Origin of the sequence: Enterococcus sp. AZ020, assembly GCF_050499205.1 — a bacterium.
GTDB lineage: Bacteria > Bacillota > Bacilli > Lactobacillales > Enterococcaceae > Enterococcus_L > Enterococcus_L dunnyi.
In genome coordinates, this window is sequence record NZ_JBIPAT010000001.1 from 2,778,358 (window position 1) to 2,836,028 (window position 57,671).

Below are 57,671 nucleotides of genomic sequence, written 5' to 3' on the forward strand. Positions count from 1 at the left end.
TTTTATCATTGATATAAAAATTATCAGCTTAATTACTAATGGAATGAAAAATAGCTGTTGAAAATGACGTGTAGAGTTACTTTTATATCTTATCATCTCAGTTACGCAACCTCTCAAAAAATTCAAGAATCTCCATACACTCTAATTGTCTTGCCAAATGTAATTTTTCTTCTAAATGATCCATATGACAAGGATTGGATGTATCTACTTTGGAATTGCAATAGCAGATTATGCATTTTAAAAATAGCCATTGGTATAGCTGCTTATTCTTTTGTGCAATATCTTTTCCAAAGGATGCATATTCGATGGCAGGATCGTATTTGTTTTCCATAATGAGTAACGTACATAGATTACATATAAAACTTAAGATGTTATTTTTTTCTAAAAAAAATGAACTGTATTTTTCAATGTACTCTGAAATCATGGGCATCATATCTAGAATTTCTTCTGTTGAAAAACAAAACATCGTATTATTAAACAATCTAAAATCATAAATCGTCCAACTATTGATACTTTTAAAGTAGCTATTGATAGAGTCAACGGATTTACGACTGTCTAATAAATTTTTCTTGCTTTTAAATTTGCAATGTGCTTCCAGAACGATTAACAGATGCTTGTATTTTAGTAATTTATCCTCTGAATATTTTTTCTCTAAATGATTTTTCAATTCCAGATACTCTTTTTCGGTATATTCTGCGTAATTTTCTATTGTATTAAACCTTAGATTGCTGTTATTCTTATCCATTTCTTGTTGAATCAAGAAAACAAATTCATCTAATTCTGTATTTAAGCGCTCTAATAGTTCCAATAGTATTTTGATAGATGGAGAATATTTATTTGATTCTAATAAGGAAAGATAGGATCTAGAGATAATATTGTTACTTACGTATTCTTGGGTATAGTTATGGCTCAATCTGATTCTTTTTAGAATATCGCCGATTTCTATTTCGTTTATTTGCATGATTACAATCTCTCCTTATATATTATTCAGAAAAAGTACTTAGGTCTCCCTGAGATTTTTTCCTGAATTTGGATTTATTTTAACCTATAAATAGATAAAAATATAGTTATTTTTTTGTATAAAATACTAACTATATAGCGTTATTATTTTTTTTTGTTGTAATATAAAACAGAAGATTACGGGGGAGGTGTTTAAATTATGCCTGTTATTTTATGCGTACTATGGTTTTTTTTATAGAACAATTTAACCTGTTATCTTTTAGAAAATTGGAAGGGAGGTATGAATAATGGAATTCAAAAAAGTTGAAGAAAAAGACGCTAACTTTATTATTGTCGGCGGACTTTTAGTTGTAGGTGGATTGATTGCAGCTGTAGTTTGCTAATCAGACTAAAATTTAATTCTCAGAATATAAACATTACGTGTTATAGATGCTGAATTACTTATGAGGTTTGTTAAAAAAAGTTTACTTCTGAGAATTAAAGTAGTATGAAAGTTCAATCAACATTTTTATGCGGGAGTATCCAAGGGGAGATATGACTTTATCAAGACCAAATTAATTGATTATTTGGAGATAAGTGCCTTGGCTCCCGCTACTATTTAAAAGTACCTGACGATAATTAGAAATAGGAAGAGTATCACTTGATAATAGGGGTGATCTACTTTTTGAGGGGAATAACTTATGTATGATTATGACTTAAACTCTTTGATTTGTTATCAACGTCTTCAAAATAAAGAAGAGTATCATCTTTATGATGGCCTCAGTAACCAACATTATCTTGTTAGTGAGAAGGAAATTACATTTTTATCTATGCTGGAAAAAAATTATTCTCTCTCTGAACTGGAAGCAAATTCAAAATACACTCAGGCTGAAATTATATCGTTTATGGAAATCTTTGAATCGATTGGGTTGCTTAATCCAACGAAAAAAAAATCATTTTTAAGAGTGAATGTTTCAAAAGTTAAGAAGAGCTTTACATCTATAGTTTTAGAAAAATTATGTTTTATATTCCTTATTATTGGAGGAATAATTGCAGTAGCATTTTCGACTTTTTTTTCTATGAGTGAATATGTTTCTGCTTGGAAATCTATAGAGGAGCAAAACTTGATTTTTCTATTCGTCCAAGTGTTTTTGATAACAGTAGTCAGCATTTTATTTCACGAAATCGGTCATTTTCTTTTTGCCATAAATAGAGGATTACTTGTTCCTACGATTTCTTTGAATATAAAAAAGGGCTTAGTCAGTGTTGATACTACAGGAATACAATTTTTAAAGGAGCTGAACGATAAAATAGCTATTTTATTCGCGGGTCCACTTTTTAATCTCGTTTTGAGTTTATACTCTTTTCTGGGAGGAATGCTTGCGGGAGAGACAAAATCATTTTGGTTATTGGTCAGTGTGATCAATTTTCTTTTTTTTATACAAAATATGTGCTTATTATTTAGCCAAAGCGATGGACAAAAAATTTTGACTGAGCTGACTCAATCGAGCTTGATTGCAGATAATATGAATATTTTTTATTTTTTTAAAAATATGAATGATTTAAATCTTCAGAGACTATGCTTCTTTTTATTCCTATGGAGTCAAAAAATAGTACTTGTAGCTATGCTCATTATTGCCATAGCGGAAATTTTTTGAATGAGGTCGCGCTTTGAAAGGACGTGTGAAATATTAAAAATCTTTATTTGAATCCTTATTGCTCTATTTTAAAAAAAGATAGGCTCACGTATTTATTCAGCAGAGTAGAACAACAATTATCCTTGCCAACGCTCATTGTTGATGAACTTTTAGCGAATCTACCATGTAATATAGAGCAGGCAGCACTAATAGTGGGAAATGAGAATCTTGAAGCCTTGCTTAACTTGAATATTTTAACGAAGGAACTGATCGAAACAACTAAGGTAGACTCTGTAAATAGAGGTTGGTTTTTAGCTCAAAGTGAAAAACATCTTTATGATAGCGTTAAAGAAAAGACGGTACTTATTTTAGGCTGTGGCGGTCTGGGTTCTCATTCAGCATGGGCTATGACAGCCTTAGGAATAAAAAAAATGATCTTGATAGATGATGATAATGTCTCAATAGATAATCTTAACCGACAATTATTATACGACCAGGCGGATATCAATCATAGTAAAGTTTCTGTATTAAAGAATAAGTTAAGTAAAATCAATCCAGATATAGAGATTGTTACATATAAAAGAAAAATAACTAATCCATATATCCAACTGTCAGATATTTTAACTCTTCATGATCCAGTAAATCTTGTAATCAAAGCCGTCGATACGCCAGACAATCATATGAGACTGTTCAGTGATTACTTCAGTCATATGAATATCCCATACACATCTGGCGGTACATTGGGAAATGGGATCATTTTAGGCCCAACGTACCACCCCAGCCTACCCAATCATTATCAAAAAGAAATAGCCGCAACCGAAGAGCTGACACGTGTTCATGTAAAAGGGACTTCTTTGCCAATGATCATGGAAAAAGTTGCAGCTGAGGTAAATCTCGAAGCTTTAAATATATTATGCAACCGTATCGACAAGGTTAGGTTTAATGATTCTATAAGCTATGAAAATCTTTATGAACCATCTATTTCTCGTGAAAAAAGAAACCTCAGGATTTTTTTATTTTTGATCGTTGGATTAATCAGTACGAGTCTTCAATTTTTAGTCTTATTTTTAATATTTTGGATGATAAGTAGCAAAAAAGAAATGATGATGAAGGTGGTATCGTTAGCTTCAGGATTTGCTTTTAGTCAGGCAATTCAAGTACTTCTCAGGGCAAATGTATTTACGATTCATATAGCTATAATTTGTTTTATTCTATTTTTTTCAAGTATACCATTAGCTATTTTTTGTCTGTGTGATTATTTTATTAGGAACTATAGGAGGATCAGCGAGTGACTTATGCGATAGAAATGAATGATGTCAGCAAAAATTTTGGGAATCAGACTGCATTAAAAAAAATAAATTTCAACGTAAAAAAGGGAGAAATATTTGGATTTTTAGGGCCCTCTGGCGCTGGAAAAACAACTACTATCAAGATTTTAACTGGACAGATAAAAAGCTCGAATGGAACAGCAAAAATTCTTGATCAAGATGTAAAAACAATTGACTCTCATTTTTACACAAGGATTGGAATCGTCACTGATAATAGCGGTGTTTTTAAACAGTTAAGTTGTTATGAGAATTTAAAAATATTTGCTCAAATTTATAATATTCCGAATGCTAGAATTGATCTTTTGATGTCGAGAGTTGGGTTGACTGCTGCAAAGAAAAAAAAGGCTGGAAAGCTTTCAAAAGGAATGCTGCAACGGCTTATTTTAGTTAGAGCTCTTTTACATAATCCAGAGTTATTGTTCCTGGATGAACCGACTAGTGGGCTTGATCCCAAAACGATGAAAGAAATTCATCAGCTCATTCTCGAAGAAAAGAAACGAGGAATGACACTGTTTTTGACAACTCATAACATGCACGAAGCTGAAATTCTATGCGATCAAGTGGCTTTGTTGCATGGTGGTGAGATCGTGGAATGTAATTCTCCTCAAATCTTGAAGAAAAAGTATTATAAAGAGCCTAAAATTGATATAACTTATAAAGACGATACCCAAAAAACACTAAACTTAACGAGAGAAAATGTGCAAAAGATCGATAAAGATATTTTAACTATCCATTCTAATGAACCTAATTTAGAAGAGATTTTCTTACAATTAACAGGAAAAGAGTTGAATTAATATGGAACGTTCCATTCGAAAAGTTATGATTATTTCAAAAGTTAAATTAATCAACATTGTCACAAGTCCTCAATTGTTAAGTTCATTACTTTTAGCCATTGGTTTTTGTTTTATTCTAGATCGATATGCACCAACGGAGCAGTTAGAAACGATGCCATTATTTATTATCACTACGGGTTTAACCTTCTCCATGGGAATGAGTGGAATAATGATGTCTGCGTTACCATTGTCTTCTGACAAAGAATCAAATATGCTTAGAGTTCTTATGGTAGGAAGTGTCTCGCCACTTCAATATATTCTTGGAAGCATTATTCCTTCATTTTTTTTGATTGGATTGACAAATGCTGTCATTGGTTTCTTCTGGTTGCCGGATCGTATATCGATACTGCCATTTCTGATTATCACATCTCTTGGAACGTTTATTAGTTTGCTGATTGGATTGGTGATAGGTTTTTATAGTTCCAATCAAATGGTTGCTTCGTCCATGTGTATTCCTACAATTTTTATATTTGCTTTAATACCTATTTTAAAAATAATAAGTGAAGATTTTGAAAAATATAGTAAGTATCTCTACACAAGTCAAGTCATCAATTATCTGGAAAATTTGTTCGAAGAAAAAAATAAAGCATTGACATCGGACATATATATAATCATCTCTTCAACGCTGATTTTCATTTTATTGATTTGCTATTACGGCTATAGAAAAAATCGGTTTGATCGTTAAAAATAGGAAAAATTAATTCTGTAAAGTTGAATATAATGACTTGAAGAAAAAGTAAAGAATCAACACAATTATTCATTTTCTTGAATAGTCGTGTTGATTCTTTATTTAGTTAATAATCGTTTGAGAGTCAGCCTGTAATCTAAATAAAAAAGTTTTATGCAGTTCCTTTTGTACGACAAAATAAAATAATGCTTATATAATGTGGAAAACAAGACATTTTTTGACTATTTGAATAAGTGAAGGAGTGGTTATTATGGAATGGTATCGCTTAACGATCAATGAGGTTTTTGAAAAGCTAAATGCCAATAAATCTGGTTTGAGTACAACAGAAAGGGCAGAAAGGCATCAAAAGTATGGCAGCAATGTTCTCTCAAAAGAAGAGGAAGTCAGTAACTTACAAAAATTTTTAAGTCACTTCAATGATTTACTTATTTATGTTTTGATTGGTTCTGCAGTGTTGAAAGGAATTAGTGGAGATTTCATTGATATGAGTATTATTTTGCTAGTAGTGATTATCAATGCGATCATCGGTTATGTTCAGGAAGCTAAAGCATCAGATTCATTGGATAGTTTAACTGCTATGATGAGTACGAAAGCTGTTGTATTAGTCGATCAGGAGAAAAAAACAGTGGATGCAGAAACGTTAGTGCCGGGAGATATCGTTTATTTAAATGCAGGAGATATTATTCCAGCCGATTTACGAATCGCTGAATCCTACAATTTGGTTGTAGAAGAGGCAATTTTGACTGGAGAATCTACGCCTGTAGAGAAAAATAGTGATGCTATTCAAACGCAAGCAGAATTAGGTGATCGTATCAATACCGTATTTTCCGGCACACTTGTGAACAGCGGTTCTGGCAAAGGAATCGTTATAAGCATCGGTGATGAGACAGAGCTCGGAAAAATCAATCAGCATTTAAAGAGTGTGGAGGAAACAGAAACACCGTTGATTCGTAAAATGAAAGGGTTAAATAAACAAATCTTTTATGTATTGGCAATTTTGATCGTATTTTTAGCAATCTTCAGTCTTTTGTTCAGAGAGTTGACGGGAGAAGAATTACTATCAGCAATGATCGCCTTGGCAGTATCAGCAGTGCCAGAAGGATTGCCGGCTGTATTATCTTTGATTTTATCTGTAGGTGTAACACGTATGGCTAAACAAAAGGCAATCATAAAAAAAATGCCTGCTGTAGAAACGTTAGGTAGTATGACAGTTATTTGTTCAGACAAAACAGGAACTTTGACAAAAAATGAAATGACTGTGGTTTCTGTAGCCTTAGCGGATGAAGTGCTTGAAGATGTTCAAACAGAACCAAATTCGAAACAATTGAATCAAGTTGAGGAAGATGGTCCGCTTAGAAAGATGATCGAAGCGGCTTTATATTGTAATGATACAAAACTTACGTATAAGAAAGGGCAAAGAGAAATTATTGGAAACCCAACCGAAGGAGCACTGCTGGATTGGGCAAATCATATGGCTTTGGTGGAAGAAGTCCATGAAGTAAACAAGATTCCTTTTGACTCTTCGTATAAATATATGGCTACTTTAGTCGATGTGGATCAACAACGGTTTATTTATTTAAAAGGTGCACCTGATGTTTTATTAGCTAGGACGAGCCATCAATTCACTCAAAATGGGTTAAAAGAAATAGATTTCTCTTACTGGGAGGAAAATATTCGTCTGCAAGCACAAAAAGGACAGCGGATTTTAGCCGCTGCATTTAAGGAAGTAGCTAAGACAAAAGACACGATCATACATGATGATTTAAAAGACATGGTTTTGACCGGTTTATTTGGAATCATGGATCCTCCAAAACCAGAAGCAATCGAAGCTGTTTCGATCAGTAACAAAGCTGGAATCTCAGTGAAAATGATTACCGGAGATCATCAAGACACGGCTATTGCGATTGCACAGGAAATCGGCATCAAAAACTATACGAACGCTATGACAGGACACGAAATCGAACAATTATCAGATGAAGAGCTAGTTGATGTAGTTATGACGCATGATGTTTATGCAAGAACTACACCAGAGCATAAATTACGATTAGTCAACGCCATTCAAAAAAATGATCAAATCGTTGGAATGACAGGTGATGGAGTAAATGATGCACCTGCTTTAAAACAAGCAGATATTGGAATAGCAATGGGAATCAAAGGAACACAGGTGACAAAGGATGCAGCAGATATGGTTTTAGCGGATGATAATTTTGCCACGATCACTAGTGCGGTCAAGGAAGGACGACGTGTGTATGAGAACTTGAAAAAAACAATTTATTTCTCATTACCGACCGCTTTCGCTCAAGGACTTTTAGTTGTTGTATCTTTATTGATCGATAAGCCTCTTCCGTTGACCTCAGTTCAAATTTTATGGCTGAATATGGTCACAACGATTACATTATCCTTTGCGTTAGGATTTGAACCGTTAGAAAAAGACGGAATGACGATACCGCCTAGAGATCCTAAGGAAAATATTTTGAATCGTTATGCAGTAATTAGAATTTTTTATGTATCTGTTTTACTGGCAGGGTTAGGTTTTATTGTGAATAATTATCTTGCTGAAAATGGTTCAAGTATTGAAGTGATGCAAACAACGTTGATTACAACGATCGTATTTGGTCAAATCTTTTATATGTTGAATTGTCGTGATATTTATGATTTCCCAATTGATAAAAGTATTTTTTTTAATAAAATTCTTTGGGGAACGATTTTGATATTATTATTGTTGCAAAGTGCATTGATTTATCTGCCATTTATGCATATTGTTTTTGATACAGCGGCAATCGGTCTTCAATACTGGGGCTTAGCGCTGTTATCAGGAATCGTCGTTTTTGTGATTGTTGAAGTGGAAAAGAAAATATATCAGATAATTGGAAAAGATAAAAAATAATCGTTATTTGAACTACAGTTCAAAGAGCTCGAGGTAAAGCTGATCCTTAGTTTTGCCTTGGGCTCTAACTCTGAATAAATGGCGAAAAAAAATAAAACCTTTTGAAATAAGCTTTTTGTCTCAGACTCTTTTTCTTTTTAGTTAAGTGTTACAATAGAAAATGACTATGTTTTGTTTTGAAAGGAGAAAATATGAAGGACATAGAAATTCATGATTTACAGATGATAATAAAAGATTTTTTGCATGGTCATAAAAGAATCGCGACATATCATCATTGTATGAGTGTCGGAGAATATGCTTATCGCTTAGGTGAAAAAACATTGAATGATCCTAACAAAGCAAAAATTGCAGGATTTTTGCATGATATTTCGGCAACTTATCCTAATGATCAAAGAGTTGATGTAGCAAAGAAGCTGGAAATTCCACTATGTAAGGAAGAGATCAAGTTTCCCATGATCATTCATCAAAAAATTTCCAGACAAATGGCACTGGATATATTCAAAATTACTGAGCCAGAAATATTATCTGCAATAGAATGTCATACGACATTAAAAGGCGGTTATTCTGATTTAGATTTAGTCGTGTTTGTTGCAGATAAAATAAAATGGGATCAAACAGGAGAGCCTCCGTATCTTGATGGTTTGATAGCTGCGTTAGATCAGTCATTGGAGCATGCTGCATATTATTACATTGAATACTTGTTAAATAATGATATAAAGGTAGTTCATCCTTGGCTGATGGATGCATATAGGGAATTAACAAATAAACTCCAAATTGATTTGTAAATAGAAAAACAGCTGATTTTTTATATGAAAGTAAAACACTATGAGAAGAAATCATAGTGTTTTTTTATTATAAGATTGATCAGTTTTTACTTAATAATTAGATTAAAATAAATGTCTTTTTGTGATAGACTATAGGTGAGAGGTATTTGCTAGAAAAATCAGGAAATCTGTTCAGAGTGGCTATTCAAATCAAAGAGTGAAACTTCATAAAGAAAGGATGTGTAAATTATGGCGCATCATACATTTTCATTTTATTGGAAAAGAAGACACGAGCCGAAATGGAAACTGGATTATCAAGTGGCTTTGTGGTCTAGAATCAGGAATGCACTTATTCTATCAAATTTAATTGTATATGGGATAATCATTTTTCTAAAAGCTAGCGCTTAAATCTGTAATGAGCGTTATTAGATTAAAGCTTTTCTTATGACGGATATTTTTTAGGATAGGAATTTTTTCTATCCTATTTTATCGTTAAAAAGTTGAAATTAAGGAGTCAAGTATGGAAGAATTAAAGCGAAAAAAGAAACGAATCGGTATTTTATTCATAGCAGAAATTGTTGTTGCGATCATCACGGTCATTGCCTACATTTTTTATTTTTTGCAGTATGTCGGTGGTATGATGATTTTGTATCCGTTTCTTATTTTAGGCGTGGTAAAGTGGCGAAAAGAGGAGAAAAAACAATTACTACGTTTAGCTGAGGAGAAGGTTGAGGATCTAAATTTAGAGAGGGAGCATAATAGAATCAATGAAGTAACATATAGGCAACAGATTCAGGAGATACGTATGCTTATTTATGATATTTCATAATTGTTAAAATAGAAAGTCTATTTACAGCAATCGCTGATTTTTTTCGTCAATTGCACTGACATTTTACAGTAGCAAGAAGAAAAATCGAACTGATGAAGAATAAAAAAACAGATGAACAAGAATAGTTGATTCCTTCTTTTATTATGTCTATGTCGCAGATTAAAAGAAGGAATCTATTTCTATTCTATAAATAAGGATCAAATAGAACCGTTTTACTTCCAGCTTGCCAATTTATTCCATTGTAACTCAATCACATTTCGTGAAAGAATCTCTGTTGTATGTGGCTGCGTCATGTGTTTGTCAAAAGCTTCCATATTTCCCCATACTTCCCATAACATGAATTCTCCTTTTTCGATATCACTTGGCGTAAAAAAGAATTCGATGCAATTTTCTTCAGCAGCCGTAGCTTTTGCAAAGTCCAATAATTGACTGTAGACCTCTTTATAGTCATTACCAGCAGTTACTTTTAAGCTAGCCGTGTTATAGACGAAGCGATCGGCATTTTCTGAGTTGATATGATCAATCAATTTATTTTTCATGTTCCTTCTCCATTCTGTAAAGCTTTTTTTCGTGGTACAATTTTATTATAGATTTAGAAAACGAAAAAACAAGTACGCACATTTTTGTGCCTTAGATGAAGGAGTGAAGGGATGGAGAAAAGCAAACAGATCCAATGTCCAGTAACAGAAGCATTAAAAATTCTAGGTGGAAAATGGCGAATTCCAATTCTTTGGAAGTTGGCCGAGGAGCCATTGAGATATAATGAGTTGAAACGACGACTAGCTGGGATCACAAATATTATGCTTACGAGATCGTTGAGAGAATTGGAGCAGTATCGATTGATCGAACGAATACAGCACGAAACCGTTCCGCCGAATGTCGAGTATTTGCTGGCTAAAGATGGCAAAAAGTTGATTCCAGCATTAAACTTGATCAAAGAATGGGGGATAGAAGTTATCGAAGAATATCCTTTTTCTGATAAAAATTAGAATAAAAGTATATAATAAAATTTGTTTGTCCAGAAGAAAGTATAGTTTTTAGATAGAGAAAGAACTAACTATAGTCAAAAGATTATTTCTTCAAAAACAATTCTCCACCTATCTCCCATGTTAAAAAAATGGTTGGTATGGTCTTTTTTCAAAAGGAATGGAGTTGAGATAGGCGGAGAAGTGAAACAAGTTGGTTCTGCAAAGCCAGCTTGTTTTTTAGTAAGAGTCTGCTACTGCTAGTCAGTCTCTTATTAGCACTACCGGATAAAAATTATGAGCTGTGTTTTTCATGACGTCTGCATTATTCTCGGAAAATAGTTGTTTGCATGTTTATTTTTACTTTTTCATTTTATTCGATTACGCATTGACGTAAGCACACCTTTTTTTAGACGAGATGATAAACACATGGTGAGTCATTGATTTTTATCCAGCAGCTCGTACACATCAGGGGATGGAATTGAAAAAAATGTTAGGAAAAAAGGAGAACCTGATGTGTACTATATATAAAAAGAGCGAAAAAAAGACGATATTAGTCACCAACCAATACCGTGCAAAAGTTCAATGAATAACCATTCACCTATTCAAAGCTAAAAGATGTAAAAAAACACTAGTATTTCTTACAAATTTTAGGTAAAATGAATAAGTCAATGCGCATTGACTAGGGCAACTTGTATTGTCAGTTGTGGCTGACTTTACAGGGCTCTGTAGAAGGATTGCTGTCCTTTTTACAGAGTGCCTTATTTATTTTGTTTTTCGCTCTAATTATCGAAGCTATGATTCAAAACGCAAAAAAATGGTATTCGTCAGCGACTAATACCATGAAACGTTCAGTAAATAGAAATTAACCAATTCAAAGAAAAGTCAGAAAAAGCTGGTAATCTTTTCTTACTTTTAGTACAATGAAATAAGTCAATAACATATTGACGGAAGGCAACTTGTATTATTAGTTGTGGCTGATAATACAGGGCTCTGCGGGATGATTTGCTGTCTCCTGCAGGGCGCCTTTTTTTATTTTGTTTTGTAATGTTATCTTAACTTAAAGACAAGATGATAGTCAAGTCCTTTTACAAATAGTAAAAAAAATTGCCTTAGAGTAAAAAAGTACTCTGTTTAAAAAGGAACCTTTTTCTATTTTATGTAGGTAATATTTTCTTCACACATATGCGTAATAAGTCAATGATAGCAATAAAAAGAAAATCTTATAGTCGATTTTTTTGTGTTAACAAAATTACGCTTATTTTAATGCTGCAATAATGTACAGTGATCGATTAGGAAAAAAGTAAAAAAATTTCGAGTAAATAGTCAGTATAAAATTTCTTATTTGCAAAAAAATAATTGTAATATTTCGTAGCTCAAAGACTCCGTTATTTCCAATTCAAATGATTTATTCTATTAAAAATGAAATCATCTCTTTTAAATTGATCGTTTGCGATGAAAAACTAGACGAATACTCACTCCAACGATATATAGATATCTGTTTAACTAGAATGAAGATGAACAATGATTTAACAGAAACATAGCTCTCCTATATAAAACCGAAAATAAGCTGAAATTAACAAAAAATTGAACTTGGTTTCTGTCGATTCCAGCTTATTTACCATAGTTTACGACAGCTACTTCAATGATTCATTTAATGAACTCCAAATAATTTCTAAATCTCGTTCATCTGTGTTCCAATGGCTGAAAGCTGCACGTATTGCGGTGATTCCATTGTAATCTGTTTGAGTCATATAAACTTGCCCTTTTTCATTTACTTTTTTCAAAAAATTTAGCACATCATCCTTTGTCGCTGTATCTGATTTCAATGTAAAGCATACGATATTTAGGTGAACTTCTGATAATAGTTTCAGGTGTTCGCTTTTTTCAATTTTAGAGCCTAATTGTTTTGCTAGATCGATATTTCTTTCAACCATAGATTGATACTCTTTTTTTCCATACGCTTTTAGAGTGAACCAGGCAGGTAATGCACGAAACCTTCTGGAATTTTCAGGTGTAAGGTTGCAATAATCTAAGGTATCATTAGAAGTAGATAGATATGAAGCATTATTCTCAAAAACTTCTAGTTGGATCTCTCTATGTCTAGTAAATTGTAATGCTGAATCGTAAGGTACATTCAACCATTTATGTGCATCTATTGTGATGGAATCGGCATTATTTATCCCAGATGCTAAATCAGCATACTTAGGAGAGCAGGAAACGAAACCGCCAAAAGCAGCATCGACATGGAGCCAAAAATCATACTTCTTTTTAAGTTCTCCAATAGCCATTAAATCATCAAAATCACCTGTATTGACAGTTCCTGCATTCGCAACAACAACACATGGAAACCCATTCTGTTTTATTAACATTTCTTCTAAAGCATAAATATCAATGGATTCTCTTCCTTTTTTACAAGGAAGAGTTGCGATTGAATTTTTACCTATCCCTAACATTGAAGCTGATTTGTAAATGCTTGAATGAGGTTTCCCACTTAGAATCTTAATTGACGGTAGATTGAACAAACCTTCTAACGTAACATTAACTCCTAAAAATCGAGCTATCCATTGTCTTGCTTGAGCAACTCCAACAAAATTTGACATAGTTGCACCACTTACAAAAGCACCGCTATAATCATTATCAAGATCAAATAAATCCTTTAACATATCAATCGTTTTTTCTTCCATTGAACTAGCAATTGAAGAGTCAGAAGTAGCTACATTCTGATCGAAAATGCTAGCTAACCAATCTCCAGCAATAGCTGCTGGTGTTGCTCCACCAGTAACAAAACCTAAGTACCTTGCACCATTGCTTCCACTAAGTCTGTCAGCATATTCCTTGGTAAATACTTTTAAAGTCTCGTTTGCTCCGAGTCCTTGATCTGTCAATTTGTCTTCCGGAAGCTGCTGTGTCCAAATCGATACTGGTCTGTCTTTTAAGGTTGAAAAGAAATTGCTTGCATATTCTGTTGTGTGATAAAGTATTTGATTTATCGTCTCTTGGTCTTTTTTTAGCTTATCCATACTAAAACCTCCGTTTATAATTATTTAATTGATTTACACTACTTTTATTTTATAGGATAATATGTATAACAGTTATAGATCGAATATAACAGTAAGGAGAACATCAGTGGATATTCAGATTGATCGTCAAATAGATATGTCGCTTATTGACCAAATTGTTAAAGAAATTAAAAAAAATATTGATCGTGGCATTCTGAAACCAGGTAGCCAATTACCTTCTATTAGAATTTTTTCAAAAACAAATAATGTAAGTCATGTAACGGTGAGTAAGGCATATAAAAAACTTGAAAAAATTGGTTTGATTGAATTGGTTCATGGAAAAGGAGCATTTGTTAAAAATAGAAAAAGTTCATGTACAGGTTACGCTACAGTTGATTCCTTTGATCGTTCAAATTGGCTATCGTCTTTAAGAACCTACGTGGATAGTTCAGCATACACTAGCATAAATAAAAAACGGATACGTTTTGATTTTTCAGAAGCTATTATCAATCCTAAGTTGCTTCCTTCAGATTATCTTGCTGAGAAAGTGAATCAAACTTTGATATCATCACCAAAAATAATATCTAGTTATGGCTTAGCTCAAGGAGAGCAAAAGATTAGGGAGAATATTAAGAATTATATAGAAAAAAATGGGGGTTTCGAAACCTCTATATCAAATATGATCATAACTAGTGGTGTTCAGCAAGGGATCGATATCGTTGCAAAAGCATTTATTGGACCTGGTGATATTGTACTAGTAGAGGAATCTAGCTATGTTCATGCCTTAGAAGTTTTTTCTAGTCGAGGAGCTAAGATTATAGCTGTACCGATGGATGAGTATGGACTCAAGATAAATAAGTTACATACTCTTTGTTTAGAGCATAAACCCAAGCTTGTATATACGATACCGACCTTTCATAATCCAACAGGAGTAACTCTGAGTTTAACAAGACGTAAGCAACTGTTGAATTTAGCACGGGATCATCAATTCCTGATTGTAGAAGACGATTCGTGGAGTGATATTTATTTTGATGATAAAGTCCCGCCTCCAGCAATTAAGTCATTAGATAAAGAAGGCTGTGTTATTTATTTAAAAGGATTTAGTAAATACTTATCACCAGGTTGTAGAATTGGTGTCATTATCCCAAGTGACATCATCTTTCCCCACCTATTAGCCTCTAAATTGATAACTGATCTAGGAAGTCCGATTTTAACTCAGCAAGCAGCGAGTTCATTTTTTAATACCAATAGAATGGATGATCATTTAATTAAACTAAGAACAGCACTTGAAATAAGAAGAAACCAGTTTATTTTGCTACTGGAAAAACATCTGCCTAGTGTTGTGAAATGGTCCGAACCGACTGGTGGACTAAATATTTGGCTAACGTTACCTAGTGGAACTGACACATTAGAATTACTTGAGGAAGCGGTAAAAAAGGGTATCTCTTTTTTACCAGGTTCATTTTGTGACAAGAATGGGAAAAAGAGCAGACACCTAAGGTTATCATTTTCCTATATTGATACTTCTGATATTGTCGATGGATTAATTGAACTTTGTAAAATTATCAAAAGTTACTTAGATCATTTCAAATCGGACGAATAGTAATTTTGTCATATTTGTTCATAATATTGTTTTATAATGGTGTTTATGATAATATGGTGAAAAATTAAATCCAATTGATTGGTTCAAAAGTGTTTAAATTTAAGCCAGCTATGAAAAGGTCAAGTAAAAACGAGTATTTTTTTTAGTTATTTGTTGTGCAACTGTAGTGCACGACAAATAAGCCTAGCATATAGTTTAAAATTTTCTAGGCTTCAGTTTCAGAAGTTAAACGAACTTCATAAGGTTTATCCGTTGTCCAAATAGCGAAAATAATGTTCACAAGCTTACGACAAACGGCTCCAATAGCTGTTCCGTGGGATTTCCCCCGAGTTCTAAGACCTTGGTAATAAGCGGATAAAGCAGGATCTTTTTGAGAAGCAATAAAAGCTGCTTGCCAAATAGCTCGGCGTAAATAGGGGGAGCCTCGTTTTGACAGATGATTTTGGGTACCTGTAAAATCACCAGACTGATGGACAGAGGCATCTAGTCCTGCGAAAGCAAGCAATTGATTTGGGCGTTCAAATCGATGAATATCGCCCACTTCCCCTATGATAACTGCGGCAGTTATTGGACCAATTCCTGTAATAGTCGTGAGGAAATTTTCTTGTTTTTCAACAATCCGAACCATTTCATCTTCAAGCTGATGAATTTGTTTTTCAAATAATTGAATCTGTTCTAAAAGTAATTGAATTTGAAGCTTGAAAACATCTGTCGCAATGCTAATACCGAAAGAAGACTCTGCGATACCTTTTAGCTGATTCACTTTTTGTTCCGCTTTGGATCGCCCTAGGCGACCATTACTCGCTTGATTCAGCAGTTGGATTAATTTATCGGAGTCAATTTCTACCAAATCCTCTGGCAAAGGAGATTGAAGTAATAACTGTGTAGAAGATTTTCCGAACATATCGGAAAAAAGCTGATTATATTCTGGAAACACTTGATCCAAACAAGCAATAACTTTCCGTTTCAAGTCCGACATATTATCAACAACGCTGTAACGAAACCGTTCCAACTGTTTTAATTGAAAAATTTCTTCTTTAGGCAGTTGGGTTGGGTCAGGTAAGTCCATACGCATTACTTGTGCAATTAAGACTGAATCCACGGTATCCGTTTTGGTTTTACGGATATAGAAATTTCGAAGAGAATCGGATTGAATCGGATTAAAAGCTGTTACATGAAATCCCAATCGATGTAGAAATGAATAAATCGATAACCAATAATGACCAGTTGCTTCCATTCCAATCATAGTAGTATCAGGCAATAGTTCATACTGATTAATAAATTGTAGGAGCTGTTCACTCCCGCGTTTAGAATTGGCAAAGCGAAGTGTTTTTCCAAGTAGTTTCCCTTGTTCATCAAGTAGAGCTGCTTCGTGGTTTCGTTTTCCAATATCAATACCGATAAAGAACATACAATCAACACCTTTCAACAAGAGTTTACAGATAAGGTTTTCCTCAAACTCTAGGGACGATATAGCCTCGTGAGAGATTCAGAAACACGGTTCTATCCAGCTCATTCATATACAGTCCGTAGAGAAGAGGCATCAGTCTTAATTAGGAAGACAAAGCTTCAAGGAGGAAAAACTATGCCCTCTATCTGTACGAAATAATCATACCCCAACGGGGATGAAAACAAAATATCAGAATAAATCTGATAACTTTATTATACGAGGAGGAAAATAATGTTAATTACTACAACTGAGACTATTCCAGGTAAACAATACGAAATTATTTCTGAGGTATTTGGCTTAACAACGATTTCTAGAAATATGCTGCAGGATTTGGGTGCAGGACTAAAAAGTGTGATCGGCGGAGAAATCAAAGCATATACAAATATGCAGCGAGAAGCTCGTGATAAGGCAATAGATAGACTTAAGCTGGAGGCCGCTGATCTAGGCGCAGATGCGATTGTAATGATGAGATTTGATTCGGGTACGATACAAGCAGATATGCAGTCAGTTGTTGCGTATGGAACAGCAGTTAAATTCATATAAGCAATATTCAATATTTGTGTAAATAAGACGGTTCAATAGTAAAAGCTCCTAAAGCGGTAAAATACTTTAGGAGTTTTTTATTTTATAGGTGTGTGTGAATTAAAAATCATAGAAGGAGTGCCCATTCCGCTTGATAAACTTTAGCTATTTGCTCATATTCAAGATAGTGTAGGATGCTCAAAGCTTTTTCACAAGCCTTTTGTCCAGATAGTATTTGACCTTCTAAAATCAAAAGTATTCCTCTAAAAAAACGTTCAATGATCCTAAAAAGTCCACTATTAAGATCAGTATTTAAATCACTTAGCTGATCAAGTAGTTCTTTGGCCGTTGAAAGTTCGTTCTCTTTCAAGCACAGTTCAGAAAAATTGATCAACAATGTTTGTAAAATTTCTTTGCCGCGATCATAGTTGCGGTATTTTTTTAGCAGTTTAAATATATTTTTTTTGAAAATCATTCTTTGATCATGTGAAAAGTAATCTAGTGTATTTGTAAAAATCAGCAATTCAAAGAGTGTCCATGATTCTCGTTTCAACAAAAATCGAACCACGATATCCATTTGTTCAGCTGGAATTTTGGTGTAATCGATTTTGTTAGAGTGAAGAAAATGATTGACGATGTGAATGCGTCCTTCAACTAAAGCTAAAAAGAGTTCTTTTTTATCAGAAGTTACTTGCGTTTGGATTTCTTTTTTTAGTTTAAATAAATCGTTCAGGTTATTTTCATTTGAGGCTTTGGCCAATAAGGTCCAAAAGGTAGTCGTTTCTGGAATGGTGTATTGATTATAGATAAACAGGAATTCATCGGCTGTGACGGTTAGCGCATCTAAGACTTGTTCCAATAATTCTAATGATAAATCATGACGGCCCTTTTCAAATTCGATCGCATAAGATTTTGAAATCAAATTACTATACAATTCTTTTTGAGAAATGCCTTTAGATAAACGGATTTCGCGTATGACCAGTCCATATTCTTTCATAATACAATTCCTTTCCAAGCTATGATGGTTGATAAAAAGAGTGTAGCAGATTTTGCTGGAAAGTCCTAAATATAGGACTTTATTCTACATAAAAAATGATTTTGTTTATGATAGGGCAGAGTTTTAGGAAAGGGACGAGAACATGATTAAAAAATATTTTATGTTTGTTTTAGCTATTTTTATAACAGGATTTTGGTCAATAACCGCAGAAGCAGAAACGATCGTTGTTACACCAAACCATATCATCAAAGACCAAAAAGATTATTATTTAGATGGGCATACTTGGTATAACGATGGTATTGCAGTTGATTCTAGTACTCTTTTTTCTACAGAAGAAAGTTCATCTATTGAGCCTGCTAGTACAGAAACGACGCCTACTAACACAGCGATCACAGAATCTACAAATGATACAAAAGAAACAACGACAGAAACATCAAGTCCAACATCAGAATCTAGTATCGAAAATAAAACAAGCACGCGTTCTTCGAGCGAGACTGATGGACGATCATCGTCAACGACATTCAGCGTTGAATCATCTATAAGAAATGAAAATAAATCTGCTAGTGACAGAGGAGAAAGTTTAGTTAGCAGCAGTGAAGAATTAGAGACAGAACAATCAACAGAATTAGATCGAGTTGAGAAAAAACAAGAACCAAATATTAACATGACCAATCCTTCAAAAAATCTACCCAAAACGAATAGATTACCTGAGACAGGTGAAAAAGCGCAAACCTTCATTCGTTGTGCAGGAATCATGCTCATTGGTTTTACTTTTTTTATATTTAAGCGATAGGTTTAATAGCTAAATCATTTTTCTGACAAATGAACGATCACCATTGTATTATGATTTCTTTTTGTATATAATTTCTATATAGAAATTATTTTTAGGTGGTGAATCAAATGAATATGCTCGAAGATGCATTAATAAATTTGCAGTGTGAACTGGTAGCTGAAAGAAATAGGAGAAACCCTCAAGAGATTAGCTGGCTTCAGTATGATATCTTACGTCTTCTTAGTTTAGAAAGCGAAATAGCACCATCAAAAATCAGTGTGTTACTCGGAATCAGTCGTACAAAGTTATCTAAGGCTTTAAAAGAATTAAAGACAATGCACTATATTCAGCAAAAACCAAATGAAAAAGATGGACGAGAGTTACTGACTATTTTAACTGAAACGGGACGTCAATTATTGGATGATATCGATAAAGGACATCAAGAGCTTCAACTGGTAGCGAATGCGGTATTTAACAGTGAAGAAAAGGAACAATTAGCACAACTAGCTGAAAAATTTTCAAAGGCGCTTAAATCAGAAAGGTTGAAAGCTCATGAGTAGTACTATTTCAATTAAAGGTGCAAAAACAAATAATTTAAAAAATGTTTCCCTTGAAATTCCTAAATATCAAATAACGGTTGTTACAGGGGTCTCTGGGTCAGGCAAATCTTCTTTAGTCTTTGATACGTTAGCAGCAGAATCTCAGCGTCTTTTAAATGAAACATATTCTAGCTACATTCAGCAGCTACTGCCTCACTACTCACAGCCTATCGTTGATACGGTAGAAAATTTACCAGTTTCTATCGTTGTCGATCAGAAGAAGATCGGTGGAAATGCTCGTTCAACAGTGGGTACTGTGACAGATATTTACTCAAGTCTACGTCTGTTGTTTTCAAGGATCGCTGTTCCGTTTATTGGTTATTCTATGGTTTATTCATTTAATAATCCACAAGGGATGTGTCCAAAATGTAATGGGTTAGGTGAGATAAAACAAATCAATTTGAATCGGCTTATTGATTTTAGTAAATCTTTAAATGAAGGGGCGATCGATTTTCCTACATTCCAACCAGGTGGATGGCGCTTGACACGATACACAGAGTCAGGAAATTTCGATAACGATAAAAAAATCCAAGACTACGATAAGAGAGAATTAGATCTTCTTTTGTACGATAAAGGAAGTGCGCCAAAGAAGCCAACAGAAAAATGGCCAAAAACCTCAACGTATATAGGTATTATTCCGAGAATCACCAAAAATTTTATTGAAAAAGAAAAGACCAATTATACTGGTCAATTGGCTCGGATCCTTGAAGTTAGAGAATGTCCAGAGTGCTTGGGTACTAGAGTGAACGACATGGTTCGATCTGCAAAAATCAATGGAAAATCGATTGCTGATTGTGTAACGATGACTATTCCAGAATTGATCTTATTCATTAAAAATATACATTCTCCTAAAGTGAAAATTGTTTTGGATGATTTGATCAAAAAACTAGCTAGCTTACAAAGTGTTGGTTTGAGCTATTTATTTCTTAATCGGCCAACTTCAACACTTTCTGGTGGGGAGTCACAAAGAATAAAGATGACTAAGCATCTAAACAGTGCACTTTCCGATGTTTTATACATTTTTGATGAACCTAGTATTGGTCTTCATCCGGAAGATCTATCAAGAATTTCAAAAATTATTATTGGACTGAAAAATAAAGGGAATACTGTGATATTAGTTGACCATGATCCTGATATTATAAAAATTGCAGACCATATTGTTGATGTAGGTGAAGGAGCAGGGAATAAAGGCGGCAAGATCACCTTTGAAGGAACCTATCAAGAATTACTCAAATCGGATACGATTACAGGGAAAAGTCTGTCTGCTAGTAGATCGATCAATACTGAAAGAAAAGAATTCTCCGACTATTATTCATTAAACAAAGTCTGTTTGCATAATGTTAAGGATGCATCAGTAAAAATACCTAAAGCATTTTTAACGGTTGTTACAGGCGTAGCTGGCTCTGGGAAGAGTACATTGATTCGCCAGCTCTTCAAGCAAAAATATCCCGAAGCAAGTATCTTGGATCAAAGCCCAATAATTGGAAGCAATCGTTCGAATGTACTAACATACCTAAATATTTTTGATAAGATAAGAAATCTATTTGCTCATGCTTCAGGAAAAAGCAGCTCTCTTTTCAGCTATAACGGGAAAGGTGCTTGTCCTATTTGTAAAGGAAAGGGCTATTTAAAATTAGATCTAGCTTATATGGGAGATGTCGAACAGGTTTGTGAAAAATGTCATGGCAAACGATATAATGATGAAGCACTTTCTGTCGTTTGGCGTGGCTTGAATATTTATGACCTTCTACAGTTATCAGCTAAAGAAGCGAGCAAACTGTTTGAAGAAAATGAATTAACACAAGCTATACAAACACTCATAGACGTTAATTTGGGGTATGTCCAATTAGGCCAGTCACTAAATACATTTTCAGGCGGGGAATTACAGCGGCTAAAAATAGCTAAGATCATCCGGCAAAATAGGACTGATTTATTGATTTTGGATGAACCGTCTACGGGGTTACACGAGGCTGACATCAAAAGCTTGCTTATGCTATTCAAAAGACTTTTAAAAGAAAAGAAAACACTGATTGTTTTAGAACACAATCTTCAAATCATCAGTCATGCGCAATGGATCATCGATATGGGGATCGGTGGAGGTGATTTAGGCGGTAAGGTACTTTTTGAAGGGTATCCTGTTGATCTATTGAATGTACCTGATTCATATACGTCTAAGCATTTACGAAGTTATTTAGAGTAGAGACGACTCGCTTAGCATCGCAATAAAGTAGTCTGAAAAGTAAGGAGTACAAAAAAAATCCCATCTCAGCCAAGATGGGATCAAATTATCTATTTATCTTTTGGGGAAGATAAGTAATTTCTCTATGAATAAATCATAAACGATTTTTAATGGTTTTACTACTTCAAAAAAATCCTATCCTTCTTACTTTTTTGAAGAAACTCTGTATTTAAAAGAGGAAACAGCTATTCTCGCCAAAATTTTGTATAATCGATTTTTTCTTGAATGTTACAATCAATGATCTTTTTCAAAAGGGAGAAATCGATTTCCTGTGTCCAAGTGATTTTGAAGATATTATCAGTATGCTCATATCCCGCTTTTTCAATATCCTTTTTGAATGCAGCTAGTGTGACTGTTTCTGGTGCGATCGACATGTGTTTTTTAGAGACACTGAAGCCGATTATAAATGTTCCATGATCGGTAAACATTGGTTGGTTCCATTTGATGACTGTTTCTAATTGAGGGAAGTTTTCTTTGATCCATGCAAATAGACCTTCTAATCGTTGACGTTGTTCGGAATCACTTATTTTTTCGGTAAATTCACTTAAATCTGCCATTAGGATACCTCTTTTCTTTTAAGTAGGATTGTTTCGTTGTTTTTATTATAATATGAATAACGAATTTAGAATAGGTATTTGATCGAATGGAAGGAGAGAAATGAAGATGCCAAAATATATTGCTCTGTTACGTGGTATAAATGTTGGAGGAAAAAATCGTGTCGTTATGGCTGAGCTGAAAGTTACATTTGAAAAGCACGGATTTACAGACGTAAAAACATATTTAAATAGCGGAAATGTCATTTTTTCGACGAAAGAAAAGACACCTGAGGTCCTGGCCAAAGAGTGTGAAATGCTGATTGAAACGATGACAGGATTACACATTCCTGTGACGATCGTTTCTGGTGAAGAGTGGCTGGAAGCTGTCGCACATGCGCCAAATTGGTGGAATATCGATAAGGAATCGAAACATAATGCGATTTTTATTATTGCACCGACGACGACAGCTGAGGTGATGGCTTCAGTAGGCGAAGCAAAACCAGAATACGAACAGGTCGATCATCACGAACGGGTGATTTTCTGGTCTGCTCCATTAAAGACTTTTTCGAGAACCCGCTGGTCGAAAATCGTCAGCTCAGCATATTATGATCGAATTACGATCAGAAATGCTAATACCGTCATGAAAATAGCAGAGCTGATCAAAAAAGAGCAATAGATCTAGGTTTGAAGCTGCCTTAAAAGTGTTTATTGCTCAATGAACGACAGTCTTAAACAATAACAATAGATGAACAGCTGTTTTATTGTATAATGGTTGTTAGTCTATTTTTATTTATATGGTGGAAAGAGGAAGGAAAAATGAAAAGAAAGATCAAGTTTTTACTCAGCGCACTTGTCGCAATGATCGCTATTATTTTAGTTTATGTAGGGTATGTTTATTTTAGTTATTCAAGAATCGAAGATGATCGTTCAATCAAGGTTCAACAACAAGCTGAAAGCAAGGCACTCTATACAAACAAAGAATATAAAATAAGTACATTCAATATTGGTTATGGTTCGTATACTCCTGATTATACGTTTTTTATGGATGGCGGGAAACAATCAAAAGCGGTAAGTAAGGAAAGTGTTCGTAAAAATATTGCTGGCGCAATTGAAACGACAAAACAAATAGCGCCTGATTTTGCTCTTTTTCAAGAAGTGGATGAAAAAGCGACGCGTAGTCATGGTGTAGATGAAGTACAGCAAATCAATCAAAGTTTTAAAGATTATACAAGTTCCTTTGCGGTAAATTATGATTCTGCCTTCTTGATGTATCCAGTGCTGGATCCGATCGGGAAATCAAAATCAGGAATTTTAACACTCAGCAATACAAAAATCGAAAGTAGTACACGTTACAGTTTGCCGATCGAAACCAATTTTAATAAGTTTTTTGATTTGGATAGGGCTTTTACGGTATCTAAGATTCCTGTTGAAAATGGCAAATATTTGATGCTTTATAATGTTCATTTATCCGCATATATCAAAGATCAGGCGATTCAAAAAGAGCAAATGCATAAGCTGTTTGATCATATGGAACGGGAATATAAAAAAGGCAACTATGTGGTTTGTGGTGGAGACTTCAACCACGATCTACTGCCCTCATCTACGGAAACGTTTAAAAATGATCCAACGGAGGTTTATACTTGGCTGCAGCCGTTCCCCAAAGCAGAATTACCCGAAAATCTTAGTGTAGCGAAGCTGAGCGAAAGAAAAGAAGCAGTGCCTTCTGTTCGTAATTTGGATAAACCGTATGAAAAAGGCAAATCATTTGTTGCGTTGATCGATGGGTTCATTATTTCTGATAATATCCAAACTATCGATGGAAAAGTGATCGATAAAGGGTTTGAGTATTCAGATCATAATCCGGTTGAAATGACATTTGAATTGAAATAAAGCGAAAAAGCCAGCATTCGGAATAGCTAGAATGCTGGTTTTTTATTTTATTCTATCCGAGTTACTCTTTTACCTCGACAATCGTTTGTTTATAAAAATGTAAATTGAAGATCAACGTTTTATTGACGAGACGCGCTTCTATGTCAAATCCGTGTTCATTCATGATCGATTGAACGATAGATAAACCTAATCCTGTACCTGATAGGTTTTTATTTCGTGATTTTTCATGAACATAGAAGGCTTCCCAGAGCTTCTCTACATCAAAATCTGAAGGCAAGGAGGTTTGATTACTGATCGAAAGCTCAACGAACTCATTTGTTTCACGCCAGCTGACTTGGATTTCTTTGTCAGTGGTATATTTGATGCTATTGGTCAATAAGTTATCAAACGCACGTTTTAACAGTAAAGGATCAGCTTCGATCAAAGATAGTGGTCTATCTGTTTCAGCTTCTAAGAGCAAGATCGATTCTTTTTTCATCAATGATTCCTGTTCCTGCAACGTCTGTTTCCAAATCTTAGATAGTTGGAGTGGAACCTTTTGCAAGGAATGCTGCTGTTCCAATTTTGCATAATCAAGCATTTGATCGACGATTTCATTTAGACGTTGTGCTTGTTGTAAGATAGTGTCTAAGTAGGTACCATCGTCTAAGCCATCCTCGATTCCCGAGCTATAAGCTTTGATCAACGCGATCGGTGTTTTTAATTCATGCGTCAAATCTGCTGTGAATTGCTTCAATCGATTATTTTTCGCTAGTAAATTGTTTTGGTAGGTAGCCAAAGCATAGCTCATTTTGTTGATACTGACTGCTAATTCTCCAATTTCATTTGCAGGGATATTCTCAGTTGTCACAAACGTTAAAGCAGTGATTTCTTCTGCTACTTTTTTTAAATCAACAAGGGGATCTGTGATTTTTCGAACAGAAATATAGATCATAAAAATGATCAAAACTAGAGTAAGACTCAAGGAAATAAAATTGAAACTATTAATCAATTCTGCTGTTTCAGAGAAATTAACGGTAGAAACACCAACTAAGAAAAAAGTATCATCGATCACCAGCATTTCAACAAGAAAGCTAGATTTTTGTTTTCCTTGATCAAAGCTTCGCTGGATCGATTGGGATGTACTTTGTAATTGCTCCAAGGTCTCTTGTGTGACCCAAAAACGATTTAAAGCGACCTGCTTTCTATTCAAGTTGAGAGATAAACCTTCATTGAAATCATCAAGTGAAGTGCCGTCTAATGGATAGGTTATGATGGTTACTTGCTGCTCATTTTCCAAAAGTTCAAGTTGTTTGCTGTCATTAGGAGACTGTTGGATCGAAGCCATCACTGAGGCTACTTTATGTTCCATTTTCGCACTATAGTAATAAGGAACGACCAATGTATTGAAAATGAACATCACAAAAAAGCTGCCGATGATGATCAACGAAAAAGTGAGTGTGAGTGTCGTGCTGATTTTTCTAGTTTTCTTTTTCAACGAGATAACCCACTCCTCTTTTGGTAGTGATGATCTCATCACCGATTTTTTCCCGTAAGCGTCTAATATGTGTATCTACAGTACGGGCGACCCTATCATAATCCATTCCCCAAACATCAATTAAAAGCTGTTCTCGTGTTAAGATCGTTCCACGATTATTGACTAAGAACATCAATAGATCACTTTCCTTTTTTGTTAGATCGATTCGTTGATCGTTTTTCCAAAAATTGAGTTTCGCAGGATCGATAACTAATTTTTTTATCGTGATCGTTTCTGTTATACCAAGTAATTTTTTTACTCTCAGCACTAATACTTTAGGGTGAAAGGGTTTCGTTAGAAAGTCATCAGCACCGCTGGATAACGAAAGAAATTCATCATCGCCAGTTGTTTTTGCGGTCAGCATCAAAATTTTGACTGGACTTTCTGATTTAATAGTTTGGATCACTTCGATACCATCAACTTTTGGCATCATCCAGTCGATGATCGCTAAATCTATTTTTTCTGTATAAAAAAGTTCCAGTGCTTCTTCACCATCAAAGGCAGTAAATACGGTGAAGCCAGCCTTTTTTATATAAGCACTCAAAATCTGAACCATTTCTGGACTATCATCGGCAATCAAAATATTCATAAGCAGCAACTCCTTTTATAATCTTGCTAAGTGCGAATTTAGACGGAAAAATTGAAAAATCAGAACAAGTAGAAACACCCCGATCAATGGCAAATCGACCAAGAGAAAAAAACGGCTAGGGGTATACAGAAGTTCTTTGATCCATGAAGTAGCTGTCAGAAAGAACTTCATATAAAGCAGTTGCGCACTAAGCAAACCAATGCAGGCACTAGGAATGGCAAAGAGTAAAAAATCAGAAAAAAGTTCACTAGTCAATCTCAAATCAGAGCTTCCCAGTAATTTTTTTGTGATCAATTCCTCTTTATCTATTAGTAGAATATGCTGGAAGTGAATAAATAAATAAAAAAGACCCGCTAAAAATAATCCCAGACTAATCAAAAATAGACCGCTCTTTAAACTCGTCAGTAACAAAATCAAATTTCTTGCGGCTGCTGACTGCGTAAAAGAGTCTATCAAGTCATTTTGGTTCAATAAGTTTTCTCTTTCTAATGCTTCAAAATAATTTAGTGTAAGCCAGCAGCGAATAACAAGTGTCAGACTGAAGAAATACCCCGTTATTGAAAGAGTATTTACTATAGTGTGCAGTTTATTTCTGAACAATAATTTTCCGCTGTCAGCTAAAATGGTATAGTACTTATCCATAAAAACACCTTTCTCATCCTGATAGATTTTGATGGATTTTAGAAAGTCGAAGACTATTTATCATATTTATCTAGTTGAAATTCCTCGATCAAGGCGATCAATTTTTCTGCATATTCAGGATCTGTCGCATAGCCGCCGTTTTGTAAAGCGACAGCAGCTTCACGATAATTTTGACTGGTTTTGATTGCCTCGTAAGTTCCTCCGTTTAAAAATTCCATATGATCGACCATCGATTCTTGGATCGTCGAATATTTTTTAAATGAATCGTCGATCGTTATTTGTTCACCATCGATAAATTCCTCAGTTGGCATAATACTAGACTGCTCATTAAATGTGCCTTTGATCCCAAAAAGATTATTCGCTTCGAGTGCTAGATCACTACGTCCCCAATCAGATTCCAAAATTGCCTGAGCAATCGTGATGCTGGCGAATAAATGTGTCTGTTGTTGTAAAACTTTTGCTTCAGCTGCTATTTCATCGATAAAAAGTTGCTGGTACGCAGTAGCTTCGTCTTGAATAGGTTGTTCTTCTTTATTAAAAATCAAGAAAATACTCGCAATCGAAAGAAGTAGAATCAATAATAACGGTAAGACATTTCGTTTGATAAGGATTCTTTGATTCATGTCATCCCCTCTTTTCTTTTAGTGAATAAATGTAGTATAGAGGTTCAATGTTACAAAAAGATGCCAAATAAGTTAATAATTGTTTGGCTTTCTTAAGAAATAATTCAGTTTGATTAAGAAAATTTTTGAGAATGAAAAGTAGAAGTGAACGAAAAAAATGAAACAATTCCCTTTACAAGTTACCAAAAATCATTTATGCTAGTTTTTGCAAATACCCATAGGGGTATAAAAAGGAGGAGCATATGTTTTCATTTTTTAACAAGACATCGATCAATGGATCAGAACTTCAACAAAAATTGACGTTGAATCCAGAAATCATTGATGTGCGTGAGAAGTCAGAATTTCAAACAGGACATATTTCTGGCGCCAAAAATATTCCATTGAGTAAAATCAGCGCATACAGCTTGAAGGGTGATCGACCAGTTTATGTCATTTGCCAATCTGGATTGAGAAGCAGACAAGCAACGAAGCTTTTGAGGAAAAAAGGTATACAAGCATTCAATGTCAAAGGTGGAATGAGCCGTTGGTCTGGAACGGTCAGAGGAGGAAAATTATAATGCATGTGGTAATTATTGGCGGCGTAGCTGGCGGAATGTCAGCTGCGACTCGATTAAGAAGATTATCAGAGGAAATCGAAATTACTGTGTTGGAAAAAGGACCCTATGTTTCTTTTGCAAATTGCGGACTTCCTTATTATGTGTCAGGGGAAATCAGTGAGCGTTCAGCGTTGATTTTACAAAGTCCAGAACAGCTTAAAAAGAGATTTAACATTGACGTTCATACGGAAACAGAAGCACTTGAAATCAACCGTCAGGCTAAAAACATTCGGATAAACGCGAAAGGCAAAGAAGCTGTGATCAACTATGACCAGCTGATTTTATCACCTGGTGCGCAACCAGTTGTCCCAGAAATCGAAGGTCTAGCTCAGGCAACTAATGTACACACCTTGAGAAACGTACCCGATGTTGACAAAATCGTTGAAGCAGTTAAACAGGAACAACCAAAGCAGGCTGTTGTGATCGGTGCGGGTTTCATTGGCCTAGAAATGGCTGAAAATCTAAAAAAATTAGGAATCGATGTTACTATAGTCGAAGCAGCTCCGCAAATTTTACCACCGCTAGATGAAGAAATGGCTGCATTTGTTGAGAAAGAACTGAAACGAAATGAAATCACTGTCTATACAGGGGCTGCAGCAACCGCATTCAAAGATGCTGGAAAAACAATTGAACTAAGTACAGGAGAAACCATCAAAAGTGATTTTACCATCCTGTCAATTGGAGTCAAACCTTCTAGCGAGTTAGCGCAAAACGCTGGCTTAGAGATCGGTTTACGGGGTGGTATTCTTGTTGATGAGAGCTACCGGACAAACGATCCTGATATTTACGCTGTAGGGGATGCGATCGTTGTGAAGCAGCAAGTTACAGGCGAAGATGCATTGATCTCATTAGCTTCACCAGCCAATCGTCAAGGGAGACAAGTGGCAGATGTGATCATGGGAGGAGCACGAAAAAATCAAGGAAGTATCGGCACTGCAATCGTTCGTGTGTTTGAACTTACAGCTGCTAGTACTGGCTTAAGCGAGCGGCAATTGCGTAATGATAAGTTAGACTATAAAGTCGTTCATACGACATCCAAAAGCCATGCGGGGTATTTTCCAGGCAGTCATCCGATCGTAATGAAATTATTGTTTCATCCTGTTTCTGGGAAAATATTTGGTGCGCAGGCAGTTGGAGCAGATGGTGTAGATAAACGAATCGACATTATTGCGACAACAATTAAGGCTGGTTTGACAGTGACTGATTTACCTGAACTTGAATTTACGTATGCACCGCCTTTTGGTTCAGCAAAAGATCCAGTTAATATGATCGGATATGCTGCAGCAAATATTTTAGAAGGTTTTTCAGAAAGTATTCAATATTATGAGTTAAACGCAGCAATTGAAAACGGTGCGCTGTTGCTTGACGTGAGAAATCCTGATGAGTTGAAAAATAATGGTGCTTTACCACAAGCTAAAAATATTCCGTTGGATGAGTTGAGAGCTCGTTTAGATGAAATACCTAATCAACAGGAAATAATTGTGAGCTGTCAAAGCGGCCAAAGAAGCTACTTAGCAGAACGAATCTTGAAAAATAATGGTTTTACTGTAAAAAATTTAGATGGAGCATTTCAGCTTTATAGCATGATTTACCCCCAGGAGGTTATTAAATAATGTATAAATCAATCATGATCGATGAATTCGAACAATTACAAAAAAGAAATCACTTAAAAATTATTGATGTGAGAGAAGAGGACGAATATCAGTCTGTTCATATCAAAGAAGCAAAAAGCATGCCTCTAAGCACACTGCAAGAAACAGCAGTTAGCTTGGATAAAGGACAAGAATATTATATTATTTGCCACTCTGGCGGACGTTCTCAAATGGCTAGTGAATTTTTAGCATCATTAGGGTATGATGTAACTAATGTGATGGGCGGTATGTCTGCTTGGAGAGGAGAAGTTACTAGTGGTATGTGATCCTAAATTAGCAAATCGTTTGAAACGTTCAGAGGGGCAAATTCGTGGCGTTTTAAGAATGATGGAAGAAGGGAAGGACTGCCGTGAAGTTGTGACTCAACTGATGGCTGTCCGTTCTAGTATCGATAAAGTGATTGGACTTGTTGTGACTGAGAATTTGAAACAATGTATGGAAGATGAGCAGATCGATCTTTCCAGTGAAGACTTAACCAAAGCTTTAGAGATGATCGTAAAAACAAGATAAACTAAAAAGACGTTAAACTTCAGGCCTAGCCTAGAAAGTTTAACGTTTTTTTTTGAAGAGATGAGGTTGGGATAGAAGGATTCGAGCTTGAGGATCAAGGTCTTCAGTTCTAAGTGCTAAAGCACTAAGAGTTGAACACTTCAGTGTTAGGCTCTCTTTTTGTTTGTATTAAATGGATAATTATGATGAATATTGTAATCGCTGCTTTATTTAAAAAGAATGTTAATGATCTGGTTTATTTCATTCAGAAGATATATTTCAATAGTTGACAATTCTATCTTGAAAAAAGAACATACGTTTGGTATTATTTAGATTATAGGGAGGAGTAAGTATGAGTACAACATTTAACGTGACCAAGTGGGATGAACAGGCGATTGATGCTGAAAAGACAGATTTTCCGCTCAATCAAGTACACGCTCAGTATCAGCTTGAAGGAGATTTGCAAGGAATCGCATGGGTTGAATATCTATTATACTATATTGAAAGCAATCAAGAAGATGGCCATCTTGCCACAGCTAGAATTACTGGATTTCTTCATTTTGAAGGACAGTATAAAGGAAAAACAGGAACCTTTACAGCTGCGGAAAAAGGCTTATTCGATAAAGGAGCACTTGATTCACCTGGAATGATCATCAAAGGTACAGGAGAATTACAGGGATTGTCTGGTTCTTATCAGTACGATTTTATTGGTGAAACAAGCAAACTGATCTTGGATTTTAAGATACATGAATAGTTTATCAAGATTATTCTACATCATGCACTACCTGACTCTCCATAATAAAGTGAAAGCGACTTATCTGGCAGAACAGTTGGAAGTTTCGACGCGGACGATCTATCGGGATATTGATGTATTGTCTGCTCAAGGCTTTCCGATATACGCTAAAAGTGGTCGTGATGGAGGGATCCATTTGTTGGATACACATCATTTGCCGGCAACCTTTGTCGATGATGAAGAACAAGACCAGATCATAGTAGGGTTACAGAACTTATCGGCGGCGAATCTGAGCAGTGTCGAGCCATTAGTCAATAAACTTTCCTCCTTATTCAATAAAGAAATAGAACCTTGGATCGATATCGATTTTTCAACTTGGGGACAAGAAGACGAAGCTCATGCGATCGAATTGATCACAGAAGCCAAAATAAAAGGGAAATGTGTTTCTTTTTATTATAAGAATGGCAAAGGTGAAGGAATTTCTCGGGAAGTCATGCCCAACAAACTGATCTTTAAGCAAAATGCTTGGTATCTTGCAGGATATTGTTGTGTTCGAAAAACGACGCGCTTATTTAAATTAAAACGGATCGCTGATTTGGTCATGACAGATAATGAAATCGATGTATTGCTTTTAGACAAAAACTATCAGCCACGATTTGAAACGACTGATGTGGTATTCCGAGTACAAAATGAGCTCTTTTATAGAATCAAAGAAGAGCTGTCTGAAGTTGAAATAGAGCCTTATGAAAAGTATACGACGGTAAGAACACAGCAACCGAAAGGCAGTTGGCTAACGTCTTATTTACTTTCTTTTGGTAGTGCGATCGAAGTGATAGAGCCGGACGAAGTCAAAGCTCAAATCAAAGAGGAAATTCAAAAACTCCAGCAAATTTATTCGTAAATACTCTTGAATTGGTGATTATTGATTGAGATAATAGCATAGAGTAGAGAAAGAGGGATAACATGAAACAGCTGTGGTTTGAGCGATTGCTTCGTTGGAATAGAAAAATGCAGAAATTATTAACTGGAAGATATGCACGAATCGATTCACTTAATCGTACGTTGTTGTCGCTTAGCTTGATTTTGCTGATAGTAAATTTATTTTTATCAACGTCAGTTGTATTTTTTGCAGCATTTGGGTTATGGTTATGGTCGAATTATCGTTTTTTTTCAAAACGGATATACCCAAGAGCAAATGAAAATACTCGTTTTGTAGCGAGCCAACAACGGGTGCTAACGTTTTTTTCGATGATCAAGATAAGATTCGTCAATCGGCATACCTATCGTTACTTTAAATGTCCAGCTTGTAAACAGCAGTTACGTGCGCCGAAAAAAAGAGGCAAGATCAAAGTATCTTGTTCGAAATGTAAAGAGCAGTTTTTTAGAGTGGTTTAAAAATGAATAAAGTAGAAGTAGTAGATTGAAAATTGACTAGGAAGAGTTGATTTTCAATTTTTTTGTTGAAAAGCGAACAATCAGTTCATTTTAGTAGGATTTGTTCCGCTTTTTTGTTAACAAGTGAACGTGCTATGTTATAATGGAAAAAATGATTGAGGAGGAAAATATATGCGGGCAGTACTGACAGTTATAGGAAAAGATAAAGTAGGGATCATCGCTGGTGTAAGCCAGACATTAGCTGAAATGAATATTAATATTCTTGATGTTTCTCAAACGATCATGGACAGCTATTTTACGATGATGATGGTACTAGAACTTTCCAAAGAACAAGCTAATTTTGAAGACATTCGTGCAATATTGAATGAATTAGGTGAACGGTTAGGAGTCACGATCAGTATCCAAAACGAAGAAATATTCAACGTGATGCACAAGTTATAATAATCATATACTAGCTTGAGCTTTATTTTTTAACATCATCTAACTTGATAAGCTAGTTCGTGTTACTTTTAAAATTAGGAGGAATCATTTTGGAAACAAACCAAATTTTAGAAACGATTCGCATGATCGAAGAAGAAAATTTAGACATCAGAACGATCACGATGGGGATTTCATTACTTGATTGTATTGATAGTGATAGTGATCGTGCCTGTCAAAAAATATATGAAAAAATCACTCGCTTAGCGAAAAATCTGGTTAAAGTTGGAGCTGAGATTGAATCAGAGTACGGGATTCCGATCATCAACAAACGGATTTCAGTAACTCCGATTGGGATCATTGCCGCAGCTAGTCCAGATAAAGATTATGTGAAATATGCGAAAGCATTAGATAGAGCAGCTCAAGCGGTTGGGGTCAACTTTATTGGCGGATTTAGCGCTTTAGTTGAAAAGGGGTATCAGCATGGTGACGATATTCTAATTAATTCGATTCCACAAGCATTGGCTGAAACGGAATTTGTGTGTTCTTCTGTGAATATCGGCTCAACCCGTGCCGGTATCAATATGGATGCTGTTCGTCATATGGGCTATGTGATCAAAGAAACTGCAGAAAGATCCGATATGGGCTGTGCCAAATTAGTCGTATTCGCAAATGCTGTTGAAGACAATCCATTTATGGCAGGTGCCTTCCATGGCGTAGGGGAAGCTGATTGCGTCATCAATGTGGGCGTCAGTGGACCAGGAGTTGTCAAACGGGCACTGGAAAAGGTCAAAGGTGAGCCTTTTGATGTTGTAGCTGAGGTCGTAAAACAAACAGCTTTTAAAATCACACGAATGGGTCAGTTAGTTGGAAAAATTGCTTCCGAACGACTGAATGTTCCGTTTGGGATCGTTGATTTATCTTTAGCGCCTACACCAGCTGTTGGAGATAGTGTTGCCTATATTTTAGAAGAGATGGGCTTGGAAAGCGTTGGGACTCATGGGACAACTGCTGCATTGGCTCTATTGAACGACGCAGTGAAAAAAGGTGGAGTAATGGCATGTAATCACGTTGGTGGACTTTCCGGCGCATTTATTCCAGTCTCTGAGGATGCCGGCATGATCGATGCGGTGAATAATGGCGCTTTGAATTTGGAAAAATTAGAGGCAATGACTGCCATTTGTTCGGTAGGCTTAGATATGATCGCGATTCCTGGAGAAACCTCTGCTGAAACAATTGCCGCTATGATCGCTGATGAAGCAGCGATCGGTGTGATCAATCATAAGACGACGGCTGTCAGAATCATTCCAGCCAAAGGAACACAAGTAGGAGATATGGTAGAATTTGGCGGATTATTAGGCAGAGCACCTGTGATGAAAGTCAATGACTACGCTTCTACCGATTTTATTTTACGCGGCGGACGTATTCCAGCGCCGATCCATTCTTTTAAAAATTAATGGAATAAGGGTTTGAGCTATTTTTAAGAAAAAGAAATATGTTATAATGATTTTAAGCAGAGCAATTATTTTTTCAGTAAAATAGCGACTGTCAAACCGAATATAAAGGAGAGTACAAAAACGTGGAAATAAAACGTCAGCAAGAAGTCGTAGAAGCTTTTCATTACGATATGCGTACACAAGATATGGGCGAGGTAGAAACAGATCTGAGAGTTGGTTTTTCACCAATCGAATCAACAGATGAAAGTTATCCTAAAGAAAATTCAATTATCGCGGCTCGTTTAGAGTTTCGCTTAGTATTTGAAGAATATGTGTTGTCAGGATCTGTGAGTCAAATCAACCATATCATCAATCACAAAATTGAAAAACAAGAAGATATCAGCCAAGAAGAAGTGGATGAATTAGTAAGTCCTCTATTCAGTATTGTTCAACGTATGGCCTATGAAGTGACTGAAATTGCACTGGACAAACCAGGAATTCAATTGAATTTTCAATCATCACAAGAAGGATAAAATAGAAAAAAGAGTTTGCGATAGCCTGAAACTATCACAAACTCTTTTTTACTATCATCAGTGAAACAAAAAAGTATCTTTTCTTATTTAAAATCAGGTAAAATAGACGTATCACTAAAAATAAGCTTTTTAATTTTTAGGGCGGATCATTGAAGAATGATTCCCGGGAACCTTTACTTCCTTTGATGGACTGTCATTTATTTTGCGGTGGTTAGCTCTAAAAGCTGCTTTCGCTTTAAAAATTGGGAGGGAAAAAAATGACAACACTCATCACTGTTTTAGTGGTCCTGGCTTTTGTTGCTGTGTTATACGTCTTTTATCGTATGCAGAAAAAACACCTTAAATTTTCAACGCGTGTCTTTGCTGCATTAGGCGTGGGTATTGTTTTAGGTGCAATTATTCAATTCGCATTTGGTACTCAAGATAAAGTTACAACACAAGCAATGGACTGGATCGGTATTGTAGGTAATGGATATGTAGCATTTTTACAAATGCTCGTAATCCCCTTAGTCTTTGTTTCGATCGTCGGAGCATTTACGAAAATGAAAGAATCCAAACAATTAGGGAAAATCAGCTTTAATGTGCTGGCAACATTGTTAGGTACGACTGCCGTCGCTGCATTGGTCGGAATCGGAACTACATTATTGTTTGGACTTCAAGGTGCGAAATTTACTGAAGGAGCGGCAGAAACGGCACGGATCGCAGAACTTGCGACTCGACAGGAAACCGTTGAAAACCTATCGATTCCTCAACAAATTTTAGCCTTTATTCCTAGAAATGTTTTTGCAGATTTTGCTGGCACTCGTCCAACAAGTACGATCGGCGTAGTTATTTTTGCGGCTTTCGTTGGTGTAGCCTATCTTGGTGTGAAACGTAAAGCGCCAAAAGAAGGAGAATTTTTCGCCAATCTGATCGATAGTCTTTATAAAATTACGATGCGTATCGTGACACTTGTGTTGCGTTTGACACCGTATGGCGTGTTGGCGTTGATGACAAATGTGGTAGCGACAAGTGATTTTGAAGCAATATTGAACTTGGGTAAATTTGTTTTAGCTTCATATACTGCGTTGATTATTGTGATGCTGATTCACTTAGCGATTTTGATTGCGGTAAAAGTAAATCCTGTAAATTATTTGAAAAAATCATTTCCAGTATTGAGCTTTGCTTTCACATCAAGATCAAGTGCGGGAGCATTACCTTTAAATATTGAAACACAAACAAAGGCATTGGGCGTCGATGATGCGACCGCTAACTTTGCTGCAAGCTTTGGCTTGTCTATTGGTCAAAACGGCTGTGCAGGGGTTTATCCTGCAATGTTGGCAACGATCGTTGCACCAACTGTTGGGATCAATGTCTTTAGTTTAGAATTTATTTTGATGTTAGTTGCAATTGTTACAATCAGTTCATTTGGTGTTGCCGGTGTCGGTGGTGGAGCGACTTTTGCTTCCTTGATCGTACTAGGCGCTATGAACTTACCAGTTGCGATTGTTGGATTAGTGATTTCTGTAGAACCGTTGATCGATATGGCGAGAACTGCTGTTAACGTGAGTGACAGCATGGTCGCAGGAATCGTGACGAGTTCTAGAATCAATGAACTAGATCGTGATGTCCTAAATGACAGCAATTTAGTCATTGAAGAAAATGCATAATTTGTGATCCACTTCTCTTCCCCAAGAGAGTTAAAATGAAAAGGAGATACGGCTATTTATTAGCTGCATCTCCTTTTTTAAAGCAAAATTATTTTCATAAACCTTGGTATAAGATATAGTAAAAAGTATATAATAGAAATGGAATAATTGCTATCTAGAAAAGGAGCTCAATAATGTTTACTAATCAAATTAAAATCATGTTATATGTAACAAATGTCGAGGAATCAAGCCGATTTTGGCAAAAAATCGGTTTTGTAGAGAAGGAAAGAGATGCAGTTGATGGAACTTTGGTTGTGGAAGTGTCACCAGGTGAAGATGCAGATACTAGTATAGTCTTGTATGATTTGGAATTTATTCAAAAACATTCGCCAGAAGTTGCAGGCAACACGCCTTCATTGATGTTTTTCTCTGATGATATTGTGAATTTGTATAAAAAAATGAAAGATGCAGGTGTTCGAGTAGGCGAGATGGTTCAACTGCCGACAGGACTTGTGTTTAATTTTGCGGATAATGACGAAAATTATTTTGCTGTTTCTGGACAATAATGGTAAGTATAGAAGCTTTGAAATATGCTTGAAGAAGCTATGTTTCAAAGCTTTTATATTGTACATTAATACACAAGCAAATATCTCGATTTTTCGCTTTCTTTTTTTATATACTTAATAGGTATGAAGATAAATTAAGGACTGTCTTGTAAACAGTTTGTACAAAAAGGGGAAAGATAAGAATGGACTATCGTGTATTACTTTACTATAAATATACACCACTAGAAAATCCAGAACAATTTGCGAAAGAACATCTAGCATTTTGTAATTCACTAAATTTAAAAGGAAGAATCTTAGTTGCATCAGAAGGAATCAACGGTACACTTTCTGGAACGATCGCTGACACAGATGCTTATATGGAAGCAATGCTTGCGGATGAACGATTCAAAGATACTTACTTCAAAATCGATGAAGCACAAGAGATGGCATTTCATAAAATGTTTGTCCGTCCAAGGAAAGAGCTTGTTTCTTTAAACTTAGAAGAGGATGTGAACCCGTTAGAATTAACAGGTAAATATTTAGAGCCTAAGGAATTTAAAGAAGCCTTGCTTGATGAAAATACTGTTGTGATTGATGCTAGAAATGACTATGAATATGATTTGGGACATTTTAGAGGTGCCGTTCGCCCTGATATCCGTAATTTCAGAGAACTGCCTCAATGGATCAGAGAAAATAAAGATCAATTTATGGATAAAAAAATCGTAACCTATTGTACGGGCGGAATCCGCTGTGAGAAGTTTTCTGGCTGGATGCTAAAAGAAGGATTTGAAGATGTTTCACAACTTCATGGCGGGATTGCTGTATATGGAAAAGATCCTGAAGTACAAGGTGAATTATGGGATGGAAAAATGTACGTTTTCGATGAACGTATCAGTGTGGAAATCAATCATGTCGATAAAAAAATCATCGGTAAAGACTGGTTTGATGGAACACCTTGCGAACGTTATATCAACTGTGCTAACCCGTTCTGTAATAAACAAATTTTAGCTTCAGAAGAAAATGAAGCTAAATATCTTGGCAGCTGTTCAGATGAATGCCGTCATCATCCAGCTAATCGCTATGTAGCGAAGAATCATTTGACAGAACAAGAAGTAACAGCACGTTTGGAAGCAATTGCTAATTAGAAATTGAAAAAAAACAACAAAATGATCGTCATTTTGTTGTTTTTTTATAGAGTAAAATAAAAGACGACAATAAATCCAAGTAGAAAAATCAGATTGATCAGACTAAACGTTAGTAAAAATCGTTTTCCTTGATTGGGATAATATTGCTTATAAATTTTGAACCCAATCAGATTAGCTAAAGAAGCGATGATTGTTCCTAAGCCACCAATATTGACTCCGAAGAACAGGGCTTGGGTTTGAGTAGTGAATGGAGCGAGAAGGATGGCAGCCGGAACATTACTGATAACCTGACTAGCTGCGATACTACCAAAAAACGTAGCTGAGCTTGTTGTGAACTGTTTTTTGATCAATAGAGAAATAGTTTCCAATTGAGAAAAATTACCGACAGCGATAAAGAAAAAGATAAACGTAGCTAACAACCGATAATCAACTTGCTTCAAACTGCTGAAATCATACATCGAAAGAAGCAAAACAGCAATAGGAATGACGATATAATAAGGAAACAGGTCGAAGACGCCAACCAAAATCACTAATCCGATCAAGCTTAAATAATTGGTTTTGCGTTGATCAATCGAAGGCAGCGGCTCTTCTTGATTGGGAATAGGGGTCTTTTTGATCCAAAAAAAGGACAGAAATAAGAAGCTGAACGATACAAGCAGCAAGAGAGAAGCCCAACTGAAGAATGTACCAACAGTCAATGAGTAATAGGAAAATAAAAACAAATTTTGCGGGTTGCCAAAAGGGAAGAAACTACTGCCTAAATTTGCTGCGATGATCAGTAGAACAGCACCAGTCATCTTATGGCTCATGTCCGAAACTTTTTTCGTGATCGTCAAGTAGATCGGCATCAGACTTAAAATAGCGACATCATTTGTTAATAACATAGAGCTAAAAAAAGCCAGAAGTGTGATATTTCTAATGAGAGCACGAGTAGTAGTCGATATATCGATCAGTTTTTCAGCGAGATAGGTCAAAACACCAAGCTTTTCAATATTAGCGACAAGCAGCATTAGACCAAACAGGCAAATGATGACTTTAAAGTCGATCGACTCAATTGAAAATGTACCGAAAAAGCAGCTAATAAGTGCTATTAGAAAGGAGATAGAAAATAGTAGATCATGCATAAAAAAAGAGAAAATGCGTTTCATGGACGGCAGCCTTCTTTCAAAAATAACTTCTTTTTTAATTTACGTTAGAATAGGAGATTTATCAAGAAAAGAATATTTAAACTAAAAAAAGACAAGATTTGAATCATTCAAATCTTGTCTTTTTAGTTAGTCTTAAATATTTAGAACTTTATCCAAGAAATCTTTCGTCCGCTCATTTTGAGGATTCTCAAAGATCTGCTGCGGGCTCCCGTCTTCTAGAAAATTTCCGCCATCGATAAACATCACACGATTTGCTACTTCTTTAGCGAAGCCCATTTCATGAGTAACGATCACCATCGTCATTCCTTGTTTTGCAAGTTTTTTCATAACGTTTAATACATCGCCGACCATTTCTGGATCAAGGGCTGAGGTTGGTTCATCGAATAGCATGATATCCGGGTTCATCGCTAAAGCTCTAGCGATTGCAACACGTTGTTTTTGACCACCTGATAATGATTCTGGATAGCTATCTTTTTTATCAGCAAGACCCACAGTTTCTAAAAGCTGGATGGCTTTTTCTTCCGCCTCTTGTTTAGAAAGACGACCTAGATCAGTAGGAGCTAATGTGATATTTTCCATGATCGATAAATGTGGAAATAAATTGAAGTGTTGAAACACCATACCAATATGCTGACGTATTTTATTGATGTTGGTATTTTTATCTGTTAAGTTTGCTCCGTCAATAATAATATCGCCGCTTGTTGCTTCTTCCAGTTGATTCAAACAACGAAGGAAAGTACTTTTACCAGAACCGGAAGGACCGATCACGCAAACAACATCGCCTTCTTGGATAGAAACATTAATATCATTTAAAACAGTATTATCACCATATTTTTTTACTAAATGCTCGACTAGAATTTTTTCAGCCATATTATTTCACCTTCTTTTCCAAGACTTTTGCTAGTTTTGTCAACGCTGTGATCAAGACTAGATACATCATCGCGATCACAAAATAAACAAGTGTACTTTGTAAGTTTCTGGCAACGATGATTTTTCCTGTTTGTAATAATTCGATCAACCCGATCGCTGAAAGGATCGTCGTATCTTTTAATGAAATAACAAATTGGTTGACGAATGATGGGATCATGATTCTGATTGCTTGCGGTAAAATGATCTTTTGCATTGTCCGGTTATATGAAAGTCCTAAGCTGCGCGAAGCTTCCATTTGTCCTGTAGGAACCGCATTGATACCGCCGCGTACGATTTCAGAGATATAGGCACTGGCGTTTAGCGTTAAGGTAATGATCCCAGCAAGGAATACTGGAATATTGAACCCTAGAATTCCAGGTAAACCAAAATAAATGAAGAAAGCAAGTACCATCAACGGAATTCCACGGATGATGTCGACATAAACAGTGGCTATCACGCGTAACGCTTTAGAAGGAGAGGCGCTGAATAATCCGAAGATCACACCAACGATCAATGCAAGAATGAATGAAATCAACGTTAGTTGAATCGTCATCCATAATCCACTTAATAGTCGTTTCCAGTTATTTTGGATCATACCGACAAATGTTGATTCATCTACTTTGTTTTCCGTAGAAGCATCTTTGATATATTTGCCAACGATTTTATCGTATTCACCTGTTCGTTTTAATTCGGCAAGCCCTTCGTTGAACATCTGGATCAATTCAGGATTTTTGCCTTTTTTAACAGCAAAACCGTATTTTCCACCTTCTTCACGAGGAATCGGTGTTACTAAAGGCTGTTTTTGAGCAACGCCATAACCAATAACAGGATAATCATCCATCATTGCTTCGATTTCACCGATTTCAAGGGCACTGTATAAAGCATCAGTTGTATCTAAATATTTGATGGAGTAACCATATTTGCTTTTATTTGCTTCAAGAAAATCAGCACTTTCTGTCCCGATTTTTGCACCGACTTTTTTCCCGTTTAAATCTTCATAAGAAGTAATTTTGTCGTTGCCTTTCTTGACAGCGATTTGGATCCCGCTATTGAAATAAGGAGTTGAGAAGTCGAATGATTTTTCACGTTCGTCAGTGATCGTCATTCCAGCGATCATCCCATCTGCCTGTCCAGATTCAACCGCCTGAACAGCTGAACTAAAACCAATAAACTTAAATTCAATATTGAATCCTTGGAGTTCAGCGATTCGTGTGACTAGATCAACGTCGATTCCTTCATATTCACCATCAGAATTTTGGAATTCAAAAGGTGCGAATGTTGAATCACTGGCAATGACATACGTATCTTTTTTTGGTTGAATCTTTTTCATTTGTGTATCGGCTTGTTCCTCTGATTCATTTCCAGTAGAAATGTAATTGGCAATGATTTCATCATATTTACCAGAGTCTTTCAAGTCTTTCAAACCAGCGTTGAATTTTTCAAGTAATTCTTTATTTTGCCCTTTTTTTACCGCAAACCCGTAAGAACTTCCTGTTTCTTTTTTACCGACTAACTGTAATTTCTGACCATTCGTGATTGCATAGCCTAACACAGGGTAGTCATCAAAAATTGCGTCTGCTTCACCATTTTCGAGTGCTTGGTAAAGTCCAGTAGCATCGTCAAAGTTTTTGATTGTATAGCCATATTTATCTTGATTTTTTTCAAGGAAAGTAGCACTTTCTGTTCCCACTTTAGCAGCAACGGTTTTTCCTTTTAAATCATCATAAGCTTTGATCTTATCGTTGCCTTTTTTGACAGCCATCTGCAATCCGCTATCAAAATAAGGTTCTGAGAAATCAAAAGATTTCTTACGCTCGTCTGTGATACTCATTCCGGCAATCATTCCATCAACTTGTTTTGACTGAACTGCCTGAATAGCACTATCAAAGCCAAGTGGTTTTAGATTGACCTTAAAGCCTTGGTCATCTGCAATGGCTTTAAGCAGATCGACATCGATACCGATGTATTCTCCTTTGGAATCTTGAAATTCAAAAGGCGCAAAAGTTAAATCTGTTCCTATATTATATGTTTTTTCCTCAGCCTGAGCCGACTGTCCAAGTGTAAATGTCAGTAGACTTGCCATCATTAGCATAAATGAAAGCAAAAAATGTTTCTTTTTCATAAAATACCTCCTATATTTACATATTGAATAATTATATAGTAAAAAAAGGGTAAAACACAAGTCATTAAACAAGTTAAACGTAAAAAAATGTCGTTTTCTAACATTTGATGTCACTTAATATCACATTTTAAAGTGAAAAATATTGAAGCTAAAAACTAAAAATAAAGTTGAAAGTGTAAAAAAATGCGTATACGCAATATATTCTAAAGGTGGCGAAAATATGTTCGGTATGGTAAAATATTTTCAGAGGTTTCCCTTCAATTCACTAGTAGTGATTTTAGAAAATTGTATCTATTGTCATTGGCTAATGATTGAATGGAAGCAGCCAGTAAATTATTCAGAGGAGGATGTTGAATGATAGAAAGAGAAACCTCCAATACATTTGACTTAGTCTCAAAGTATCAGCCGGATGGTGATCAGCCGGAGGCAATCAAGCGATTGACAGAAGGGATCGAAGGCGGCGAGAAAGCTCAGATTCTACTTGGAGCGACAGGAACAGGTAAGACATTTACCATTTCTAATGTAATCACAGAGGTCAATAAGCCAACTCTGGTCATCGCGCATAATAAGACATTAGCTGGACAGCTTTATGGTGAATTCAAAGAATTCTTCCCGAATAACGCGGTCGAGTATTTTGTCAGTTATTATGATTATTACCAGCCAGAGGCTTATGTTCCTTCCAGCGATACATATATAGAAAAAGATGCCAGTATCAATGATGAAATCGATAAATTACGTCACTCAGCAACAAGCTCATTATTAGAAAGAAATGATGTGATCGTTGTTGCTTCGGTTTCTTGTATCTTTGGTTTGGGAGACCCTAAAGAATATAGTGAACAAGTTGTATCGATTCGTGTAGGTATGGAGATGGATCGTAGTCAATTGTTGACGAACTTGGTCAATATTCAATTTGAGCGTAATGATATTGACTTTCAGCGGGGCCGTTTTAGAGTTCGGGGAGATGTGGTTGAAATTTTTCCGGCATCTAGAGATGAGCATGCGTTAAGAGTCGAATTTTTTGGTGATGAGATCGAACGAATCAGAGAAGTGGATGCGTTGACGGGAGAAATAATTGCAGAGACAGAGCATGTAGCAATTTTCCCAGCAACTCACTTTGTGACGAATGAAGATCATATGGAGCATGCTATTTCTCAGATTCAAGCAGAATTAGATGAGCGATTAAAAGTATTACGTAGTGAAAATAAATTATTAGAAGCACAACGTTTGGAACAACGAACGAATTATGACATTGAAATGATGCGTGAAATGGGCTACACATCCGGCATCGAGAATTACTCCCGTCACATGGATGGTCGTTCAGAAGGGGAGCCGCCATATACATTACTGGATTTCTTCCCGGATGACTTTCTGTTAGTGATTGATGAATCACATGTGACGATGCCTCAAATCAGAGGGATGTACAATGGAGACCGAGCAAGAAAACAAATGCTGGTCGACTATGGTTTCCGTTTACCAAGTGCATTGGATAATCGCCCGCTTAGGTTGGAAGAATTTGAAGAGCATGTTCATCAAATCGTGTATGTTTCAGCAACTCCAGGGCCATATGAACATGAACAGACGGATACTGTGATCCAGCAGATCATTCGTCCAACTGGCTTACTAGATCCATTGATCGAAGTTCGTCCGATCATGGGACAAATCGATGATCTGGTTGGTGAAATCAATGAACGTGTAGCGAAGAACCAACGGGTTTTTGTTACTACACTCACGAAAAAAATGTCAGAGGATCTAACAGATTACTTCAAAGAATTAGGGATCAAGGTCAAGTATCTGCATAGTGATATCAAAACATTGGAACGAACGGAGATCATTCGAGATCTACGTTTAGGAGAATTCGATGTGTTAGTCGGGATCAACTTACTAAGAGAAGGACTTGATGTACCGGAAGTATCATTGATCGCTATTTTAGATGCTGATAAAGAAGGCTTCTTGAGAAGTGAGCGTTCACTTGTTCAGACGATCGGAAGAGCGGCGCGGAATTCAGATGGTCGAGTGATCATGTACGCGGATAAAATAACTGATTCGATGCAAAAAGCGATGGATGAAACAGCTCGTCGCCGTTCGATTCAAGAGAAATATAATGAAGAACACGGGATCGTGCCGAAAACGATCATCAAAGAGATTCGGGAATTGATTTCGATTTCTAAGGCGAACAATGAAAAGAATGAACCATTCAAGATCGATAAGTCTTACCATGAAATGACTCGTCAGGAAAAAGCAGATTTATTGATGAAACTGGAAAAAGAAATGAAAGATGCTGCAAAAGCGCTGGACTTTGAAACAGCCGCTACGCTGAGAGATACGATCTTAGAGCTAAAAGCAGCAGATTAAACTGATTTCTTTGAAACATAAGAAAACTCGGCCGAAGGAAATAGAAAATCATAGGAATCGATTGTTCTAAAAACCGACACGCACTGTTCAATGATACTTTTTTTGCAGACGAGCAAGTATCAGTACAAAAATGACAGTAACGCTGTGTTTCACAGGAATGATCATCAGACCAATAAACATAAAGGAGAGCCATTACTCTTACGAGTTTATTCGTGTAGAAGTAATGGACGTCGGACCAATAAGTAAAAAGGAGAGCCATTACTCTTACGAATTTATTCGTGTAGAGGTAATGGACATCGGACCAAAAAGTGAAAAGGAGAGCCATTACTCTTACGAATTTATTCGTGTAGAAGTAATGGACATCGGACCAACAAGTAAAAAGGAGAGCCGTTACTCTTGCGAATTTATTCGCTTAGAAGTAAGGGACATCGGACCAAAAAGTGAAAAGGAGAGAAGTAATGGCAAACGATAAAATCGTTATTCATGGTGCACGCGCACATAATTTAAAAGATATAGATGTTACAATTCCGCGAGATAAGATGGTTGTAGTGACAGGTTTATCAGGTTCTGGGAAAAGTTCACTTGCTTTCGATACCTTGTATGCAGAAGGTCAACGCCGATATGTGGAAAGTCTTTCTGCCTATGCTAGACAATTTTTAGGTCAAATGGATAAACCAGATGTCGATAGTATTGATGGATTAAGTCCAGCAATTTCCATCGATCAAAAAACTACTAGTAAAAATCCGCGCTCAACTGTTGGTACGGTGACGGAGATCAATGATTATTTAAGATTATTGTTTGCTCGTGTTGGACATCCAATATGTCCGAATGACAATATTGAGATCACCAGTCAATCAGTTGAACAAATGGTGGATAAAGTCTTAGAATTGCCGGAAAAAACAAAGATCCAAATCTTGGCACCTGTGATCGTGAAGAAAAAAGGGCAACATAAGAAAATTTTCGAAATGATCCAGCGTGAAGGCTATGTTCGGATGCGAGTAGATGGAGAAACATATGATGTTAGCGAAGCTCCTGAACTTGAGAAAAATAAGAAGCATGATATTTCTATAGTGATCGACCGAATCGTAGTGAAAGACGGCATTCGTTCACGCTTATTTGATTCATTTGAAGCGGCATTACGTTTAGCTGACGGTTATGCATTAGTAGATGTGATCGACGGTGAAGAAATGCTGTTTAGCGAACACTATGCATGTCCTTATTGTGGGTTTACTGTTGGCGAGCTTGAGCCGAGATTGTTTTCTTTCAATGCTCCATTTGGCGCCTGCCCTGATTGTGATGGGTTGGGAAATAAATTGGAAGTAGATAAGGACTTAGTGATCCCTGATGGGACTAAAACCTTACGTGAAGGAGCGATTGTTCCTTGGAATCCGATCAGCTCGCAATATTATCCGCATATGCTGGAGCAAGCAGCTGAAAGTTTTAATATCGATATGGATACACCATTCAGTGAATTACCAGAAGAGCATCAGGATATTATTTTGAATGGGTCTAGTGGAGAAGTTTTTCATTTCCATTATGAAAATGATTTTGGCGGTGTTCGTGATGTTGAAGTACCTTTTGAAGGTGTCTTAACGAATATCAAGCGCCGTTATCATGAAACGAATAGTGATTTCACGCGTGATCAAATGCGTTTATACATGACTGAATTGACTTGTACGACGTGTAAAGGTTATCGCTTAAACCCACAAGCTCTTTCTGTAAAAATCGATAATACAAATATTGGACAAATCAGTGAATTAGCAATCAAAAAAGCAGTAAACTTTTTTGAAACAGTCACTTTATCTGAACAAGAGCAAATGATTGCCAAACCGATTTTAAAGGAAGTAAAAGATCGGTTGAATTTTCTGCAAAATGTTGGTTTAGATTATTTGACTCTTAGTCGAGCTGCGGGAACCTTGTCCGGCGGAGAAGCACAGCGGATTCGTTTAGCTACACAGATCGGTTCCAATTTATCTGGCGTTTTATATATATTGGATGAACCATCGATCGGTCTCCATCAGCGAGATAATGACCGTTTGATCGAGTCACTCAAAAAGATGCGGGATTTAGGAAATACACTGATTGTTGTAGAACATGATGAGGATACAATGCGGGCTTCTGATTATTTGATCGATGTAGGTCCGGGCGCAGGCCACCTTGGTGGAGAAATCGTTGCAGCCGGAACCCCTGATGAGGTAGCGGAAAATCCTAAATCGTTGACAGGTCAGTATCTATCCGGTAAAAAAGTCATTCCGGTACCAAAAGAGCGTCGAAAAGGGAATGGTAAAAAAATCAAGGTTACTGGTGCAGCAGAGAATAATTTGAAGAATGTAACTGTTGAATTTCCTTTAGGTGAATTTGTTGCAGTGACCGGTGTTTCTGGCTCGGGGAAAAGTACATTAGTTAATCAGATCTTAAAAAAGGCCTTGGCACAAAAACTCAACCGTAATTCTAATAAACCTGGAAAGCATAAGAGTATCACAGGCTATAAAGAAATCGAAAAAATCATTGATATCGACCAAAGTCCGATCGGTCGAACACCGCGTAGTAATCCTGCGACCTATACAAGTGTTTTCGATGACATCCGTGATTTGTTTGCAAAAACGAATGAAGCAAAAGTGCGTGGCTATAAAAAAGGCCGTTTTAGCTTTAACGTAAAAGGTGGTCGCTGTGAAGCTTGTCGCGGAGATGGAATCATCAAGATCGAAATGCACTTTTTACCTGATGTATATGTTCCTTGTGAAGTTTGTCATGGGAAACGCTATAACTCTGAAACGTTAGAAGTCCATTATAAAGGCAAAACGATTGCTGATATTCTTGATTTGACAGTGGAAGATGCTGTAGACTTTTTCCAACATATTCCTAAGATTCATCGCAAATTAAAAACAATCGTTGATGTAGGATTAGGTTATGTGACGTTAGGACAGCCCGCAACGACATTATCAGGTGGGGAAGCACAACGGATGAAGCTGGCTAGTGAACTGCACAAAAATTCCAATGGTAAAAACTTCTATATCTTGGATGAACCAACCACTGGTCTGCATACGGATGATATTGCTCGTTTGCTGCTTGTATTGGAGAGATTAGTTGAGGCGGGAAATACTGTATTAGTTATCGAGCATAATCTAGATGTCATCAAGTCAGCAGATCATGTGATCGATCTTGGTCCAGAAGGCGGAGATGGTGGAGGAACGATCGTTGCCACTGGAACGCCGGAAGATATTGCGAAAGTCAAAACTAGCTATACTGGTAAATATTTGAAACGGGTTCTATGATATTGGTCTACTCCATTTAGGAAGTGATTTTACAAAACTTAAAGAATATGTGAAGATTAGAGGAAATTTAGTGAGTAGTCTTGATTTCTTCATTTTCATACAGTAAAATCACTCACAGGTAGATATATTGTTCAACCTAATTGGTATATATCTTTCCTTCTATAAATAACCCGTTCAAAAAAGAAAAAACAGTTTTTCATTTATTTGAAAACTGTTTTTTTGTTTCTTATATTTATTTTAGATGTGAAAAAAGTAAATAAAAACCAAAAGTAAATGAGAAAAAAATGAACAAGATGGAGAAACTCTTGTTTTTTAATAACTTTAATTTAAAAATAGTCAAAAAAAGGTAAATTATATACGTATGTTGGACGGTACATTTGAATAAAATCATGATATTCTATACATACGAAAAAAGTATGGAAGGATGATTTTTCTTGGAAAAAAGAGAAATTAAGATTGGCGCTCATTATGTTTGTCATGGCTCAAACTTTTCTTGGTTCTTTATTGGAGAAGCCATCTCTAAAAAAGAAGATGACTTGGAAGTAAGAGTTCTTAAATGTCACCCAACCGACCGTTCGAATATCAAGTGTGACGATCCGATTTTAAGCTTGGATTATTTAAATGTAATCGAAGATGTATAATCGTTCCTTTATTATTTTTATAATATGTATATCGTAAAAGCAAACGGAAATAGAAAATTTCTGCTTTGCTTTTTTTGTTTGATCTGATGTCAAATGGTTATTTTTATTTAAAGATAGCCAATGTAAAAGACTGGAATGGTTGAAAAGCTTTCATTGATACGCCCGGAATGTTATAATTAGTCAAATGCTATTAAAGGGGCGCTGTAAAATGGCTGATAATTTACAATTAGTAATAATCACTGGAATGAGCGGAGCAGGTAAAACTGTCGCAATTCAAAGTTTTGAAGATATGGGATATTTTTGTATCGATAATATGCCGCCAAGTCTGATTCCCAAATTTTGGGAATTGATCAAGGAATCAGGCAAAGTAACTAAAATTGCTTTGGTGATCGATTTACGTTCGCGTAATTTCTTTAGAGAAATTCAGGATATGTTGGTCGAACTTGAAAATACGAATTTGATCGATACGACGATCATGTTTTTAGATGCAACTGATGAAGAGTTAGTTTCGCGCTATAAAGAAACTAGACGTGCACATCCGTTAGCTATGGATGGCTTGGTCACAGAAGGGATCAGAAAAGAACGTGCGATTCTGGAAGAAATCAGAGGAGACGCTCAGGTCGTCATCGATACAACGGATCTTTCTCCAAGACAACTAAGAGAACGAATCAATGAAGAATTTAAAACACGCGACACACATGGGTTTCGTGTGGAGATGGTGTCGTTTGGGTTTAAATATGGTCTGCCGATCGATGCAGATATTGTAATGGATGTACGTTTTTTACCAAACCCTCACTATATACCAGAGTTGAGACCATTGACTGGGCAAGATAAATCTGTTTACGACTATGTTATGAGTTTTCCAGAAACAGAAGAATTTTATACTCGCTTCATCGATCTATTGCAACACGTGATGCCTGGCTATGAAAAAGAAGGCAAATCAAGTATCACGATCGCAATCGGCTGCACTGGCGGACAACATCGTTCGGTCGCTTTGACAGAACGAGTAGGCAATGAACTTGGTAAGGAGTATCATGTGAACATTACTCATCGTGATAAAGGAAAACGGAAAGAGACGGTGAACCGCTCATGAAAATGAAAACTTACCGGATCAGAAAGCCTAAGATCGTTGTTGTCGGTGGGGGTACTGGGCTGCCTGTTATTTTAAAAAGCTTGAGAAATCAAAGCGCGGATATCACTGCTGTTGTAACAGTTGCTGATGATGGAGGCAGTAGTGGTGAAATCCGGGAATCAATGAACCTGACTCCTCCTGGTGATCTACGTAATGTGCTCGTTGCTTTATCAGATATGCCGCAGTTGTATGAAGATATTTTTCAATATCGTTTTGATAAATCAGATAAGTATTTTGCTAATCATGCGATCGGCAATTTAATTATTGCCGCAGTTTCTGAAATGCGTGGTAGTACGTATGAAGCGATCCAATTGTTATCAAAAATGATGCATGTGGATGGACATATTTTTCCTTCATCAGAAAGACCATTGACCTTACATGCTGTTTTCAAAGATGGAACAGTGGCAGTTGGTGAATCGAATATTGCTGTAGACAGGAAAACGATCGATTATGTTTTTGTAACAAATACAAACGACGATGAACAGCCAAAAGCTGCTAGAAAAGTAGTAAAAGCAATTGAAGAAGCAGACATGATCGTTTTAGGTCCGGGAAGTTTATTTACTAGTATTTTGCCAAACTTGGTGATCAGTGAAATTGGAGATGCCATTATCAATGCAGAAGGTGAAGTCGTGTATATTTGTAATATCATGACACAAAAAGGTGAAACTGAACACTTTACAGATGCAGATCATGTTTGTGTTTTACACGATCATCTCAAAAGTAAGTTTGTTGATACGGTATTAGTCAACACAGAAAAAGTACCTGACGGATACATGGATCCGGACGTTTATGATGAGTATCTTGTACAAGTGGAGCATGACTTTCAAAAATTAAGATCGGAAGGCTGCCGAGTGATTTCTACTGATTTTCTGAAATTAAGAGACGGTGGCGTTTTTCATGATGGTGATAAGGTAGTTGACGAGTTGTTCCGAATCGTTTTTGGAGCAAGGTACTAAAAGGAAAAGAGAGGGGGAGAGAAAAATGTCTTTTGCCTCAGATGTGAAGAAAGAACTAACGACGTTAGAAGTCCATCGGGAACATGCTAGAGCAGAACTTGCTGCATTGATTCGAATGAATGGGTCACTAAGCATCGTGAATCAGCAATTCGTGTTGAATGTCCAAACAGAAAATGCTGCGATCGCAAGACGTATTTATTCTCTTTTAAAAGATCATTATGACGTACGATCGGAGTTACTCGTTCGAAAAAAAATGAAGCTGAAGAAGAACAATGTTTATATTGTTCGTTTAAAACAGGGAACTAAGGACGTTCTTGCAGATTTAGATATTTTAGATGGAATGATGTTCAATAGCCATGTATCAGATGAAATCATGGGGAATGCCCAAAAGATGAGATCTTATTTACGAGGTGCTTTTATGGCTTCTGGCTCAGTCAATAATCCTGAAACCAGTCGTTACCATTTAGAAATATTTTCTATTTATGAAGAACACAATGAAGATATTTGTCAAATGCTGAATTATTATGATTTGAATGCACGGACGCTAGAGAGAAGAAACGGCTATATTTCTTATTTGAAAGGTGCAGAACGGATCGCTGATTTTTTAACATTGATCGGTGCAACGAATTCGATGTTAAAATTTGAAGATGTCCGAATCGTGCGGGATATGCGCAATTCTGTTAATCGTTTGGTCAATTGCGAAACAGCGAACTTAAATAAGACGATCGATGCTGCATCAAAACAAATTGAAAATATCCAGTATATTGAAAGTGTGGTAGGCTTAACGGCTCTACCGGAAAAATTACAGGAAATCGCTGAATTGCGTTTGGAATATCCGGAAGTCAGTCTGAAAGAACTTGGTGAGATGATTCCTTCAGGTGCAATTTCAAAATCGGGAATCAATCATCGAATCAGGAAAATCAATGAATTTGCTGAAAAACTTAGAGAAAAAAGTGCATAGCTGGAAAGTTACGTGAACTAAAAAATAGAAATCAGGTGAAAGAAATGGGTGTTGAGGATAAAGACTTTATTATGCGGCAAATCAAACAATTAGGCGAAGGTTTGGGCGAATTTTTAGGTAAAGAAGATGTAGATAAAATCTTGAATTTTAGTGAAGACGCCCAAAAAGAAACTCAGGATTCGCTCGCTGAAAAGAAACTAAAGAGAAAACAAGAACAAAAAACAAAGACAAAGCCACAATAGCTTTGTCTTTGTTTTTTTATTTACCTTCAATGTAGCTGATCAATTCTTCCGTTGTAACAGATTCATCAAAGATATGTTCACCAATAACGATCGTTGGAACAAATTTGATATTAGCAGCATTTGCTTCAGCGATCACAGCATCGATCATTGCAGGATTTTTCTTTTCGGCTAGCTGTAGGTTATCTTGGGCAAAGACGGCAACATCTGCTAATGAAAGATGCCCCCATTGATCTTGCGTGTCATACATTTGTTTTAAACTAAGTAATCCTCTTTCTGGTAAGTCGTAATCAATGTGGTGATGCATCACGTTTCCAGGCTGTAATGTTTCTTTCTCTTTATCAAATAGTTTGATAATACGCTGAACTTTTCCTTCTTTAACATATTTTTCTAAAAGGTCAAAAGAGTCTTCAAACCATTTTTTACAGTAGGGACAACGAACATTCATAAATTCGACCATCTTTATTGGAGCTGATTCTTGACCAATGACTAAACCATTTTTTGTAGTGACTTTTGTTGCATCGATAATTGAGATATCCATGTTATACATCCTTTCATTTCTTTACTTATAGTGTAGCGCTTTTTAGTCTGAGTTGAAATAAAAATGTCCAAAATCCGGAAAAGAATTTTGGACATCTGATTTTAGGTTTAGCTTAAGGCACTGCTATTTTCCATTACTTCATCGATCAAGCCGTATTCTTTTGCCTGTTGAGCTGTCATGAAGTTGTCACGATCTGTGTCGCGTTCGATGACTTCTAAAGGCTGACCAGTTCGCTCAGCCAAGATTTTGTTCAAACGGTCACGTGTATCCAAGATATGTTTTGCAGCGATTTCGATTTCTGTCGCTTGTCCTTGTGCACCACCAAGTGGTTGATGGATCATGATTTCAGCATTAGGCAAGGCAAAACGTTTACCTTTTTGACCAGCAGTTAGTAAAAAGCTGCCCATTGATGCGGCCATCCCAAGTACGATCGTTTGGACATCTGCTTTAACAAAATTCATCGTATCAAAAATTGCTAAACCGGCAGAAACACTTCCGCCAGGGGAATTGATGTAAATGTAAATGTCCTTTTCAGAGTCTTGTGCATCCAAAAATAATAATTGAGCAATTACTGAGTTGGCTACATTATCATCGATCGGACCACTTAACATAATGATTCTATCTTTTAATAATCGTGAATAAATATCATAAGCTCTTTCTCCACGAGATGACTGTTCAATGACTGTTGGTATTAAGTTCATAGTATATTCCTCCTATATAAAAAGCTCTTCAAATCATTTTATCACAAAGCATACCTGAATGCTTAAAAAAAGTATACTTTATTGGTCAAAAAAGGTCAACTTAAATGAACTGAAAAAATAGAAGGTAGAAACGTTGAGTCGTGTTTCTGCCTTCTATTATTATTCTCAAAATAAATATTATGAAGTGACAACAATGTTGCCATTTTGGTCAGCAGGCTTCAATAAAGTTATGATCGCAGTGAAGAAAGCAATAAGAGCTGGAATGCCAGTCCAACTGAAAACAAGATACATAATGCCTTTTCCAGAAAAACCAGAGTAGAATTTATGAGCACCGATCCAGCCTAAGAAAAATGCTAGAATGAAATAAATCCATTTATTGACTACTCTACCTTGTTGTACATAACCACCAACTGATTGAGTATTATTGTTTTCATTGACAATATTGATGTTGATTTTGTCTTGCAGATTTTCTGCATTTGTTTTTGCTTCTGTTTTATGGATGATCAGTTCATCGCCATCTTCAAATACTTCAACCAAATCCCCAATTTCTGGTTTGAAGTTCAACCATTCATAAGGAGCTCTGATCGTACTCCCATCCTCATTAGCAATAATAACTTCCTCAAAATCCAATTTAATCACTTTTTTCCCCATTTTTAAATCCCCACTTTATAATAATATAATTACCATTATATTATATCATCAACTTATAAAGTAATCTATATAACTTTTAAAGATCACGTTTCAAAAAGAATTGAAAATTTTTAAGTAAATGAATCCTTTTTATTTTTTTGTCCTATGTTTTTACGCTTGTGAAAGAGTATGTTATACTAAAAAAGCAAGTAAAGAAGAGTGAGGGGATTCGGATGGTTGTTTTTATCGCAGGCATAACAGGCGTATTAGTTGGCGCAGTGATTGTGTCGATCAGCGTTGCTTTACGAGTGACGTTTGAAGAACGAAAAGTAGCACGTTATCGTGAGCTGGAACATTTCGTCAAAGAAATCGAAACATTGAATCTTTTGAACAAAAAAATCAATGAAATTTTGCAAAAGAGAGATATTTATGTCGATAAATCTGTTAACTTTATTTCTATGGATGATTGTTACATCAGCATCGACGACTTTATATATTTGGAATCTTTTTCTGCGCAAAACAATTTCTATCTTCCTACTTATCTAGTCGAAGAGTTTTTCAAAAAGATTGCTCACAGAAAAGTAATTTTGACCCCAGATGAAGTCATCTCAATGGGTGGAAGTACCTATAAGGGTGGAAAATTGATTTTAGAAACTTTTTCAGAAGAGTTGTTGACGATCATCGAAGATAAAAAAAGACAAATGAAACGTCTGTCGCACAAACCGCTGTATTATTTCCAAAAGAGCTAAAAAGCCCGTACCTTAAGTGAAAGGTACGGCTTTTTTTATTTATGAAACATAAAGTCAAAAAACAACAACAAACATTTTTAGAATTTTCTGACATTTTTCACCATTTTTTATTGACAATCTCATTTATTAGGTTTATAGTTAACAAAAGCTTTTGTTTATCACATTGAATTTTAATCTTTATAGATTTTGAACGAGGAGACCATTGCCATGAAGAAGACCAACAACAACCACGTATTAGTCATTATTTTATCGTGAAGGACTTAGAACACTGAGAAATTTTGCAGATGTTTGAGTCCTGTTTGTCTTTGGTAAATGGGATTCTTACTAAGACATCCCATTCATTATGATTGGGATGTTTTTTTTGTAGAAAACAATGTAAAGAAAGTTAACTGAATTGGAGTGGATGAAGAATGCGTAGTGATCAAATAAAAAAAGGAATCGAAGCAGCACCGGCAAGAAGTTTGCTATATGCAACTGGACAAGTAAAAAATGCCAGAGATATGGAGAAGCCATTTATTGCGATTTGCAATTCGTATATTGATATTGTGCCTGGACATGTTCATCTAAGAGAATTAGCGGATGTTGCTAAGGAAGCGATTCGTGAAGCAGGAGGAATTCCTTTTGAATTCAATACGATCGGCGTTGATGACGGGATCGCGATGGGGCACATTGGTATGCGATATTCATTACCAAGTAGAGAGATCATTGCGGACGCAGCGGAGACAGTGATCAATGCTCATTGGTTTGACGGTGTTTTCTATATTCCAAATTGCGACAAAATTACGCCAGGTATGCTCATGGCTAGTGTTCGAACGAATGTACCAGCGATTTTTTGCTCCGGTGGACCAATGAAAGCAGGAGTCGACCCAAGAGGACATACGACGACCTTATCTTCTATGTTTGAAGCAGTCGGGACTTTTAAAGAAGGAAAGATGACAGCAGAAGAATTTAAGTTCATGGAAGAAAATGCTTGTCCAACTTGCGGCTCTTGTGCGGGCATGTTTACAGCAAATTCTATGAATTGTTTAATGGAAGTCTTGGGATTGGCTCTTCCAGGGAATGGGACGATTTTAGCAGTTTCTGATGAACGAAAGGAATTGGTTAGAAAGTCAGCATTCCATCTGATGGACTTAGTTAAAAAGCAAATCAAACCAAGAGATATCGTCACTAAAGAAGCAATCGATGATGCTTTTGCATTGGACATGGCTATGGGCGGCTCTACGAATACTGTTTTGCATACATTGGCGATTGCGAATGAAGCAGAAATTGATTACAACCTTGAAGAAGTCAATGAAATCGCCAAACGAGTTCCGTATCTTTCAAAAATTGCTCCTTCTTCTGCTTACTCCATGCACGATGTACATGAAGCTGGAGGAGTACCAGCGATCATGAAAGAACTAGTTGATTTGGGGAATGCAATTCATCCAGATAGAATCACTGTAACAGGAAAGACGATCAGAGAAAATGTTCAGGATGCAGTGATCAAAAATGAAGAAGTCATCCATCCGAAAGAAAATCCATACAGCCCAGTCGGTGGGTTATCGATCCTTTACGGAAATATTGCACCAAAAGGCAGCGTAATAAAGGTTGGTGGAGTTGATCCATCGATCAAGAAATTTGTCGGTAAAGCGATCTGTTTCAGCTCTCATGATGAAGCGGTTGAAGCAATCGATAACCATACAGTGAAAAAAGGACATGTAGTGGTAATTCGTTATGAAGGACCAAAGGGCGGACCGGGAATGCCGGAAATGCTGGCGCCAACATCAAGTATTGTCGGACGTGGTTTAGGTAAAGATGTGGCTCTGATCACAGATGGCCGATTTTCAGGTGCTACGCGCGGAATCGCAGTAGGACATATTTCACCTGAAGCAGCAGCTGGCGGCCCCATTGCTTTAATTGAAGACGGAGATGAAATTGAGATAGATTTAACTAATCGCACATTAGAATTACATGTTTCTGATGAAGAGCTAGCTAAACGAAATGACCATTTACCAAAATTCAAAGCGAAAGTAAAAACAGGATACTTGGCGCGTTATACAGCATTGGTCACATCAGCTCACACAGGAGGAATCATGCAGATTCCAGAAGACCTGCTAGACTAGAGGAGGGAAGTTCATGGCAGAACAACAGAAAAAAATGAAAAGCGGCTCAAAGATTTTGATTGATGCGTTGTTGAAACAAAAGGTTGAAATGATTTTTGGTTATCCAGGTGGTGCAGTACTTCCTCTATATGATGCTTTATATGATGGGGACATTCCTCATATCTTGACACGACATGAACAAGGAGCAGTTCATGCAGCAGAAGGCTATGCAAAAGCAACAGGTAAACCAGGAGTGGTTATCGTTACAAGCGGACCTGGAGCAACAAATGCGATAACAGGTATTGCAGATGCCATGAGTGATTCAATTCCGATGGTCGTTTTTACAGGGCAAGTGATCACTGATGGTATTGGAAAAGATGCATTTCAAGAAGCGGATGTTATTGGCTTGACCATGCCGATCACGAAGAATAATTACCAAGTTCGTGATACAAAGGAATTGCCAAGAATCATTGAAGAGGCTTTTCACATTGCAACTACAGGTAGAAAAGGACCAGTCGTGATCGATTTACCAAAAGATATGACTGTAATGGAGGCGGAAGCCGATATTGAGGTCAAACTTCATTTGCCAAGTTATCAGCCGACGGTCAAACCAAATAAACTGCAAGTAAAAAAACTAATGGAAGCATTAGCTGTTGCTAAAAAACCGTTAGTGCTTGTAGGAGCGGGTGTTTTACATGCAGATGCTGGAAAAGAGCTAGTTGAATTTATCACGAAATATCAACTGCCAGCATTGAGTTCTTTGCTTGGATTAGGAGCGATCCCGACGGAGCAAGAGTTGTTCTTAGGAATGGGCG

55 protein-coding genes (1 of these 55 running past the window's edge) are annotated in these 57,671 nt (G+C 36.2%); 39 read left to right on the forward strand and 16 right to left on the reverse strand.

Annotated features, from left to right (window positions below; translation table 11 throughout):
- Positions 1–97: 97 nt before the first annotated feature.
- On the reverse strand, positions 98–961 hold the full coding sequence (locus IGI58_RS13330) for a helix-turn-helix domain-containing protein (RefSeq protein WP_429953023.1): 864 nt from the start codon (positions 959–961) through the stop codon (positions 98–100).
- A 679-nt stretch (positions 962–1,640) separates the two neighbouring features.
- On the opposite strand from IGI58_RS13330, the gene IGI58_RS13335 reads away from it, so the two are divergent.
- From IGI58_RS13335 to IGI58_RS13365, 7 genes are all read left to right on the forward strand, one after another.
- Positions 1,641–2,597 (forward strand): hypothetical protein, encoded by a 957-nt coding sequence (locus IGI58_RS13335; RefSeq protein WP_429953022.1) that lies wholly within the window; start codon positions 1,641–1,643, stop codon positions 2,595–2,597.
- A gap of 191 nt (positions 2,598–2,788) precedes the next feature.
- Positions 2,789–3,868 carry a HesA/MoeB/ThiF family protein gene (locus tag IGI58_RS13340; protein WP_429953020.1) on the forward strand — a complete coding sequence of 360 codons (1,080 nt, stop codon included), beginning with the start codon at positions 2,789–2,791 and terminating at the stop codon, positions 3,866–3,868.
- A 14-nt stretch (positions 3,869–3,882) separates the two neighbouring features.
- Complete coding sequence (locus IGI58_RS13345; protein WP_429955290.1) at positions 3,883–4,698, forward strand: ABC transporter ATP-binding protein; 816 nt, start codon at positions 3,883–3,885, stop codon at positions 4,696–4,698.
- A 1-nt stretch (position 4,699) separates the two neighbouring features.
- Positions 4,700–5,422, forward strand: coding sequence for a hypothetical protein (locus IGI58_RS13350; protein ID WP_429953018.1), 723 nt, complete (start codon positions 4,700–4,702; stop codon positions 5,420–5,422).
- 253 nt (positions 5,423–5,675) lie between these two features.
- Positions 5,676–8,312: an HAD-IC family P-type ATPase gene (locus IGI58_RS13355; protein WP_429953017.1), complete on the forward strand. Its 2,637-nt coding sequence runs from the start codon at positions 5,676–5,678 to the stop codon at positions 8,310–8,312.
- Between the two features lie 191 nt (positions 8,313–8,503).
- Complete coding sequence (gene yqeK, locus IGI58_RS13360; RefSeq protein WP_429953016.1) at positions 8,504–9,097, forward strand: bis(5'-nucleosyl)-tetraphosphatase (symmetrical) YqeK; 594 nt, start codon at positions 8,504–8,506, stop codon at positions 9,095–9,097.
- 499 nt (positions 9,098–9,596) lie between these two features.
- Entirely contained in the window at positions 9,597–9,905 is a 309-nt protein-coding gene (locus IGI58_RS13365; RefSeq protein ID WP_429953015.1) for a hypothetical protein, read from the forward strand.
- Positions 9,906–10,117: 212 nt separating this feature from the next.
- Here IGI58_RS13365 and IGI58_RS13370 read toward each other — a convergent pair whose 3' ends face one another.
- Positions 10,118–10,444, reverse strand: coding sequence for a putative quinol monooxygenase (locus IGI58_RS13370; RefSeq protein ID WP_429953014.1), 327 nt, complete (start codon positions 10,442–10,444; stop codon positions 10,118–10,120).
- Between the two features lie 111 nt (positions 10,445–10,555).
- Here IGI58_RS13370 and IGI58_RS13375 point away from each other — a divergent pair, with 111 nt between their 5' ends.
- Complete coding sequence (locus IGI58_RS13375) at positions 10,556–10,894, forward strand: winged helix-turn-helix transcriptional regulator (protein WP_429953013.1); 339 nt, start codon at positions 10,556–10,558, stop codon at positions 10,892–10,894.
- A 1,613-nt stretch (positions 10,895–12,507) separates the two neighbouring features.
- Here the strand turns inward: IGI58_RS13375 and IGI58_RS13380 are convergent.
- Positions 12,508–13,893, reverse strand: coding sequence for a pyridoxal phosphate-dependent decarboxylase family protein (locus IGI58_RS13380; RefSeq protein WP_429953012.1), 1,386 nt, complete (start codon positions 13,891–13,893; stop codon positions 12,508–12,510).
- 106 nt (positions 13,894–13,999) lie between these two features.
- Between IGI58_RS13380 and IGI58_RS13385 the strand changes: the two genes are divergently transcribed.
- Complete coding sequence (locus IGI58_RS13385) at positions 14,000–15,475, forward strand: PLP-dependent aminotransferase family protein (protein WP_429953011.1); 1,476 nt, start codon at positions 14,000–14,002, stop codon at positions 15,473–15,475.
- Positions 15,476–15,680: 205 nt separating this feature from the next.
- On the opposite strand, the gene IGI58_RS13390 is transcribed toward IGI58_RS13385, so the two are convergent.
- Positions 15,681–16,886, reverse strand: a complete 1,206-nt coding sequence (locus IGI58_RS13390; protein ID WP_429952432.1) for an IS110 family transposase — start codon at positions 16,884–16,886, stop codon at positions 15,681–15,683.
- 270 nt (positions 16,887–17,156) lie between these two features.
- Between IGI58_RS13390 and IGI58_RS13395 the strand changes: the two genes are divergently transcribed.
- Positions 17,157–17,468 (forward strand): heavy metal-binding domain-containing protein, encoded by a 312-nt coding sequence (locus IGI58_RS13395; RefSeq protein WP_087639527.1) that lies wholly within the window; start codon positions 17,157–17,159, stop codon positions 17,466–17,468.
- 106 nt (positions 17,469–17,574) lie between these two features.
- Here the strand turns inward: IGI58_RS13395 and IGI58_RS13400 are convergent, their stop codons facing one another.
- Positions 17,575–18,444 carry a helix-turn-helix domain-containing protein gene (locus IGI58_RS13400; RefSeq protein WP_429953010.1) on the reverse strand — a complete coding sequence of 290 codons (870 nt, stop codon included), beginning with the start codon at positions 18,442–18,444 and terminating at the stop codon, positions 17,575–17,577.
- Positions 18,445–18,586: 142 nt separating this feature from the next.
- Between IGI58_RS13400 and IGI58_RS13405 the strand changes: the two genes are divergently transcribed.
- The 3 genes from IGI58_RS13405 (at position 18,587) to IGI58_RS13415 (ending at position 22,015) form a co-directional block, all read left to right on the forward strand.
- Positions 18,587–19,237, forward strand: a complete 651-nt coding sequence (locus tag IGI58_RS13405; RefSeq protein ID WP_429953009.1) for an LPXTG cell wall anchor domain-containing protein — start codon at positions 18,587–18,589, stop codon at positions 19,235–19,237.
- Between the two features lie 107 nt (positions 19,238–19,344).
- Positions 19,345–19,776 (forward strand): MarR family winged helix-turn-helix transcriptional regulator, encoded by a 432-nt coding sequence (locus IGI58_RS13410; RefSeq protein WP_429953008.1) that lies wholly within the window; start codon positions 19,345–19,347, stop codon positions 19,774–19,776.
- Complete coding sequence (locus IGI58_RS13415; RefSeq protein ID WP_429953007.1) at positions 19,769–22,015, forward strand: ATP-binding cassette domain-containing protein; 2,247 nt, start codon at positions 19,769–19,771, stop codon at positions 22,013–22,015. Before IGI58_RS13410 ends, IGI58_RS13415 begins: the two co-directional genes overlap by 8 nt.
- 224 nt (positions 22,016–22,239) lie before the next feature.
- On the opposite strand, the gene IGI58_RS13420 is transcribed toward IGI58_RS13415, so the two are convergent.
- Positions 22,240–22,611: an iron chaperone gene (locus IGI58_RS13420; protein WP_429953006.1), complete on the reverse strand. Its 372-nt coding sequence runs from the start codon at positions 22,609–22,611 to the stop codon at positions 22,240–22,242.
- A gap of 100 nt (positions 22,612–22,711) precedes the next feature.
- On the opposite strand from IGI58_RS13420, the gene IGI58_RS13425 reads away from it, so the two are divergent.
- Both IGI58_RS13425 and IGI58_RS13430 read left to right on the forward strand, forming a co-directional pair.
- Positions 22,712–23,266, forward strand: coding sequence for a DUF1697 domain-containing protein (locus tag IGI58_RS13425; RefSeq protein WP_429953005.1), 555 nt, complete (start codon positions 22,712–22,714; stop codon positions 23,264–23,266).
- Between the two features lie 140 nt (positions 23,267–23,406).
- The gene (locus IGI58_RS13430; protein ID WP_429953003.1) at positions 23,407–24,480 is read left to right on the forward strand and encodes an endonuclease/exonuclease/phosphatase family protein; all 1,074 of its coding nucleotides are present in this window, start codon (positions 23,407–23,409) and stop codon (positions 24,478–24,480) included.
- 61 nt (positions 24,481–24,541) lie between these two features.
- Here IGI58_RS13430 and IGI58_RS13435 read toward each other — a convergent pair whose 3' ends face one another.
- The 4 genes from IGI58_RS13435 to IGI58_RS13450 are packed head-to-tail and all read right to left on the reverse strand — an operon-like array spanning position 24,542 to position 27,850.
- Positions 24,542–25,957 carry a sensor histidine kinase gene (locus tag IGI58_RS13435; RefSeq protein ID WP_429953002.1) on the reverse strand — a complete coding sequence of 472 codons (1,416 nt, stop codon included), beginning with the start codon at positions 25,955–25,957 and terminating at the stop codon, positions 24,542–24,544.
- Positions 25,941–26,585, reverse strand: coding sequence for a response regulator transcription factor (locus tag IGI58_RS13440; RefSeq protein WP_429953001.1), 645 nt, complete (start codon positions 26,583–26,585; stop codon positions 25,941–25,943). Before IGI58_RS13440 ends, IGI58_RS13435 begins: the two co-directional genes overlap by 17 nt.
- 15 nt (positions 26,586–26,600) lie before the next feature.
- A complete protein-coding gene (locus IGI58_RS13445; RefSeq protein ID WP_429953000.1) occupies positions 26,601–27,227 on the reverse strand; it encodes a hypothetical protein in 627 nt (208 codons plus the stop codon).
- A 53-nt stretch (positions 27,228–27,280) separates the two neighbouring features.
- Entirely contained in the window at positions 27,281–27,850 is a 570-nt protein-coding gene (locus IGI58_RS13450; protein WP_429952999.1) for a glycoside hydrolase family 73 protein, read from the reverse strand.
- Between the two features lie 242 nt (positions 27,851–28,092).
- Between IGI58_RS13450 and IGI58_RS13455 the strand changes: the two genes are divergently transcribed.
- From IGI58_RS13455 to IGI58_RS13515, 13 genes are all read left to right on the forward strand, one after another.
- Positions 28,093–28,407: a rhodanese-like domain-containing protein gene (locus IGI58_RS13455; protein ID WP_429952998.1), complete on the forward strand. Its 315-nt coding sequence runs from the start codon at positions 28,093–28,095 to the stop codon at positions 28,405–28,407.
- Entirely contained in the window at positions 28,407–30,059 is a 1,653-nt protein-coding gene (locus tag IGI58_RS13460; protein ID WP_429952997.1) for an FAD-dependent oxidoreductase, read from the forward strand. Before IGI58_RS13455 ends, IGI58_RS13460 begins: the two co-directional genes overlap by 1 nt.
- Positions 30,059–30,364, forward strand: coding sequence for a rhodanese-like domain-containing protein (locus IGI58_RS13465; protein ID WP_429952996.1), 306 nt, complete (start codon positions 30,059–30,061; stop codon positions 30,362–30,364). Before IGI58_RS13460 ends, IGI58_RS13465 begins: the two co-directional genes overlap by 1 nt.
- Positions 30,354–30,608, forward strand: coding sequence for a metal-sensitive transcriptional regulator (locus tag IGI58_RS13470; RefSeq protein ID WP_429952995.1), 255 nt, complete (start codon positions 30,354–30,356; stop codon positions 30,606–30,608). The genes IGI58_RS13465 and IGI58_RS13470 overlap by 11 nt, the downstream gene beginning before the upstream one ends.
- A 331-nt stretch (positions 30,609–30,939) precedes the next feature.
- Positions 30,940–31,341, forward strand: coding sequence for a DUF3224 domain-containing protein (locus IGI58_RS13475; protein ID WP_429952994.1), 402 nt, complete (start codon positions 30,940–30,942; stop codon positions 31,339–31,341).
- On the forward strand, positions 31,334–32,221 hold the full coding sequence (locus tag IGI58_RS13480) for a helix-turn-helix transcriptional regulator (protein WP_429952993.1): 888 nt from the start codon (positions 31,334–31,336) through the stop codon (positions 32,219–32,221). Before IGI58_RS13475 ends, IGI58_RS13480 begins: the two co-directional genes overlap by 8 nt.
- A 62-nt stretch (positions 32,222–32,283) precedes the next feature.
- The gene (locus IGI58_RS13485; RefSeq protein WP_429952992.1) at positions 32,284–32,715 is read left to right on the forward strand and encodes a hypothetical protein; all 432 of its coding nucleotides are present in this window, start codon (positions 32,284–32,286) and stop codon (positions 32,713–32,715) included.
- Between the two features lie 171 nt (positions 32,716–32,886).
- Positions 32,887–33,156: an ACT domain-containing protein gene (locus IGI58_RS13490; protein ID WP_429952990.1), complete on the forward strand. Its 270-nt coding sequence runs from the start codon at positions 32,887–32,889 to the stop codon at positions 33,154–33,156.
- Positions 33,157–33,245: 89 nt separating this feature from the next.
- Positions 33,246–34,589, forward strand: a complete 1,344-nt coding sequence (locus IGI58_RS13495) for a PFL family protein (RefSeq protein WP_225533000.1) — start codon at positions 33,246–33,248, stop codon at positions 34,587–34,589.
- Positions 34,590–34,711: 122 nt separating this feature from the next.
- A complete protein-coding gene (locus tag IGI58_RS13500; RefSeq protein ID WP_429952989.1) occupies positions 34,712–35,101 on the forward strand; it encodes a DUF1149 family protein in 390 nt (129 codons plus the stop codon).
- A gap of 257 nt (positions 35,102–35,358) precedes the next feature.
- Positions 35,359–36,750 (forward strand): L-cystine transporter, encoded by a 1,392-nt coding sequence (locus IGI58_RS13505; protein WP_087639562.1) that lies wholly within the window; start codon positions 35,359–35,361, stop codon positions 36,748–36,750.
- A 173-nt stretch (positions 36,751–36,923) separates the two neighbouring features.
- Complete coding sequence (locus tag IGI58_RS13510) at positions 36,924–37,295, forward strand: VOC family protein (RefSeq protein WP_087639565.1); 372 nt, start codon at positions 36,924–36,926, stop codon at positions 37,293–37,295.
- A 182-nt stretch (positions 37,296–37,477) separates the two neighbouring features.
- Entirely contained in the window at positions 37,478–38,419 is a 942-nt protein-coding gene (locus IGI58_RS13515) for a rhodanese-related sulfurtransferase (protein ID WP_429952988.1), read from the forward strand.
- Positions 38,420–38,463: 44 nt separating this feature from the next.
- Here the strand turns inward: IGI58_RS13515 and IGI58_RS13520 are convergent, their stop codons facing one another.
- The 3 genes from IGI58_RS13520 to IGI58_RS13530 all read right to left on the reverse strand — a co-directional run bounded on the left by IGI58_RS13520 (position 38,464) and on the right by IGI58_RS13530 (position 42,598).
- Positions 38,464–39,567 (reverse strand): SLC13 family permease, encoded by a 1,104-nt coding sequence (locus IGI58_RS13520; protein ID WP_429952987.1) that lies wholly within the window; start codon positions 39,565–39,567, stop codon positions 38,464–38,466.
- A gap of 132 nt (positions 39,568–39,699) precedes the next feature.
- A complete protein-coding gene (locus IGI58_RS13525) occupies positions 39,700–40,437 on the reverse strand; it encodes an amino acid ABC transporter ATP-binding protein (RefSeq protein ID WP_087639568.1) in 738 nt (245 codons plus the stop codon).
- A gap of 1 nt (position 40,438) precedes the next feature.
- Complete coding sequence (locus IGI58_RS13530) at positions 40,439–42,598, reverse strand: amino acid ABC transporter substrate-binding protein/permease (RefSeq protein WP_429952986.1); 2,160 nt, start codon at positions 42,596–42,598, stop codon at positions 40,439–40,441.
- Positions 42,599–42,952: 354 nt separating this feature from the next.
- Between IGI58_RS13530 and uvrB the strand changes: the two genes are divergently transcribed.
- The 8 genes from uvrB (at position 42,953) to IGI58_RS13570 (ending at position 52,157) form a co-directional block, all read left to right on the forward strand.
- Positions 42,953–44,950, forward strand: a complete 1,998-nt coding sequence (uvrB, locus tag IGI58_RS13535; RefSeq protein WP_087639570.1) for an excinuclease ABC subunit UvrB — start codon at positions 42,953–42,955, stop codon at positions 44,948–44,950.
- Between the two features lie 130 nt (positions 44,951–45,080).
- Positions 45,081–45,422: a hypothetical protein gene (locus tag IGI58_RS13540; RefSeq protein ID WP_429952985.1), complete on the forward strand. Its 342-nt coding sequence runs from the start codon at positions 45,081–45,083 to the stop codon at positions 45,420–45,422.
- Positions 45,409–48,225 (forward strand): excinuclease ABC subunit UvrA, encoded by a 2,817-nt coding sequence (uvrA, locus tag IGI58_RS13545; protein ID WP_429952984.1) that lies wholly within the window; start codon positions 45,409–45,411, stop codon positions 48,223–48,225. Before IGI58_RS13540 ends, uvrA begins: the two co-directional genes overlap by 14 nt.
- Positions 48,226–48,659: 434 nt before the next feature.
- On the forward strand, positions 48,660–48,866 hold the full coding sequence (locus tag IGI58_RS13550) for a hypothetical protein (RefSeq protein WP_087639572.1): 207 nt from the start codon (positions 48,660–48,662) through the stop codon (positions 48,864–48,866).
- A 208-nt stretch (positions 48,867–49,074) separates the two neighbouring features.
- On the forward strand, positions 49,075–49,959 hold the full coding sequence (gene rapZ / locus IGI58_RS13555) for an RNase adapter RapZ (protein WP_087639573.1): 885 nt from the start codon (positions 49,075–49,077) through the stop codon (positions 49,957–49,959).
- Positions 49,956–50,954, forward strand: coding sequence for a gluconeogenesis factor YvcK family protein (locus IGI58_RS13560; protein WP_176372749.1), 999 nt, complete (start codon positions 49,956–49,958; stop codon positions 50,952–50,954). The genes rapZ and IGI58_RS13560 overlap by 4 nt, the downstream gene beginning before the upstream one ends.
- A 25-nt stretch (positions 50,955–50,979) precedes the next feature.
- Positions 50,980–51,915 (forward strand): DNA-binding protein WhiA, encoded by a 936-nt coding sequence (whiA, locus tag IGI58_RS13565; RefSeq protein ID WP_087639574.1) that lies wholly within the window; start codon positions 50,980–50,982, stop codon positions 51,913–51,915.
- Between the two features lie 44 nt (positions 51,916–51,959).
- On the forward strand, positions 51,960–52,157 hold the full coding sequence (locus IGI58_RS13570) for a hypothetical protein (RefSeq protein ID WP_087639575.1): 198 nt from the start codon (positions 51,960–51,962) through the stop codon (positions 52,155–52,157).
- Between the two features lie 16 nt (positions 52,158–52,173).
- On the opposite strand, the gene IGI58_RS13575 is transcribed toward IGI58_RS13570, so the two are convergent.
- From IGI58_RS13575 to IGI58_RS13585, 3 genes are all read right to left on the reverse strand, one after another.
- Complete coding sequence (locus IGI58_RS13575; RefSeq protein WP_429952983.1) at positions 52,174–52,695, reverse strand: DsbA family protein; 522 nt, start codon at positions 52,693–52,695, stop codon at positions 52,174–52,176.
- Positions 52,696–52,802: 107 nt separating this feature from the next.
- Positions 52,803–53,396, reverse strand: coding sequence for an ATP-dependent Clp endopeptidase proteolytic subunit ClpP (clpP, locus tag IGI58_RS13580; protein WP_087639577.1), 594 nt, complete (start codon positions 53,394–53,396; stop codon positions 52,803–52,805).
- A 177-nt stretch (positions 53,397–53,573) separates the two neighbouring features.
- The gene (locus IGI58_RS13585) at positions 53,574–54,047 is read right to left on the reverse strand and encodes a TM2 domain-containing protein (RefSeq protein WP_225533008.1); all 474 of its coding nucleotides are present in this window, start codon (positions 54,045–54,047) and stop codon (positions 53,574–53,576) included.
- Between the two features lie 212 nt (positions 54,048–54,259).
- On the opposite strand from IGI58_RS13585, the gene IGI58_RS13590 reads away from it, so the two are divergent.
- The 3 genes from IGI58_RS13590 to ilvB form a co-directional block, all read left to right on the forward strand.
- Positions 54,260–54,775 carry a hypothetical protein gene (locus tag IGI58_RS13590; protein WP_429952982.1) on the forward strand — a complete coding sequence of 172 codons (516 nt, stop codon included), beginning with the start codon at positions 54,260–54,262 and terminating at the stop codon, positions 54,773–54,775.
- Positions 54,776–55,185: 410 nt separating this feature from the next.
- On the forward strand, positions 55,186–56,877 hold the full coding sequence (gene ilvD, locus IGI58_RS13595) for a dihydroxy-acid dehydratase (RefSeq protein WP_087639580.1): 1,692 nt from the start codon (positions 55,186–55,188) through the stop codon (positions 56,875–56,877).
- 13 nt (positions 56,878–56,890) lie between these two features.
- A protein-coding gene (gene ilvB, locus IGI58_RS13600; protein WP_429952981.1) for a biosynthetic-type acetolactate synthase large subunit crosses the window boundary here: on the forward strand, positions 56,891–57,671 show its 5' end (the start). The gene runs 914 nt beyond the window's last position; 781 of the gene's 1,695 nt are visible here — the first part of the coding sequence; the start codon lies at positions 56,891–56,893; its stop codon lies beyond the right edge, outside the window.

Bases quoted from the DNA above. Each gene is read 5' to 3' on its own strand.
- IGI58_RS13390 (WP_429952432.1), bottom strand. From the start codon at position 16,886: ATGTTCTTTATCGGTATTGATATTGGAAAACGAAACCACGAAGCAGCT.
- IGI58_RS13560 (WP_176372749.1), top strand. From the start codon at position 49,956: ATGAAAATGAAAACTTACCGGATCAGAAAGCCTAAGATCGTTGTTGTC.
- IGI58_RS13410 (WP_429953008.1), top strand. From the start codon at position 19,345: ATGAATATGCTCGAAGATGCATTAATAAATTTGCAGTGTGAACTGGTA.
- IGI58_RS13510 (WP_087639565.1), top strand. From the start codon at position 36,924: ATGTTTACTAATCAAATTAAAATCATGTTATATGTAACAAATGTCGAG.
- IGI58_RS13505 (WP_087639562.1), top strand. From the start codon at position 35,359: ATGACAACACTCATCACTGTTTTAGTGGTCCTGGCTTTTGTTGCTGTG.
- IGI58_RS13430 (WP_429953003.1), top strand. From the start codon at position 23,407: ATGAAAAGAAAGATCAAGTTTTTACTCAGCGCACTTGTCGCAATGATC.
- IGI58_RS13415 (WP_429953007.1), top strand. From the start codon at position 19,769: ATGAGTAGTACTATTTCAATTAAAGGTGCAAAAACAAATAATTTAAAA.
- IGI58_RS13420 (WP_429953006.1), bottom strand. From the start codon at position 22,611: ATGGCAGATTTAAGTGAATTTACCGAAAAAATAAGTGATTCCGAACAA.
- IGI58_RS13480 (WP_429952993.1), top strand. From the start codon at position 31,334: ATGAATAGTTTATCAAGATTATTCTACATCATGCACTACCTGACTCTC.
- clpP (WP_087639577.1), bottom strand. From the start codon at position 53,396: ATGAACTTAATACCAACAGTCATTGAACAGTCATCTCGTGGAGAAAGA.
- IGI58_RS13530 (WP_429952986.1), bottom strand. From the start codon at position 42,598: ATGAAAAAGAAACATTTTTTGCTTTCATTTATGCTAATGATGGCAAGT.
- IGI58_RS13440 (WP_429953001.1), bottom strand. From the start codon at position 26,585: ATGAATATTTTGATTGCCGATGATAGTCCAGAAATGGTTCAGATTTTG.
- IGI58_RS13365 (WP_429953015.1), top strand. From the start codon at position 9,597: ATGGAAGAATTAAAGCGAAAAAAGAAACGAATCGGTATTTTATTCATA.
- IGI58_RS13520 (WP_429952987.1), bottom strand. From the start codon at position 39,567: ATGAAACGCATTTTCTCTTTTTTTATGCATGATCTACTATTTTCTATC.
- IGI58_RS13375 (WP_429953013.1), top strand. From the start codon at position 10,556: ATGGAGAAAAGCAAACAGATCCAATGTCCAGTAACAGAAGCATTAAAA.
- IGI58_RS13585 (WP_225533008.1), bottom strand. From the start codon at position 54,047: ATGGGGAAAAAAGTGATTAAATTGGATTTTGAGGAAGTTATTATTGCT.
- IGI58_RS13515 (WP_429952988.1), top strand. From the start codon at position 37,478: ATGGACTATCGTGTATTACTTTACTATAAATATACACCACTAGAAAAT.
- whiA (WP_087639574.1), top strand. From the start codon at position 50,980: ATGTCTTTTGCCTCAGATGTGAAGAAAGAACTAACGACGTTAGAAGTC.
- IGI58_RS13450 (WP_429952999.1), bottom strand. From the start codon at position 27,850: ATGAATCAAAGAATCCTTATCAAACGAAATGTCTTACCGTTATTATTG.
- IGI58_RS13445 (WP_429953000.1), bottom strand. From the start codon at position 27,227: ATGGATAAGTACTATACCATTTTAGCTGACAGCGGAAAATTATTGTTC.
- IGI58_RS13570 (WP_087639575.1), top strand. From the start codon at position 51,960: ATGGGTGTTGAGGATAAAGACTTTATTATGCGGCAAATCAAACAATTA.
- IGI58_RS13405 (WP_429953009.1), top strand. From the start codon at position 18,587: ATGATTAAAAAATATTTTATGTTTGTTTTAGCTATTTTTATAACAGGA.
- IGI58_RS13575 (WP_429952983.1), bottom strand. From the start codon at position 52,695: ATGGATATCTCAATTATCGATGCAACAAAAGTCACTACAAAAAATGGT.
- IGI58_RS13590 (WP_429952982.1), top strand. From the start codon at position 54,260: ATGGTTGTTTTTATCGCAGGCATAACAGGCGTATTAGTTGGCGCAGTG.
- IGI58_RS13525 (WP_087639568.1), bottom strand. From the start codon at position 40,437: ATGGCTGAAAAAATTCTAGTCGAGCATTTAGTAAAAAAATATGGTGAT.
- IGI58_RS13455 (WP_429952998.1), top strand. From the start codon at position 28,093: ATGTTTTCATTTTTTAACAAGACATCGATCAATGGATCAGAACTTCAA.
- yqeK (WP_429953016.1), top strand. From the start codon at position 8,504: ATGAAGGACATAGAAATTCATGATTTACAGATGATAATAAAAGATTTT.
- IGI58_RS13540 (WP_429952985.1), top strand. From the start codon at position 45,081: ATGACAGTAACGCTGTGTTTCACAGGAATGATCATCAGACCAATAAAC.
- IGI58_RS13465 (WP_429952996.1), top strand. From the start codon at position 30,059: ATGTATAAATCAATCATGATCGATGAATTCGAACAATTACAAAAAAGA.
- IGI58_RS13400 (WP_429953010.1), bottom strand. From the start codon at position 18,444: ATGAAAGAATATGGACTGGTCATACGCGAAATCCGTTTATCTAAAGGC.
- IGI58_RS13460 (WP_429952997.1), top strand. From the start codon at position 28,407: ATGCATGTGGTAATTATTGGCGGCGTAGCTGGCGGAATGTCAGCTGCG.
- ilvD (WP_087639580.1), top strand. From the start codon at position 55,186: ATGCGTAGTGATCAAATAAAAAAAGGAATCGAAGCAGCACCGGCAAGA.
- IGI58_RS13370 (WP_429953014.1), bottom strand. From the start codon at position 10,444: ATGAAAAATAAATTGATTGATCATATCAACTCAGAAAATGCCGATCGC.
- IGI58_RS13395 (WP_087639527.1), top strand. From the start codon at position 17,157: ATGTTAATTACTACAACTGAGACTATTCCAGGTAAACAATACGAAATT.
- IGI58_RS13350 (WP_429953018.1), top strand. From the start codon at position 4,700: ATGGAACGTTCCATTCGAAAAGTTATGATTATTTCAAAAGTTAAATTA.
- uvrA (WP_429952984.1), top strand. From the start codon at position 45,409: ATGGCAAACGATAAAATCGTTATTCATGGTGCACGCGCACATAATTTA.
- IGI58_RS13380 (WP_429953012.1), bottom strand. From the start codon at position 13,893: ATGGATAAGCTAAAAAAAGACCAAGAGACGATAAATCAAATACTTTAT.
- IGI58_RS13355 (WP_429953017.1), top strand. From the start codon at position 5,676: ATGGAATGGTATCGCTTAACGATCAATGAGGTTTTTGAAAAGCTAAAT.
- IGI58_RS13425 (WP_429953005.1), top strand. From the start codon at position 22,712: ATGAAGATGCCAAAATATATTGCTCTGTTACGTGGTATAAATGTTGGA.
- uvrB (WP_087639570.1), top strand. From the start codon at position 42,953: ATGATAGAAAGAGAAACCTCCAATACATTTGACTTAGTCTCAAAGTAT.
- IGI58_RS13490 (WP_429952990.1), top strand. From the start codon at position 32,887: ATGCGGGCAGTACTGACAGTTATAGGAAAAGATAAAGTAGGGATCATC.
- IGI58_RS13335 (WP_429953022.1), top strand. From the start codon at position 1,641: ATGTATGATTATGACTTAAACTCTTTGATTTGTTATCAACGTCTTCAA.
- IGI58_RS13475 (WP_429952994.1), top strand. From the start codon at position 30,940: ATGAGTACAACATTTAACGTGACCAAGTGGGATGAACAGGCGATTGAT.
- IGI58_RS13485 (WP_429952992.1), top strand. From the start codon at position 32,284: ATGAAACAGCTGTGGTTTGAGCGATTGCTTCGTTGGAATAGAAAAATG.
- rapZ (WP_087639573.1), top strand. From the start codon at position 49,075: ATGGCTGATAATTTACAATTAGTAATAATCACTGGAATGAGCGGAGCA.
- IGI58_RS13345 (WP_429955290.1), top strand. From the start codon at position 3,883: ATGAATGATGTCAGCAAAAATTTTGGGAATCAGACTGCATTAAAAAAA.
- IGI58_RS13330 (WP_429953023.1), bottom strand. From the start codon at position 961: ATGCAAATAAACGAAATAGAAATCGGCGATATTCTAAAAAGAATCAGA.